Below are 55,022 nucleotides of genomic sequence, written 5' to 3'. Positions count from 1 at the left end.
GGGACAGGCCCAGGACGTCGGCCAGCCGGACCAGGTGGTCGACCCGCAGCGCCGGGAGGGCGTCGTCGTCGAGCAGGTCGACGCCCTGCACGGCGTGCTCCAGCGCGCCGGCGAGGTCGCCGAGCTCCTGGAACACCGCGGTGAGGACGAAGGAGCTGCGGGCGAGCAGGTGCCGGGACCGGGCCTCGGTGGCCCAGCGGTGCACCTCGTGCGCGATCCGGCCGCCCTCGGCCACCGAGCCGCGCCGCCGCAGCAGGTCGGCGGCCACCAGCCGCGCCCGCTGCTCGAGGTCGGGGCGGCCGAGCTCGCGGGCGGTGCCGGCGGCGGCGCCGGCGCGCTCCGCGGCCGTCTCGGAGTCGAAGCGGGCGAGGGTCTCCAGCTCGTCGAGCGTCGTGAGCAGGACCCCGAGCGGGTCCGGCGGCCACGGGGAGCTCCCGGGCACGGCGCCGGCGTCCGGACGGACGGCGAGACTGGTCACGACTCCCCATCGGCACAGGGGGCCCGCCGTGACAGGGCGGGCACGGGATCCCCACCCGGTCGGGTGAGCCCGGGGGTGCTCGCCGGGCAGCCGGCCATCGGCACCTCCGCGGGGCGTGCGAACCGCTGTACCGCCCATCACAGCAGATGCCACCCCCGGACGGGGGGACGCGCGCCCGGGGGCCTGCGCCGGGGCGCGGCTCAGGCCCGGCGCCGGCGGAGCACGCCCTCCTGGACGACGGTCAGCACCAGCCGGCCCGCGCGGTCGAACACCCGCCCCGAGCACAGCGCGCGGCCGCCCGCGGACCAGGCGCTCTCCTGCTCGAAGCACAGCCAGGTGTCGGCGCGGGCCGGGCCGTGGAACCAGACGGCGTGGTCGAGACTCGCCGTCACCAGGCCGGGGTCGCCGATGACCGCCGCGTGCGGGGCGACCGCGACGGCGAGCAGCAGCATGTCGGTGGCGTAGGCGAGCGCGCAGGCGTGCAGCCGCGGGTCGTCGGGCAGCGCCTCGCGGGAGCGGAACCAGAAGCGCTGCCGCGGCGGCGCCGGCTCGCCCCGGCCGGCGGCGATCCGGGGCGGCCCGCCGTCGAACCGGAAGTCGAACGGGTGCCGCGCGTCCAGCCAGGCCAGCCACGCGAGGACGGAGGCCGGGGCGCCGGCCGCCGCGTCGGCCGGCGCGGCCAGCGACTCCGGCGGCGGGGCGTCCAGGGTGGGCACCTGGTGCTCGGGGCCGGTCTCGGGCCGGGCGAACGACGCCGTCAGCACCAGGACCGTCTCCCCGTGCTGGACGGCGGCGACCTCCCGGGTGGTGTAGCTGCCGCCGTCGCGCACCCGGGTGACCTGCAGGTCGGTGGGCGCGGCCGGGTCGCCGGCGCGGACGAAGTAGGCGTGCAGCGAGTGCACCGCCCGGTCGTCCGGGACGGTCGCCGTCGCGGCGAGCAGCGCCTGGGCGACCACCGCGCCGCCGAACGCCCGGTCGGCCGGCACGCCGCGCGCCGCGCCGCGGAACCGGCCGGGCGCGGCCTCCGCGACGTCGAGCAGGGCGACCAGCCCGCCGGGGACCGGACCGCCGCCGACCGGCTGTGCCACGCCCTGCCTCCCCGTCCGCCCGACCGACCGGTGCAGTGAACCACCCGGCCCCGGGGTCACCCGACGAGGACCGCGACCACGTCGTCGTGCCCGCAGGCGCCGGCCGCGACCGCCCAGGTGCCGTCCGGGGCGACGGCGAGCGCGTCGTGGCCACCGAGGGTGTCGCACGTGGCCAGCGGCTCGCCGAGCTCCCCGGTGGACGGGTCGAGCGTCACCAGCACCGGGTCGGCGCCGCCCCGCCCCCACGCGACGGTCACCAGCCCGGCCGGCGGCCCGGCGGCGACGGCGTCCACCGGGCCGGTGAGGTCCGCGTCCACGGTGCCGAGGAGCTCGCCGGAGGAGAACCGGGACACCCGGCGGCCGTCGGGACCTCGGTGAGCACCACGAGGTCCCCGTCGTCGGCCACGCCGACCGAGACCTCGGTGTGCCCGCTGGCGCCGAGGGCCGCGACGACGCCGAACGGGGCGACCGCCGTCCCGAGGTCGGCGTCGTACTCCGCGACCCAGTCCTGGGCGCCGCCGGGCTGCGGGTTGCTGATGACGGCCACGACGCCGCCGTCGGGGCGCGGGAGCAGCCGGGCCGAGCGGGCCCGCGGGTCCAGCCCGGCGCCCAGCGGGGCGGTGGCGGTGACCTCGCCGGTGGCGGCGTCCACGGCGAGCAGCCGCGCGGGCACGCCCGTCTCCTCCTGGGGCGCCAGGCCGACGTACACGGTCCCGCCGTCGGCGGACAGGGCCGAGGCGAGCACCTGCCCGGGGTCGTCGACGCGCCGCTCGGCCGGCCCGCCGTCCGCGACGGTGAGCAGCACCGGCCCGTCGTCGTCGCTGCCCACCACGAGCGGCCCCCCGCCGGGGGTGACCTCCAGCGCCGCGCAGCGGGTCGGCATGACCCACGCCGCGTCGCGGGGGCTCGCCACGCTGGTGTTCGCCGCCTCGTGGGTCGCCCGCCTCCGGGGCCGGCACCGGCTCGGCGTCGCCCTCGCCCGCGTCGGCAGCGTGCCGGTCCTGGCCGGGGCGGTGCTGGGCGGTCACCTCGGCAGCGGGCGCCGGCCCGGCTGACCCCGCCGCTCAGCCGCCGGCGAGCAGGGCGCGCACCGCGTCGAGGTCGTCGGCCTGGGCGGGGGTCTTGTCCGGCCGGTAGCGGAGCACCCGGGCGAAGCGCAGCGCCAGCCCGCCGGGGTAGCGCGGGCTGCGCTGGGCGCCGTCGAGCGCCACCTCGACGACGAGCTCGGGCCGCAGCTCCACCCCCCACGGGTGCTCGGCGCGGGCGTGGGCGGGGAAGGTGCGGGTCTGCCAGTCCAGCAGCTCGTCGGTCATGCCCTTGAACGTCTTGCCGACCATCACCGGCTCGCCGCCGTCGGGGTCGCGGGCGCCGAGCCAGATGTTGGACAGCGTGCCGGTGCGCCGGCCGTACCCCCACTCGGCGGCGAGGACGACGAGGTCGAGGGTGTGCACCGGCTTGACCTTCTGCCACGCGCGGCCGCGCCGGCCGGCGGCGTACGGGGCGTCCAGCGCCTTGACCACCACGCCCTCGTGCCCGGCGGAGAGCGCGTCGTCGAGCACCGCGGCCGCCTGCTCCGGCGTCGGCCGGCGCACCCCGGGCATGCGCAGCGGGGCGTGCGCGTCGTCGGCGAGCAGACCGGCCAGCGCGTCGAGGCGGACGTCGAGCGGCTCGTCGAGCAGGTCGCGGCCGTCGAGGTGCAGCACGTCGAACAGGAACGGGCTCAGCAGCACGCCGGCGTCGGCGCCGTCGCTGCCGAAGCGGCTCATCGTGTCCTGGAACGCGCGCGGGCGGCCGTCGTCGTCGAGGGCCAGGGTCTCGCCGTCGAGGACGGCGGTGCGGCAGGGCAGCGCGCGCACCCGCTCGACCAGCTCCGGCACGCCGCCGGTGACCTCGCGCAGCGTGCGGGTCCACACGCGGACGTCGTCGCCGTCGCGGTGCACCTGGATGCGGGCGCCGTCGAGCTTGTGCTCCACGGTGACCGCGGGGCCGAGGTCGGCGAGCGCGGCGTCGAGGGAGGAGCCGGGGCTGGCCAGCATCGGCCGCACCGGGCGGCCCACCCGCAGCCCGACCGCGGCGAGGGCGTCCTCCCCGCCGCCGAGGGCGAGGACGGCGGTCTCGTCGAGCCGGCCGGCCAGCATCATCGCCCGCCGGACCGCCGGTGCGGGGGCGCCGGCCGCGGCGGCGATCGCGTCCAGCACCACGCCCTCCAGCGCGCCCTGCCGCAGCTCGCCGCCGAGCAGCCGGACGAGGAGGTGCTGCTCGTCGGCGGTGGCGGCGGTGAGCAGCTCGGTCAGCAGCGCCTCGCGGCGGGCGGCCGAGCCGCTGCCGGCCGTGCCGGCCAGCGCGGTGAGCGCCCGGTCGACCGCGGCGACGGTCAGCGACGGCGCGGCCGCGGCGGGCGGCGCGGCCCGCGCCAGCGTGCGCCAGCCGACGCCGACCCGGCCCTGCGGCAGCTCGCCGGCCAGCCACGCGGCCACCGGCCCCGCCTCGTCCGGCCCGGCCGCGCGCAGCGCCCCGGCGATGGCCTGCGCCTTGGCGGTGCGCGAGCGGGTGGCGGCCACGGCCGCGGCGGCGGCGACGACGTCGGCGAGCAGCACGCGGCCATGCTCGCAGTGCGGTACGACTCCGGGAGGTGCGCGTGCCGTGATCCCGTTAGCGTCGTCCGCGCCGAGAGGAGGTGGTCGCCGCGTGAACCTCGAGAAGGTCGTCTTCGGGTTCTTCGTGCTGCTCGCCGCGACGCTGAACTTCGGGTTCTTCCTCGGCGACATCGACGACCCGGCGGTGCACAACGTCTACGAGCTGTTCGCCGCGCTGGTGGTCAGCCTGGTCGCCACGGTCCTCAAGTTCGGGGACCGCACCCAGATCGGCGCGGTGCACCTGGCCACCAGCCTGGTCGCCGACCTGCAGCTGGTGGCGGCGACCATCACCTGGGCCTGGGCGGTGCACGTCTCCGCCGAGGGGCTCACCGACGTGACGACGGCGAGCATGGTGTCGCTGTCCGGCGGCGCGCTGCTGGCCAACGTGGTCTCGGTGGTGCTGCTCGTCGTCGAGACCGTGTCCTTCCAGCGGCACTGAGGCGGGCCGCCGTGGAGACCGCGCCACCGCCCCCCGTCACCACCCGCGGCCGGCGCATCCGCCGCCGGGCGCCGGTGGTGCCGCGCGCGGAGGGCTCGGCGACGGTGTTCACCGTCCTCCGGCGGATGCGCGCGCCGCTGATCACGCTGATCGTCATCTTCGCCGTCAGCGTGCTCGGGCTGTCGCTGGTCCCGGGCGTGGACACGGACGGGCAGCCGGCGCGGCTGAGCCTGTTCGACGCCTTCTACGTCATGAGCTACACCGCGACCACGATCGGCTTCGGCGAGATCCCGTACGCGTTCAGCTACGCGCAGCGGATGTGGGTGACCGGCGCGATCTACCTGACCGTCGTCGGCTGGGCCTACGCCATCGGCTCGCTGCTGGCGCTGCTGCAGGACCGCGCGTTCCGCCAGGCGCTGGCGCTGCGGCACGTGTCACGCAAGGTCACCCGGCTGCGCGAGCCGTTCCTGCTCATCTGTGGCTACGGGCAGGCCGGGGAGGCGCTCGGGCTGTCGCTGGACGCGCTGGGCCGCCGGTTCACCGTGGTCGACATCGCCGAGAGCCGCATCGACGTCCTGGAGATCGCGCCGCACCGGGGGGACGTCCCCGGCGTGGTGGGCGACGCGCGCGACCCGCACGTGCTCGGCGTCGCGGGCCTCGGGCACCCGTGGTGCGAGGGCGTGCTGGCCGTCACCGGCGACGACGAGGCCAACCTCGCCGTCGCCATGGCCGCCGCCCTGCTGCGCCCGGAGCTCACGGTGGTCACCCGCACGACGTCGTCCGCGGTCGCCGAGCGGATGAGCCGGTTCGGCTCGCCGACGGTCATCAACCCCTTCGACCGGTTCGGCGACCACCTGCGGCTGGCGCTGCGGACCCCGGCGTCCTACCAGCTCACGACCTGGCTGGAGAGCGGGCCGGGCGCCGAGCTGCCGCCGCGGGGCAAGGCGCCCGCGCCGGGCCGGTGGGTGGTGTGCGGCTACGGCCGGTTCGGCCGGCACTTCGCCGCCGACCTGGGCGCCGAGGGCCTGGAGGTCACCGTCGTGGACACGACGCCGGGCGACGGCGTCGTGGAGGGTGACGCCGCAGATCCCGACGTCATCCGGCGGACGGACCTGGCCACGGCGGTCGGGCTGGTGGCCGGCACCGACAACGACACCACCAACCTCTCCCTGGTGGCCGAGGCGCGGCGGGTCAACCCCTCGCTGTTCGTCGCCGCCCGCCAGAACCAGCCCGCCGATGCCGCCCTGTTCGCCGCGATGGAGGTCGACGCGCTGCTGGTGCCCACCGAGGTGGTCGCGCACGACGCCTACGCCCGGCTGAGCACCCCGCTGCTGTGGCGGTTCCTGCGCGAGCTGCCCGGGCGGAGCGACGAGTGGTCGGCAGGCGTCGTCGAGCGGTTGCTGGACGCGTGCGGCGCCCACCTGGAGGCGCTGTGGAAGGTGCGGCTGACCCCGGAGGACGCCCCGGCGTTGCACTCCCGGCTGGCCGGGGGGTGCTTCCGGCTCGCCGACCTGCTGCGCGACCCGGCCGACCGCGACCAGACCCTGCTGGCCGTGCCGCTGCTGCTGCTGCGCGGCGACGAGGCGGTGCTGACCCCCGACCCCGGGACGGTGCTCGAGCCCGGCGACGAACTGCTGTTCGCCGGCCGCGCCGCGGTGCACCGGGAGGTGGAGGCCACGATGTTCATCGACGGCGTCGCCGACTACCTGGTCACCGGCCAGCGGGTGCCGCAGAGCTGGGTCTGGCGCAAGCTGAGCCGGTCGGCGCCGGCCGAGGACGCGGCCCCCGCGCCCTGACCCCATCAGGGGGACACGTGCCTGACCAGGCCCCGGCCCGGCGACTGCTCGGCGCCCTCACCGGCCGGGACGCCGTCCGGCCGCCGTCCCTGCGCACCGACGACGACCGGTCCGCCTCGCGGCTCGAGCTGTTCTTCGACCTGGCCTTCGTCCTGGTGGTCGCCGAGCTCGCGATCGCGCTGCGCGAGGACGTGACCCTGCACGGGTTCCTCGTCTTCGCCGGGCTGTTCACGACCGTCTGGTGGTCCTGGGTCAGCTCGACGCTCTACGCCAACCGCTTCGACCACGACGACGTCGTCTACCGCCTCTACAAGCTCGGGAGCATGGCCGCCGTCGTCGGGCTGGCGGCCTCGGCGTCGGAGGCGACCGGCGAGCGGTTCGCCGTCTTCGTCGTCTGCCAGCTCCTGCTGCGCGCGATGCTGCTCCTGCAGTACCACCGCGCCCACCGGCACGTGCCGGACGCGCGGCCGATCACCCGGCTCTACCTGGCCGGGACCGCCGCGGGCGCGGTGCTCTGGGCGGTGTCGCTCGCGGTGCCTCGGCCGGCCGCGTTCGCGCTGTGGGCCGCCGCGGTGCTGGCCGAGGCGCTGGTCCCGCTGCTGGCGACGCGGTCCTCGGCCGACCTGCCGCTGCACGTCGAGCACCTGCCCGAGAGGTTCGCGCTGTTCGTCATCCTCGTGCTCGGCGAGCCGGTCGCCGCGGTCGCGCACGGCCTGTACGACGCCGGCTGGTCGGACTCGGCCCTGCCGGTGGCGGTGCTGGCCTTCGTCCTCGCCGCCGCGTTGTGGTGGAGCTACTTCGACCTCGCCGGCGCCCGCGCCAAGCGGCTGCTGGGCGAGGCGGGGGAGCACAACGGCGCCCACGCCCACGACGTGTACGTCTTCGGGCACCTGCCGCTGACGCTCGCGCTGGCCACCGTGGGCGCGGGCCTCGAGCTCGCCGTCGTGGAGGCCGCGGCCGGCGAGGTGCCGGCGGGGACCCGGTTGCTGGTGGCCGGCGGGGTGGCGGTCTACCTGGTCGCCGCGAGCGTCACCGCCTCGGCGATGACGGGGGACGCCCGGCGCGGCTGGTGGTGGCCGCTGCTGGCCGCGGCCGTGGCCCTGCTCGACGCGCTGCTGGAGCTGCCGGCGTCCGTGGTCGTCGGCGCCCTGGCCGCGCTGGTCGTGGCGGTCGTGGTGGCGGGCTGGGCGCAGCGCGCGGCGGGGGCCCTGGAGACCGAGGAGGTCTGACCCCGGGGATCCGCCGACCGGGACCTCCGACCCTGCCGCCGGGCGCCGGTGCGGCGTGTCATGGGTCTGCGCCGGCCACCGGTGACCGGCGCTGAGGGGGGCTGTGCCGTGACCTCGGGAGCCGGGCCCGGTGGCGTCGCCGGCGGGGTGGTCGTCGGGGTGGACGGCTCGGCGTGCGCCCGGGCCGCGCTCGCCTGGGCGGGCCGGATGGCCGCCCGCACCGGCATGCCGCTGACCGCCGTGCGCGCGTGGAGCGTGCCGACCGCACCCCGCCCGGACACCTGGGAGCCGGCCTACGTGCCGCCGCTGGCGGACTGGGAGCGGGCCGTGGAGCGGTCGCTCGCCGACGACGTCGCCGCGGCCGGCGTGCCGCCGGAGGTGGCGGTGACCTGCCGCGCGGTGCACCGGGCACCGGTCGATGCGCTGCTGGCCGCGACCGAGGGCGCGGAGCTGCTGGTCCTCGGGACGCGGGGGAGGGGCGGCGCCCGCGGGCGGCTGCTCGGCTCGGTCGCGTCCTCGGTGCTGCGCGCGGCGCCCTGCCCGGTGACCGTCGTGCGGCCCGACGCGGTGCGCCGCAGTCCGGCCGAGACCGTGGGGTCCGGCGCCGCCGCCGGGCCCTGACGCCTGCGTCCCCCGGGGGACGGCCCCGGGGGTGAGAGGGGGAACCATGGACCCGACCGCCCGCCCGCCGGAGGAGCCGGTGCGCCGCGAGATGTCGCTCGACGAGAAGCTGATCGCGCAGTGGGAGGCGCAGCACGACGTCGCCGCGCGCGGCCACCGCTGCGACCCGCTCGGCCTGCAGCACCAGCTCAGCCGCGAGCGGCTGGCCGACAGCACCCGGCCACCGACCCCCCGCCGGGCCGCCCAGGCCGGCGCGGCGGCGGAGTCCGCGGGGCCACCGCCGGAGGAGGCGCGGCACCCCGAGCCCCCGACGGCCCGCAGACACCCGTGGCGGCGGTTCCACCACCACGCCTCCGAGAGCTGAGCCCCACACACCCCCCCGGGCGGACCGTGGCGGCGGTGTGGGTGCGCTGTGGGTGGGATCGGCGCGGCCCCGCCGACAGGCTCGCCGCCATGACCAACACCGCTCCCGCCCCCTCCGTCCCGATGGCCGACGTCCGCGACATGTACGTCGTCCACCGCGCCTTCCGCCGCGAGTTCGGCCTGCTCCCCGGCCTCGTGCGCGCCGTCGGCCCCGGCGACACCGTCCGCGCCGCCGTCCTCGCCCGGCACGCCCGGATGGTGCTGCTCGGCCTGCACCTGCACCACACCGCCGAGGACGACCTGCTCTGGCCGAAGCTGCTCGAGCGCTGCCCGCCCGACGCCGCCGTCGTCCACCGCATGGAGGCCCAGCACGCCGAGGTCGAGCGGCTGATCGGCGCCCTGGGCCCGGCGCTGGACCGCTGGGAGGTCGAGGCGCGGCCGGCGGTGGCCGAGGAGGTGGCGTCCACCGTCGAGGCACTGGGCGCCGTCCTGGCCGAGCACCTGGCCGAGGAGGAGACCGAGATCCTGCCGCTGGCGCAGCGGCACGTCACGCAGGCGGAGTGGGCGCAGCTCGGCGAGCACGGCAAGGGCGAGATGTCGATGCGGGACCTGCCGCTGCTGTTCGGCGCGCTGCTGGAGGAGTGCGACCCCGACGAGCGGACGATGATGCTGCACGTCGTCCCGTTCCCGGTCCGGGTGCTGCTGCGGACGGTCTTCGCCCGGCGGTACCGCCGCTACGTCAGCGCGGTCCGCGGGCCCGCCTGATCGCCTCGACGAGGGCCGGGACGTCCTCCGGGCGCAGCAGCCGGCCGGCGTCCCAGGCCCGGGCGAACGCCTCCTCGCCGAGCGCCGCCCGCACCGCCGGCAGCTCCTGGGCGGCCAGCGCGACGTCGGGCGGGAAGGCCACCGCGACCGCCGCCGCCTCCGCCGTCGCCGACCCCGCGGCGAACAGCCGCGCCGCGAGCTCGGGCAGCCCGCGGGAGGAGGCGACGGCGGCCAGCCCGGGCAGCGTGTAGGCCAGCGTCCACGAGGTGCGGACCTCCGCGGCGAGGGCGGCCGCCTCCGCCCACCGGTCGAGGGCGGCGTCCTCGTCGCCGGCGAGCGCGGCCAGCGAGGCCTGCACGTTGAGCAGCGTCGCCAGGCTGAACGGGCTGCCGAGCGCGCGGGCCAGCCGCTCGGCGTCGGCCAGCGTCGCCGTCCCGGCGGCGAGGTCGCCCGCCTGCAGCAGCAGCTGCCCCTGCGCGACGACGGCGTGCACCCGGGCCCACGCCTCCCCGGTCTCCGCGGCCAGCCGCAGCGCCTCGGCCAGGTCGCGGCCGGCGGCGCCGAGGTCACCGCGGAAGACCGCGGCCGAGCCGGCGAGCACCAGCGCCAGGGCGCGCAGGTCCCCGGCGCCGGCGTCCGCGGCGGCCGCCGCAGCCCCGGCCGCCGCCTCCGCCGTGCCGGGGACGTCGCCGGCGGCGTAGCGGAGCGCGGCGAGGGCGAGCAGCAGGCGGGCGTCGTCGACCGGCTCGAGGCCGGCGCGGTCGATGCGGGCCACCCACCCCAGGCCCTCGGCGACGTCGCCGCGCACCGCCCAGTACAGCCAGGTCGCCCGCACCAGCCGGGCGGCGTCGGCGGACCGGCCGGCGGCCACCAGCCGGCCGAGCGCCGCGCTCAGGTTGCCGTGGTCGCGCTCCAGCCGGTCCAGCCAGGCGCCCTGCTCCGGCCCGGTCAGCCCGGTCTCCGCGCCGGCGGCGAGGTCGAGGACGGCGGCCGTCGCGCGATCGGCGGCCAGGTCGGTCTCCCCGGCGTCGGCCAGCCGCGCGGCGGCGTACTGCCGCACCGGCTCCAGCAGCCGGTAGCGGGCCTCGGGTCCGTCCTCGGGGACGACGAGGGACTGCTCGACCAGGCCGCCCAGGGCGGGCAGCACGTCGGGGACGCCGGCCACCGCCCGCGCGGTGTCGAGGGAGAAGCCGCCGGCGAGGACGGCCAGCCGGCGCAGCAGCCGCTGCTCGGCGGCGGTGAGCAGGTCGTGGCTCCAGTCCAGCGCGGCCCGCATCGTGCGCTGCCGCTCGGGCAGGTCCCGGGCGCCGCCGGACCCGAGCGCCTCGTCCAGCCGGCCGAGCAGCGCGGCCGGCGGCAGGTAGCGGGCGTGCGCGGCGGCCAGCTCCAGGGCCAGGGGCAGCCCGTCGAGGCGCCGGCAGATCGCGGCGACGTCGGCGGCGGTGGCGTCGGTGAGGACGACCGGGCGCCCGGCGGCCGCGGCCCGGTCGAGGAACACCTGGGCGGCGGGGGAGGCGGCCACGGCCGCGGCGCCGGGGCCCGCCGGCACCGGCAGGGGCGCGAGCGGGCGCTCCCGCTCCGCCCGCACCCGCAGCGGCGCCCGGCTGGTGGCCAGCACCGCGAGGCCCGGGCAGCGCCCGAGCAGCCCCGCGACCTCCGGCGCCGCGTCGAGCACGTGCTCCACGTTGTCGAGGACGACGAGGTGCCGCCGGTCGCCGATCCGGGCGGCCACCGCGTCGGCGACGGGTCCCGGCAGCTGCCGCCCGCCGAGCGCGCGGGCCAGCGTGGGCAGCACCAGCCCCGGCTCGCGCACCGGGGCGAGCTCGACGACCGTCACGCCGTCGGGGAACGCGGCCGCCACCTCCCGCGCCACGGCCAGCGCCAGCGTCGTCTTGCCCACCCCGCCGGGGCCGGTGAGCGTGACCAGCCGGGCGGTGCCCGACCGCAGCAGGCCGGCCACCTCCGCGACGTCGTCCTCGCGGCCGAACACCGGCGCCGCGGGCGGCGGGAGGGTGTCCGCCGCGGGCCCGCCGCCGGCCGGGCGGGCGGCGGCGGTCAGGGCGGCGCGGTCGGCGGCGTCGAGGCCGAGGGCGTCGGCGAGCGCGCGCACGGTGTGCGGGTGGGGGCGGCGCCGCTCGCCCCGCTCGAGCGCGCTGACCGCCTTGGCGGTGAGCCCCGACCGGGCGGCGAGCTCCTCCTGGGTGAGCGCGGCCGCCGTCCGCCACCGGCGCAGCAGCGCCGCCACGGGGCCGGGGTCGGACGGAGGGGCGCTCACCGGCCGGGAGGGTACTGGCCGGTGGGCCCCGCGGGCCGGGACCTCCGGCCCTGCGGAGCGCGCGCGTCCGCCCGGCACGCTGCGCCGGTGACCACCCCGACCGCGCTGTGGCGGCGCTGGCTGCTCGTGGTCACCGCCGGCGAGGCGCTGGGGTTCCTGGTGCCGGTGACCGCGGTGCTGCTCGGCGCCGCCGACCTGCCCGGCCCCGCGGCGCTCGCGGTGCTCGCCGCCGCCGGCGCGGCCGAGGGGGCGCTGCTCGGCGCGGCGCAGGCCGCCGTGCTCGCCCCCGTGCTGCCCGGCCTGTCCCGCCGCGACTGGACGGTGCGCACCGCCGCGGCCGCCGTCGTCGCGTGGTGTCTCGGGACGGCGCCGGGCACCTGGGCGTCCGGGGTGCTCGACCTGCCGCTCGCCGTGCAGGTGCCCCTGGCACTGGTCGCGGCGGCGCTGCTGCTCACCGTCATCGGCGCCGCCCAGTGGACGGTGCTGCGCCGGCACGTGCCCCGCGCCGGCCGCTGGATCGGGTGCACCGCGCTGGCCTGGCTCGCCGGCCTGCTCGTGTTCACCGCCGTCACCACACCGCTGTGGCAGCCGGGGCAGGACCCGGTGACGGTCGCCGCGATCGGCGTCCTCGGCGGCCTCGCGATGGCCCTGACGATGGCGGCGGTCACCGGCCGCGGCGTCGTCGTCCTCCTCGCCGGGCGGCTCCGGCGGGCCCCGGCGGTCCGCGCGGTGTGACCTGCGGGGATGGGGTAGGCAGGTCCTGCACGGGACGCACGGACGACGGGAGGCCGACGGTGGACCAGCAGGAGTGGACGCGTGTGGTGGAGGCCGCGACCCGGGCCCCCTCGATCCACAACACGCAGCCGTGGCGGTTCACCGCGTCCGGCGACCGGCTGGAGGTCCGCACCGACCCGGCGCGGGCGCTGCACGCCCTCGACCCCAGCGGCCGGCAGCGGGTGGTGAGCTGCGGCGTCGCCGTCGAGTTCGCCGTCGTCGCGCTCGCGGCCGGCGGGCACGACACCGCCGTCGAGGAGCTGCCCGACCCGGCCGATCCCGACCTGCTGGCCGTCCTCACCCTCACCGGCGGCCGCACCCCGGACGACGCCGACCGCGCCCTGGCCGACGCCATCGGCGCCCGGCACACCGAGCGCGCGCCGTTCCTGCCGCGAGCCGTCCCGGCCGAGGTGGTCGACCGGCTGCAGGCCACCGCGGGCGCGTTCCGGGTCTGGGTGAAGCGGATCAGCGGGGAGGACGAGGAGGTCACCACGACCTTCCTGCTGTCCCGCGCCGAGGAGGTCGAGCAGCGCGAGCCCGAGTACCTCGCCGAGCTGGAGCGGTGGATGCGCACGGACCCGACCGCCCCCGACGGGATCCCGGTCGGGGCGGTGCCCGGGGAGGACCCGTCGACCCGGCCGTCGAACTGGCTGGTCCGCGACTTCGTGGTGGGCTCCCGCCCCGCCGACCGGCCGCACGTCTCCGACCTCGACCCCGACGCCCCGCCGCCGCCGGTCGAGCGCCCGACCGTCCTGCTCATGGGCACCGACGGCGACGACCGGCAGGCCTGGCTCACCGCCGGGCGGGCGCTCGGCCGGGTGCTGCTCGAGGTGACCACCGGGGGTCTCGCGGCCTCCCCGCTGACCCAGGCGCTGGACTGGCCGGCCACCCGCGCGCAACTGCGCGCGCGGCTGTCGCTGGTCGGCCACCCGCAGATGCTGATGCGGCTCGGGTACCCGTCCGGGGACCGCAGCCCGACCACCAACCGCCGGCCGGTCGCGGAGGTGCTGTCGTTCGGCGCCTGACCCTCCCGGGTCGCCGGGGACCGCGCCGTCGGCCACAGTGGGGCGCCCGCACCCCCCACCCGGAAGGACCCCCGTGCGCCCCACCGACGACGGCGGTTCCCAGCTCGCCGAGTTCGGCTACCGGCAGCACCTGGACCGCAGCATCGGCCGGTTCTCCAGCTTCGCCGCCGGCGTCAGCTACATCTCGATCCTCACCGGCACGTTCCAGCTCTTCTACTTCGGCTTCGGCGCCGGCGGCCCGGCGTACGTGTGGTCGTGGCCGATGGTCTTCGCCGGGCAGCTGATGGTCGCGCTGTGCTTCGCCGAGCTGGCCGCCCGCTACCCCGTGGCCGGGTCGCTCTACAACTGGACCAAGCGCCTCGGCAGCGCGACGACGTCGTGGCTGGCCGGCTGGGTGATGCTCACCGCCTCGATCGTCACCCTCGCCGCGACCGCGCTGGCCTACCAGATCACGCTGCCGCAGCTGTGGTCGGGCTTCCAGCTGGTCGGCGACGGGACCGGCACCTACGACGTCGCCGTCAACGCCGTCGTGCTGGGCGGCCTGCTGATCACGTTCACCACGCTGGTCAACGCGTTCGGCGTGCGGCTGATGGCGCGCATCAACAGCGCCGGGGTGTTCATCGAGCTGGTGGCCGCGGTGCTGATCGTCGTCGTCCTGGCCGTCGCCATCACCCGCGGGCCGCAGGACGTGCTGTTCGACACCGGCGGCCGGGGCGAGGGGCAGCCGCTGGGCTACCTCGGCGCGTTCCTCGTCGCGGCGCTCGCCTCGGGCTACGTCATGTACGGCTTCGACACCGCCAGCTCGCTCGGCGAGGAGACGATCGACCCGGGCCGCACCGCGCCGCGGGCGATCCTGCGGGCGATCACCGCGTCCTTCGTGCTCGGCGGGCTGATCCTGCTCTTCGGGCTCATGGCCGCCCCCGACCTCACCGACCCGCAGCTGTCCTCCAGCGGCGGGGGCCTGCAGTACGTCCTGCTGTCGGTGGCCGGCACCGGGCTGGGGAAGGCGTTCCTCCTCTGCATCGTCGTCGCGGTCACCGTGTGCTGCCTCGCGGTGCACACCGCGGCGATCCGGATGACCTTCGCCATGGCCCGCGACAACGCGCTGCCCGCCTCCGCCCGGCTCGCGCACGTCGATCCCCGGCGGCGCACGCCCGTGGTCCCCGCCGTGCTGGTCGGGCTGCTCGCCGTCGGCGTGCTGCTGCTCAACGTGCGCCAGCCACAGGTGTTCACCGCGCTGACCAGCATCGCCGTGGTGATGATCTACCTGGCCTACCTGCTGGTGACCGGGCCGATGCTGGTCGCCCGGCTGCGCGGGCGCTGGCCCCGGCCGGCGCCGGGCCGGTTCTCCCTCGGCCGCCTGGGCCTGCCGGTCAACGTGCTCGCGGTGCTGTGGGGCGCCGGGATGGCGGTCAACCTGGCCTGGCCGCGGCGGGAGGTCTACAACGCCACCGGCGAACCCCACTGGTACCTGCAGTGGGCCGCGCCGGTGTTCATCGGCGCGATCGTCGCCGTCGGCCTGTCGTGGTACCTGCTGCGCCAGCGGCGGCGCACCGGCGTGCTGCCCGAGCACGCCGCCGTCATCGACGCGACGCCGCCGCCCGCGCCCGCCTGAGACCCCGGGCCGACCCGCCGGCCACCCCGCGCAGCAGCCGCACCCGCTGCGGCCCGGGCAGCGCGGCGAACACCCGGGCCATCGCCGCGGCGACGGCGGCCGGCGGCGAGCCGACGTCCAGGTAGGCCGCCCAGGACCGCTCGGGCAGCGCGAAGAACGCGGCGAAGAAGGCGTCGGTGGCGCGGGTGTCCAGCGGCAGCAGCACCTCCAGGCCCAGGCCCAGCAGCGCCGCCGTCGCCCGGGGACGGGCCCGGCGCACCACCGCGCGCGGGTCCCCGCCGGCCGCGAGCGCGGCCGCGACCCGCGGGCCCAGCCGCAGCGAGGACGCGACGCTGTAGCCGGTGGCCGGGTGCACCAATCCCGCCGACGCGCCCAGCGGGGTCCCCGGTCCGGCGGCCCGCGGCGGGGCGTCCAGGGGGATCGCCACCCGCTCGGGCTCCCCGGCCGGGCGCAGGCCGCGGGCGGCGAGGAACCGGTCGAGCCGGGCCCGCAGGTCCGGCAGCGGCACCGGCGGGCGGGCGGCCAGCGAGGTCGCCTCGAGCAGCACGGTGCCGTCGTCGAGGGCCAGGCCGTAGAGGAACGCCGGCGGGGCGGCGGGGTCGGCCAGCGCCGTCCAGTCCATGAGCAGCGCCCCGCCGGGCGGGACGACGTCGTCGACGGGGCCGGCCACCACCTCGCCCCAGGCCCGCTGCTGCGCCGTCCCCGGGCCGCCGCCGCGCGCGTCGAGGACCGTGCGGGCGGCCAGCCGGCGCCCGCCGGCGAGGACGGCGACCTCCCCGGCCTCCCCGACGTCCCCGGCCTCCACCGCCGCCACCCGGCCGGTCACCACCTCACCGCCGGCGGCGTGCAGCCGGTCGAGCAGGGCGGCGGTGACGACGTCGTTGCGCAGCCGCGCGTAGCCGCGGGTCAGCCGCCGCTCGCCGCCGGCCGCGGTGCGCACGACGGTGGGGGCGTACGCGGCCGCGACGGCGGCCGGGTCGAGCCCGAGCGGGGCGGCCGCCGCCGCCAGCTCGTCGGCCCACAGGCAGTAGGTGGCCGGCCACGGGCGGACCGCCGGCGCCACCAGCGCCGTCCGCAGCCCCGCGGCGGCGCAGGCGGCGGCCACCGACAGCCCGGCCGGCCCGGCCCCGGCGACGACGACGTCGGCAGCGGGTGCGGGCACCGCGGCAGACCACCACACCCGCCCGCTCCCCGCCACACCCGGGCGTCGGTCCGGTCCCCACCGGGTACCCGGGAGCCGAGCGTCCGAGGAGGGACGGTCGTGCCCGGTGAGGTCCCCGTCGACGTGCCCGCACCCGGCGCGGTGCTGGCCTGGGACCTCGCCGTGCCGCCGGCCGCCCGCGGGGTGGTGCTGTGCGCCCACGGCAGCGGCAGCAGCCGGCACAGCCCGCGCAACCGGCAGGTGGCCGCCGCGCTGCAGCGGGCGGGCCGGGCCACCCTGCTGCTGGACCTGCTCACGCCCGCCGAGGAGGCGGTCGACGACCGCACCCGCGAGCTGCGCTCCGACGTCGGCCTGCTGACCGGCCGGCTGACCGCGGCCCTCGACTGGCTGGGCCGCGCGGCGGCGACCGCCGGGCTGCCGCCGGACCTGGCCGGGGAGGCGCTGTCCCGGGTGCGGGCGCCCACGCTGCTCGTCGTCGGCGGTGCCGACCGGCAGGTGCTCGCGCTCAACCGGGACGCCGCCGCGCGGCTGGGCGGGCCGTCCGAGCTGGCCGTCGTCCCGGGGGCGACCCACCTGTTCCCCGAGCCGGGTGCGCTGGCGCAGGTCGTCGACCGCACGCTGCGCTGGCTGGACCGCTGGCCGCCGGGGCCTCAGGCGGGGTCGCCGTCCACGTAGACCCAGCGGCCCCCGGCGCGCCGGAACCGGCTGTGCTCGGCCTGCACGTGCTCCTCGCCGCCGCCGCGGGAGTGCGCGCGGAAGGTCACCGTGCCCTCGGCGTCGAACAGCCCGCCGCCGGTGGTGGCCAGCACCTCCAGGCCGGTCCAGCGCACCGCCGGGTCCAGGGCCGGCGACCGCGGCCGGGTGGCCGGGTCCCACGTCTCCTGCAGGTAGGCGGCGTCCCCGACGGCGAAGGCGCTGTAGCGGGAGCGCATGAGCTGCTCGGCGGTGGCGGCGGACGCCGTCCCGTCGTGCAGCCGCCCGCAGCACTCGGCGTAGGGCAGGCCGGTGCCGCAGGGGCAGCGCCGCGGGCTCACGCCGTCAGTCTCCCGCGATCCACACCGCGGTGTCCGGGGGCAGCGCGACCGAGCGGGCCGAGGTGTGCACGCCCGGGCCGGACTCGAGCAGCACCTGGCCGCGCGAGCGGACCAGCGCTGTGTCGGTGCCCATGTTGACCACGCAGCGGACGGTGCGGCCGCCGCCGGTGCAGCGCACGGTGAGGACGTCGCCGCGGGTGCTCACGGTCGCCTCGCCGGTGCCCAGCGCCGGGTGCTCGGCGCGGACGGCCAGCGCCTGCCGGTAGAGGTGCAGCACCGAGCCGGAGTCGCGGGTCTGCCGGGACACCGCGTGCCGCTTCCACTCCGCGGGCACCGGCAGCCACGGCTTCGCCGAGCGGTCGCGGGAGAAGCCGACGCCGGCGGTGGCGTTCCACGGCATGGGAACGCGGCAGCCGTCGCGGCCGGCGCGCTCGCCGCCGCTGCGGAAGAAGATCGGGTCCTGCTTGGCCTCGTCGGGGACGTGCGCCTGCGGCAGGCCCAGCTCGTCACCGGCGTAGACGTAGGCCGATCCGGGCAGCGACAGCAGCAGCAGCGCGGCCGCGCGGGCGCGGGCCAGGCCGGTGTCGCCGCCGCCGAAGCGGGTGACCATGCGGTCCTTGTCGTGGTTGCCGAGCACCCACGACACGGGTGCGCCCACCTGGCCGAAGGCGTCCAGCGCGCTGCCGATCGCCTCGGCGAAGGCCGGGGTGTCCCACTTCGACTTGAGCAGCCGGAACGACAGGGACTGGTGCAGCTCGTCGGGCCGCGAGTAGAGGGCGACCTCGTCGAGGTCGGCCAGGCAGACCTCGCCGACGAGCATGGTGTCCGGGTACTCGTCGCAGACCGCCCGCCAGCGGCGCCACACGTCGTGCACCTCGGGCTGGTTCCACGTCATGGCCTGCTCGGGGCCGTGGCCGAACAGGGTGGGGGAGTACTCGCCGGGGTTGTCGCGCAGGCCGGCGTCCTTGTGGAGGCCGTAGGCGACGTCGACGCGGAAGCCGCTGACCCCGCGCTCGAGCCAGAAGCGCAGGGTCCGCTCGAAGTCCTCGGCCACGACCGGGTCCCGCCAGTTGAGGTCGGGCTGCTCGGGGGCGAACAGGTGCAGGTACCAGCGGCCGTCCGGCGTGCGCGACCAGGCCGGCCCGCCGAACAGCGAACGCCAGTTGTTCGGCGGCTCCTCCGACGGCGGCGCGAAGTGGTAGCGGGAGGCCTCGGGGCAGTCGGGGTCGGCCAGCGCCGCCTGGAACCAGGGGTGCCGGTCGGAGGTGTGGTTGGGGACGACGTCGAGCACGACGCGCAGGCCCAGCCGGCGGGCGTCGGCGACCAGCGCCTCCACGTCGGACACGTCGCCGTACTCGGGGTCCACCGCCCGGTAGTCGACGACGTCGTAGCCGCCGTCGGCGCCGCCCGAGGGGTAGTGCGGGTTGATCCACAGCGCGTCGACGCCGAGCCACGACAGGTAGGGGAGGCGGGCGCGCAGGCCGGCGAGGTCGCCGATGCCGTCACCGTTGCCGTCGGCGAACGAGCGCAGGTAGACCTGGTAGACGACGGCCGAGCGCCACCAGGGCTGCTCCTCGGTCGCCGGCGAGGGAACGGGCCGGGACCACGGCTGCTGCGTGGCGGCGTTGCCGGCAGCGACGAGTCGAGCGGACATGCGCCCAGGATCGGCATCCACGGTCGTCGAGAGTGACCATCCCGCCGCCAAAGGGTGACGTGCCCGTCGTCACATCTCGCCGAACGCGCAGGTACGGGGGCTGTCACGTGTCCTCCCACACACGCGGATGGGCGAGCGGTCCGTCCGTGTTGCACCACCCGTCCCACGAGTCACGAGCCGCCGTCAGCCCGGCGGCAGGGAGTACCCGCACCATGTCCAGCACCCCGGCCGACCGAGCCGCCTGCTTCCGCCACCCCCGGCACGTCTGGATCGCCAGCTGCCCCGACTGCACCGCCTGGCACCTCGCCGGCCTCCGCGCCGGCGCCGAGGACCGCCCCACGGCGCCCCGCCCCCCGCGCGACGACCGGGCGACCACCGCCGCCTAGGACCCGTGCCCACGAGCGCCCCTCCGGCTCCCGGCCGGAGGGGCGCTCGCGCGTCCGGGCGCGGGCGGTGAGGGGACGCCGGGCGACTGGGGGCGAGAACCGGCCGAGGGTTCCGATACTCCGCTGGAGCGCGTGTTCGATCATCCAGCGACGCAGGAGTGTCCCTCGTGACCCAGCCCGACGGGGTTCTGCCGAACCCCCACGACGACGGCCGGCCCGGCGTCCCGCACCAGCCCGGCTTCCCGCCCCCGGTCGACGACCAGCCCACGGCCGCCTACGCCTTCCCGCCGCCTCCGCAGCAGTTCGGCACTCCCGAGCACGTCGCCGCCACGCAGCAGTTCGGCGCCCCTCAGCAGTTCGGTGGCCCTCACCCGTTCGGCGCCCCCCAGCCGTACGACGTCACGCAGCAGTTCGGCGCCCCCCAGCAGTTCGGCGCCCCCCAGCAGTTCGGCGCCCCCCAGCAGTTTGGCGCCCCTCAGCCCCCGCCGCCGTACCCGGCGCCGCAGGGCCCCTGGCAGCCCCCCGTCCCGCCCGGTACGGGGCTCCCGACGCCTCCGGTCCGTCCCTGGTTCACGCGGAAGCGGTACGCGATCCCGGCCGGCGTGCTGGCGCTCGCCGTGCTCGGCGCGGCCGTGGCGCCGAAGGAGGGCACCGACAGCACCTCGGCGGCCGCCGGCTCCAGCACGTCCGCGGCGGAGACGTCGGCGCCCGCCTCGACGCCGGCGCCTGCCCCGACGCCGCAGGTGGAGGAGGTCGCCCCGACGTCCGCGCCCACGACCGCCGCTCCGACGACTCCCGCACCGGCCCGCACGCCGGCCCCCGCGCCGGCCCCCGCGCCGGCTCCGGTCCCGGCTCCCGACCTGACGCTCGGCCAGCGGAACGCCCGCGAGTCCGCCAGTGACTACCTCGACTTCACCTCGTTCTCGCGGTCCGGCCTGATCGAGCAGCTGGAGTTCGAGGGGTACTCGAACGGCGACGCCACCTGGGCCGTCGACGGCCTGGACGTGGACTGGAACGAGCAGGCCGCCCGGTCCGCCCGGGAGTACCTCGAGTTCACCTCGTTCTCGCGCTCCGGGCTCGTCGAGCAGCTGGAGTTCGAGGGCTTCACCCCGGAGCAGGCCGAGTACGGCGTGAGCCAGGCGGGGTTCTGACCCGAGTCACCCCTCCGAGCGCCCCCTCCGGCTCCCCGCCGGAGGGGCGCTCGCGCGTGCGGCGGGTAGGAGGCGACTGGTTCACTGGTCGTTGAGCGCTTGACGACCGAGTGCTCGACGACAGGGGCGCCCGCCCCGGGAGGAGGACCGCCGTGCACCTCGGCGTCGACAGCTTCGTGGCGGCGGTGACCGACCCGCGGACGGGCCGGCTCGTGGGTCCCGAGGAGCGGATGGCCCACCTGCTCGAGGAGATCGAGCTGGCGGACCGGGTCGGGCTGTACTCCTTCGGCATCGGCGAGCACCACCGCCCCGAGTACTACGACTCCGCGCCGCCGGTCATCCTCGCCGCGGCCGCCGCCCGCACCGAGCGGATCCGGCTGGGCAGCGCCGTCGCGGTGCTGTCGGCGGCCGACCCGGTCCGGGTGTTCCAGCAGTTCGCCACCCTGGACCTCATCAGCCGCGGGCGGATCGACCTCGTCGTCGGCCGCGGCTCGTTCACCGAGGCGTTCCCGCTGTTCGGCCTGTCGCTGGCCGACTACGACGAGCTGTTCGACGAGAAGCTGGACCTGCTGCTGCGCATCCGCGAGTCCGAGCACGTCACCTGGTCCGGCCGGCACCGCCCGGCGCTCACCGGCCAGGGGGTCTACCCGCGCCCGCTGCAGGACCCGCTGCCGATCTGGGTGGGCGTGGGCGGCACCCCGACGTCGTTCGTCCGGGCCGGGCTGCTCGGCCTGCCGCTCATGGTCGCGATCATCGGCGGCGAGCCGCGGCAGTTCGCGCCGCTGGTCGACCTGTACCGGCAGGCCGGCGCGCAGGCCGGGCACGCGCCCGAGCGGCTCCAGGTCGGGCTGCACGTGTTCGGCTACGTCGCCGACAGCACCCGGGCCGCCGCGGACACGATCTACCCGGGCTGGCACGAGATGTTCACCAAGGTCTCCCGCGAGCGCGGCTTCCGGGCGCCCACCCGCGCGCAGTTCGACGCCACCAGCGGGCCCGACGGCGCCTTCTTCATGGGCGACCCCGACACCGTGGCCGAGAAGCTGCTGCGGATCTCCGCCCAGCTCGGCGGGGTGGACCGGGTCTCCATCCAGATGACCAACCCGCGCCTGGCCCACGAGGACCTGCTGCGCGGCATCGAGCTGCTCGGCACCGAGGTCGCCCCCAAGGTCGCCGCGGGCTGACCAGGGTCGGGTCCGGGTGCGGTTCCGGGCCTTCCCCGATGTGCCGCGGGGCCCGGCGGCGGAGCCTCGTGGCATGACGACTCCGACCTCGTACACCGGGACCCGGCCGCCGCTGCGGCGCAGCTCCACCGAGCGCATGCTCGGCGGCGTCTGCGGCGGGCTGGCCGCCTACACCGGCGTCGACGCGGTGCTGTGGCGCGCCGCCGCCGTCGCCCTGACCCTCGCCGGCGGCGCCGGCCTGGTGCTCTACGCCGTGCTGTGGGTGCTCACCCCCGCCGAGCCCCTGCCGCCCGGCGAGGAACCGCGCCCGGTCGACCGGTTCGTCGACAAGCTGGCCGGCCGCCTCGACCGGGCCGGCTGACCCGCCCTCAGCCCCCGGGCGGGAACAGCGTCGCCAGCCCGACCCGCGAGCGCAGCCCGCGCTTGCGGTAGACGCTGCTCAGGTGGTGCTCCACGGTCTTCGGGCTGAGGAACAGCGCCGCGGCGACCTCCGCGTTCGAGGCGCCCCGCGCCGCCAGGACGGCGATCCGCGTCTCCTGCGCGGTGAGGGGCTCCTCGGGCAGCGGCCGGCGCGGGCGCGCGGTCCGCCCGGTGGCGCGCAGCTCGTCCTCGGCCCGCTGCGCCCAGGCGGTGAGGTCCAGTGCCGCGAAGGCGTCGGCCGCCGCGGCGAGCTCCTCCCGCGCCCGCGTCCGCTGCCCCGAGCGGCGCAGCCGCGCCCCGAACAGCAGCCGCGTGTGCGGGGCCTCGAAGGGGTCCGGCGCGAGCGCGTGGGCGGCGAGCGCCCGCTCGAACAGCGCCGCCGCGGCGGCGTCGTCGGGGCAGGTGAGGGCCCGGCAGCGGGCCACGAGCGCGGCGGTCTGCGGCAGCGGCGACCGCGACACCCGCTCGTACTCGCCGGCGAGCTCCGTGGCCTCGGCGGCCCGGCCCAGCCCCGTCCAGGCCTCGACCAGCAGCGGCGCCACCCCCAGCGGTTCGCCGAGCGGGCCGACCCCGCCGTCGGCGGCCAGCCTCGCCTCCAGCACCCGGGCGACGGTGGCCAGGTCGCCGCGGCACAGCGCGCAGAACGCCTCGTGGACCGGGAGGTGGGCCGCGACGGCGGTCGTGCCGGCGCGGGTGACCAGCGCGCGGGCGCGCCCCAGGTGCGCCGCCGCCTCCGCGTGCCGCCCGCGCATGGCGGCCTCCGACGCGAGCAGCTCCAGGGCCGGTGCGGCGTCGGCGACGTAGCCCAGCTGCTCGGCGAGCTCGACCGCCTCGCCGGCGTCGGCGTAGGCGCCCGCGTGGTCGCCGAGCATCCAGGCGCGGCCGTGGGCGGTCATCGCCAGCACCGCGACCAGCACGCCCAGCGCCCCCACCTCCCGGGCCTCGCGTACCCGCCGCTCGACGACGGGCACGGCGGCCAGCGGGTCGGCCAGCCAGCCCACCGCGATGACCAGCAGCGGCAGCAGCCGGGGCTCGGCGCGCAGCTCCGGCTCTGCCTCCATGCCCTCCAGTGCCCGGCGCAGCCGCGGCCGGCCGCGGTCGGGGTCGCCGGCGTGGAGGGCGGCGACCCCGGTGACCCACGCGGCGAGCACCCGCTGCAGCGGGTCACCGGCGTCCGCGGCGGCCGCGATCCGCCGCGCCGTCGCCTGCATGCCACCCACGTCGCCGAGCCGGTGCTGGACGACGGCGAGGTCGGTGAGCACCCAGGCGGCGGTGCGGCCGGTGGCGAGGTCGGCAGCCGCGCGCAGCAGGTCGCCCGCGGCCGGCACCGAGCCGGTGTCCTGCTCCAGGCGGCCCAGGACGTGCAGCACGCCCGCCCGCGCGGCCGCCGGCGCCGCGCCGCGCAGGACGGCGCCGGCCAGCGCCCGCGCGCGGGCGGCGTCCCCGCCGACGGCGGCGTCCCGGACCGCGGCCGCCAGCAGCCCCGCGGCCCGGGCGGCGTCCGTGCTCAGCGCGGCCGCACGCTCCAGCGCCGCCGACGACGCCGCGTACCCGCGCCGCGCCCGGGCCCGGTCGGCGGCCGCGGCCAGCTCGCCGGCCAGCGCCTCGTCGGGACCGGCGGCGGCCAGGGCGCGGTGCCACACCGCGGCGAGGTCGTCGCCGGTCCGGGCGGTCCCCGCCAACAGGCGGTGCGCCCGGCGGCGCTCGGTGGGCGTCGCGCGGCGCCACACCAGGCTGCGCAGCAGCGGGTGCCGGAAGGCCAGGGCGTCCCCGTCGCGCACGACGACGCCCCGCTGCTCCGCGGCGTCCAGGGCCGCGGCGGGGTCGGTGCCCGCCCGGGCGAGCGCCGCGGCCACCGCGGCGGCGCTGCCGTCGTAGGCGGCGGCCAGCAGCAGCACCGCCTCCCGCGCCCCGGCCGGCAGCGCGGCCAGCTCCGGCTCGAGCGCCCCGGCCAGCGCCGGGCCGGCCGGCAGGTCGGCGGGCAGCGGCTCGGTGCCCGCCCGCTGCGCCGGCCCCAGGGCCGCGGCCACCTCCAGCAGCGCGAGCGGGACCCCGCCGACGCGGTCGACCAGCCGGCGCGCCACGGCGGGGGCGACGGTGCCGGCGAGCAGCGCGCGGGCGGCGTCGGCGGGCAGGGCGGCCACCGGGAGGACCTCGCCGCCGGGCAGCGGGTCGGCTCCCGGCCGCCGCGCCACCAGCACCGCGACCCGGTCCCCGTGCACCCGCCGCGCGGCGAACAGCACCGCGGCCGCGGACTCCGCGTCGGCCCACTGCAGGTCGTCGACCAGGACGAGCACCGGCGCGGCCGCCGCGGCGGCGGCCAGCAGCGAGAGGGTGCCCGCCGCGACCAGGTGCCGCTCGCCCGGGACGTCGGCCGGCCCCCAGCCCAGCGCCGCGGCGAGCGCCGCCGCCTGCCCGGGCGGGACCCCCGGCAGCAGGGGGCGCAGCGGGCCGAGCAGCTCCAGCAGGACGGCCTGCGGCAGCGTCGCCTCGGACTCGATCCCGCGGGCGCGCAGCACCGTGCACCCGGCGGCCCGCGCGGCCGCGGCCTCCAGCAGGGCGGTCTTGCCGACGCCGGCCTCGCCCTCCAGGACCAGCAGCCCCGGCCGGCCCGCGCGGGCGCCGGCGAGGAGCCGGTCGACGCGCGCGAGCTCCGCCGCCCGGCCCACCAGGCCGCGGGTTTCCCCCGACGCGACGGCACCGCCGCCGGTCGGAGGCTCGTCCGGCAGCCGCTCCGAGGGAGGACGCCATGACCCCGAGCCCGACCCCGAGCCCGACCCCGAGCCCGACCCCGGCCCGTCAGCCGTCGCCGACCGGCGCCCGGCTGCGGTGGATGGCCTGCTGGTTCGGGGCCCCGCTGGACCCCCGGCTGCTGCCCTGGCGGACACCGCGCTGACCCGCCGCTCAGCCGGCCCGCACGGCGGGGGCGGGCAGGATGCCCCGGCGCTGCGCCTCGAGGACCGCGGTGAGCCGGTCGTGGACGCCGAGCTTCCGGTACAGCCGCGCGGCGTGCGTGGTGACCGTGCGGGTCGAGCAGCCCAGCCGGTGCGCCGTCGCGGTCGCCGTCAGCCCCTCCGCGAGGCACAGCAGGACCGCCGTCTCCCGGCAGGTGAGCCCCGCCTCGCGGGCGTGCTCGCCGCCACCGCCACCGCCACCGTCGCCGTCGCCGTCCTGCCAGGCCCGCACCGTCCGCACGTGCCGGTCCAGCGCCCGCAGCACCGGCGCGACGCCCCCCAGCAGCGCGAGGTCCGCCGTGGTGAAGTCGTGGCGGGGACGGCCGAAGGCGAACCCGCAGACCTCGGCCGGGCCGCCGCGCAGCGGCAGGCTGACCACCTGGTCCCAGCCGCACACCGCGGCGATGACGCCCCGGGCGGGGGACCGGCGCCAGCTCTGCCACCCGCCGGCCGCCTCCTGCGCGGTCGCGGGCGTGAGGTCCCCGGCCGCGGCGGCGGTCAGCAGGGGGTGCACCGAGCGCATGCGGTGCGTGGCGTCGACCAGCAGCTCCAGCTGCCCGGCGTCGAGGCCGGTGGCGGTGATCTCGGTGGCACCGGTGCGCCAGTCGGTGCGCTGCAGCACCGCGGCGGACGCCTCCAGGCGGGGGCACAGGAGGGCGAACACGGGGCCCGCGGGCAGCCGCGGGCCGACCATGCCGTCGAGCAGGCCCACCACCAGGTCGGTGAGCTCCCGGACCACAGGCTCCACGGCCCGCCTCCGACCATCCTGGGCGGGTCCCCGCCGGTCCCGCGTCGGTCGCGTGTGCAGCCCTCTGTGCAGGACGAGCGTGGCCGCTGTCGCGGGCCGGCGTCAACGGAGATCCCCGCGCCGTCAAGGGGGTGTCGCGCCCCGCCGCCTACGCAGAAGTGCGTACAGACGGTGCCGATCGGCCGTCCCTAGCGTCCGTGCCGCACCACCGGACCGACTACCAGGGGGAACCGTGTCTCTCCTCGTGCTGCACCTGCGGTGGAACGACGTCGAGCCGGCGCAGTACGAGGTGCTGCGCCGCGCCCTGCCGGAGGACGTCGACCGTCCCCTGCACTGCCTGTCCCGCCGGCACGTCCGGCAGCCCCGGTCGGTGATGGTCTACGAGGTCTGGGAGGACGCCCGGGCCGCCGAGGACGAGCTGGCCCGCATCCGCGCCCTGGTCGACGCCGGCCCCGAGCAGCCGCAGCGCGTCGTGTTCGTGCTGCCGGACGTGTTCGCCGCGGGCTTCGGCCGCCGGCCGGCCCGCCCGGCGCCCGCGCCGGAGGTCGTCAGCGTGCCGGTGGTCCCGGCCCCGCGGCAGCCGGCGTCCCCGGTCACGGCGCCGACGCCCTGAGCGCCGGGACCTCCGCCGGGGGCCGCCCCCGCAGGTGCTCGGCGAACCAGGCGTCGGTCCGGGCCCAGGCGTCGGCCGCGGCGGTGGGGTCCGGCCGGATCCGCAGCACGTCCCGCAGCAGCGGGCGCAGCACCCGGGGGCCGACCGGCGCGTCGTGCAGGAAGCCGTGCCCCACGCCGGGGTACTCGCGGACGTCGTGCCGGACGCCGACCCGGGTCAGCACCGTCGTGAGCTCCGCGGCGGTGCCGCGCAGCCCCGGGTCGCGGCCGCCGTAGCCGGCCACCACGGGGCAGGCGCCGAGCAGCGCGGTGTGCGGGTCCCGCGGCAGCCGCGCGTAGAAGACCGCGGCCGCGTCGAAGCCGCGGGCCGCCAGGTGCAGCGCCAGCCCGCCGCCGACGCTGGACCCCAGCACGCCGACGCGGCCGGTGCAGTCGGGCCGCGCGGCCAGGTGCGCGCGGGCCGCCCCGGCGTCGGCGAACGGGCGCCCGTGCCCGGCGTCCACCGCGCGGAACGTCGGGACCAGGGCGCGGCGTGCGCCGCCGTCGGTGAACAGGTCCGGCACGAGCGTGAGATGGCCGGCAGCGGCCATCCGCTGCGCCTGCCGCCGCACCACGCCGTCGACGCCGAAGGCCTCGTGCAGCAGCACCACGCCCGGCCACGGCCCGGGGCCGTCGGGCACGGCGAGCACCCCGCGCAGCCCGGGCGTCCCGCCCGGTCCCGGGGGGATCGCGACGCCGGTCAGGGCGATCCGCTGGAGATCGGTCACGGGCGGCCTCCCCGGGTGCTCCGGTCGGTGGCCGCCGATGCTGGCAGACGGGAGGGCGTCAGGGGTTGGCGCGCGCCGCCGGGTGTGGGGGGATGCCGGGCATGACGCGCGCGATCGTGGTGGGCGGCGGGGTGGCGGGACCGGTGGCGGCCATGGCGCTGCAGCGGGTGGGGATCGAGGCGACGGTGCACGAGGCCCACCCGGCTCCCGAGGGCGACGTGGGCACCTGGCTCGGCGTGCAGGTCAACGGGCTGGACGCGCTCCGCGCCGTCGAGGCCGAGGACGCCGTCCGGGCGGCGGGGTTCCCGACGCACACCATCGAGTTCCGCAGCGGGACCGGCCGGGTCCTGGGCGCGTCCACCACCGGGGACCCGGCGGGACGGCGCGACGCCGGCATCTCGGTGAAGCGCTCGGACCTCTACCGGACCCTGCACGCGGAGGCGCTGCGGCGGGGAATCGAGGTCCGCTACCGCTCCCGCCTGACCGGGGCCGAGGACACCGGCGGCGGCGTGACCGCGGTGTTCGCCGACGGCCGCACGGAGACCGCGGACCTGCTCGTCGGTGCGGACGGCGTCCGGTCGGTGGTGCGGCCGCTGGTCGCCCCGGACGCCCCGCCGCCCCGGTTCGTGCCCGTGCTGATCACCGCCGGGTACTCCTCGCACGTGCCGGCCGACGCCGAGGTGGGCCGGCTGACCATGGTCTTCGGCCGGCGCTGCTTCGCCGGGTACCTCGCCGCGCCGGACGGCGGCACGTGGTGGTTCGCCAACCCGCCGCTGGACCGCGAGCCGGCCGACGGCGAGGTCGCCGGCACGCCCGGCCCGCGCTGGCGGGCGCTGCTCTACGACCTGCTGCGCGGCGACCGGTCGCCGCTGGTGGACCTGGTGGAGGCCACCCCCGGGCCGCTGCGCGGGTGGACGACGTACGACGTCCCCACCGTGCCCCGCTGGTCCCGCGGCCGCACCGTCCTGATCGGCGACGCGGCGCACGCGACCTCGCCGGCCTCGGGCCAGGGCTCGTCGCTGGCGATGGAGGACGCCGTCGTCCTCGCCTCGTGCCTGCGCGACCTGCCGCCCGACGACGCCCTGCGCGCCTTCGAGCAGCGGCGGCGGGCGCGCGCGGAGCGGGTGGTCGCCCAGGGCTTCCGCCGGAGCAGCGCGAAGCCGCCGCCGGCCGTGGGCCGCGCCGTCCGCGACGCCGTCCTGCCGCTGGTGCTGCGCCGCCACGACCCGGCGGCGTGGGTGCGGACGCACCGGGTGGAGCCGCTCGCCGCCGCCGGGGCCGGGTGACCGCCGTCACCCGATCGGACCGCCGTCGTTGAGCCCGGCGTCCTGCCCCCCGGCCCCGATGGAGTGGTCCGTGCGCCGACTGCTGACCGTCCTGCTCGCCGCGCTCGCCGGCGTCCTGCTCGTCGTCCCCCCGGCCTCGGCCGCGCCCCCGGGACCGCTGCGCTACGCCGCGCTCGGCGACTCCTACAGCGCGGCCTCCGGCGTCCTGCCCCCGGACCCCACCGCCGCGCCGCAGTGCCTGCGCTCCACCCGCAACTACCCGCACCTGATCGCGCAGGCGACCGGCGCCCAGCTGACCGACGTCACCTGCGGCGGCGCGGACACCTCCGACTTCACCACCGCGCAGCACCCCGGCGTGCCGCCGCAGCTGCAGGCGCTGTCCCCGGACACCCAGCTGGTCACCATGACCATCGGCGGCAACGACAGCGGGGTGTTCATCGAGTCGATCCTGCGCTGCGGCACCGCCGGGCTGCTCACGCTGGGCCGCGGCAGCCCGTGCCGCGACACCTACGGCACCTCGTTCGAGGACACCGTCCGCACCACCACCTACCCGGCGCTGGTGCAGGCGCTGTCGGCGGTGCGCGAGGCCGCGCCGCGCGCCCGGGTCGCGATCCTCGGTTACCCGGCGATCCTGCCGCCGACCGGCGGCTGCTTCGACCGGATGCCGATCGCCGAGGGCGACGTCCCCTACCTGCACTCCCTGCAGACCACGCTCAACGACGCCGTCCGGCGCGCGGCCGCGGCCACGGGCGTCACCTACGTCGACCTCACCCGCGCCTCGGCCGGGCACGACGCCTGCCAGCCGATCGGCGTCCGCTGGGTGGAGCCGGTGCTGCAGGGCACCAACGCGGTGATCGTGCACCCGAACGCGCTCGGCGAGGCGGAGATGGCCGCGCGCGCGATGGAGGTGCTGCGGCTGGGCTGACCCGGCGCCCGTGCCCCGCCGGCGACCGGGCCGCGTGGCCCGCCGCCGGCGGGGTACGGGGCGGGGCACCACGCACCCGAGGAGGACCGATGAGCGAGACCGACCCGACCCCGCAGGCCGGCCCGGAGGACGAGGGCTCGCAGGCGAGCGTCGGCCCGGACGTCGCCCACGCCGGCGGCGGTCGCACCCAGGGCGAGACCTCGGTCGACGACGCGATCGGCGCGGAGGCCGACCCGCCGCGCTGAGCCGCCTCCGGTGGGCCGCGCGTCGACGGGGGGACCCGCCCACCGGGCGAGGTGGGGGGGCAGGTGGACGTGCGCAGGCTGGTGATGGGCGACTGGACGCCGGTGCTGAGGGACGGCATCGACGTCCTGCGGCTCGTGCTGCTCGCGGGCGGGGTCGCCTACGCGCTGGCGGGCCGGGCCGGGGACGCGGCGGTCCTGCTGTTCCTCGGGGCGGTGACCGTCCTGGCGCGGCTGGTCGACCTGCCGCGGGTGTACGACCTCGCGCTGACCGCGGGGATGGTCCTGCAGGGGTTCGGCGAGACGCTGGGCCTCTACGACCGGTTCGTCCGCTTCGACGACCTGGTGCACGTCACGCTGCCGATGCTCACCGCGCCCGTCGTCTACATCGCGCTCGCCCGCCTCGACGTCGTCCCCGACCCCCGCGACGAGACCCACCTGCGCCACTACGTCGGGATCGCGGTCGTGACGACGGCGCTCGGCGTCACGATCGGGGCGCTGTGGGAGGTGTACGAGTGGCGGTCAGACGCCTGGTTCGGCACGCGGCTGTCGGAGGGCAACGACGACACCAACGGCGACCTCGTCCGCGACACCCTCGGGTCCCTGGTCGGTGCGGCGCTGCTGGTGGCGTGGGCCCGCTTCGGCTGGGGATCGGTCCGCCGGATCCCGGGGGTGAACACCCACGAGGAGGTCAGTGCCTGAGCGGCACCCGTGCACCGCGCTCTCGCGCCGGCGGCTGCTCCTGACGGCGGGCCGGGCCGCCGGGGCCGCCCTCGTGGGCGGCTGCGCGGCCCGGCTCCCCGGAGCACCCGGCACCGACGGGGCCGCCGGCCTGACCGCACGCCCGACCGCTCCACCGGACCTCCCGCCGCCGCCCCCGGGCACCTCCGCCCTCGGCCTGGAGGAGACGCGCGACCCCCTGCTGCACGTCCCGGCCGGCGGGGTCGCCGGCCCGGCGACGCTCGTCGTCGTCCTGCACGGCGCGGGCGGGAACGCCGAGGCCGGCCTGGGGCTGCTGCGGTCGCCGGCCGACGAGCGTGGCCTGGTGCTGCTCGCCCCCGCCTCCCGGGGCTCCACCTGGGACGCCGTGCAGCGGGGCTTCGGACCCGACGTCGCCGGGATCGACCGCGCGCTGACCGCCGTCCTCCGGCGGGTGCCGGTCGACCCCGGCCGGGTCGCCGTCGCGGGCTTCTCCGACGGCGCGTCCTACGCGCTGGGACTGGGGCTGGCCAACGGCCGGCTGCTCCGGCGGGTCGTCGCCTTCTCCCCGGGGTCCGTGCCGCCGGCGACGCGCACGGGACAGCCGCCGGTCTTCGTGTCCCACGGGACCGGCGACGAGGTCCTGCCCGTCGAGCGGACCAGCCGCGAGATCGTCCCCGCCCTCCGCGCCGACGGGTACGACGTCACCTACCGGGAGTTCGACGGCGGCCACGGGGTCCCGCCCGACGTCGCCCGCGAGGCGGTCGACTGGCTCGGCGGAGGGAGGAGGTGACCGGGTCCGCACCGGGGGGAGCGGGGAAGCCGCTGCCCGACGTCGTGGCCCCCGGCCTCGACGTCCTGTTCTGCGGCATCAACCCGTCGCTGCTGTCGGCCGAGCGCGGCCACCACTTCGCCCGCCCGGGCAACCGGTTCTGGCCCGCGCTGCACCTGGCCGGGCTCACCCCCCGCCGGCTGGCGCCGGAGGAGGACCGCGAGCTGCTGCGGTACGGGCTGGGGGTGACCAACCTGGTGGACCGGCCCACGCGGACGGCGGCCGAGCTGACGGCCGACGAGCTGCGGGCGGGCGCGGCGGCGCTGGCCGGCCTGGTCGCGCGGTGCCGGCCGCGGGTGCTGGCGGTCCTCGGGCTCACCGCCTGGCGGCTCGCCACCGGCGCGCCCCGGGCGGACTGGGGTCGCCAGCCGGTGGCGATCGGCGGCGCCGAGACGTGGGTGCTGCCCAACCCGAGCGGGCTGAACGCGCACTTCCAGCTGCCCGACCTCGCCCGGCTGTACGCCGGGTTGCGGCCGCCGGCCGGCTAGCGGACCGGGTCGGCGGCGCGGGTCTCCGCGGCGAGCCGGCCCACCATCGCCACCGCCTCGCCGCGGTCGAGGACCGCGCCCTCGGCCAGTGCGGTGTCGTACTCGACCTCGTCGAGGGCCTCGCGGGTGGCGGTGACGTAGCGCTGCCCGTCCATCGGGTCCATCCGCAGCGGGTCGTAGCCGACCTGCCGGGCGACGGCCTGCACCGCGCCGAGCAGCACCGCGGCGGTGCGCGGCCGGCCCGCGGCGGTGACCGCGCCGACGGCGGCCAGCAGACCGGCGAGGGTGCCGGTGGCGTCGCCCTCGCGGTGGGTCAGCTCGACCATCGCCCACAGGTCGGCCAGCGCCTCGGCGGCCCGGCCGACGTCGGTGAGCGCCTTCGCCCGGATCCACAGCACCGAGGAGTGCGCCCACGAGTGGCCCAGCCGCAGCGCGAGCTGCTCGGCGCGGCCGAGGTGCTCGAGCGCGCCGTCGAGGTCGCCGGCGGCCCGCGAGAACTGGCCGAGGGTCATCGCGATCTCGACCTGCACCCACTCGATGCCCGACGCCTGCGCCAGCGCCAGGCCGCGGGCGATGTCCGCCGCGACCTCGCCGTCGGGGTCGGGCTGGCCGAGCAGCGCCCGCACGAAGCCGCGCAGCACCAGGGCGAGGGGCAGCACCGGGTCGGCGTCGTCGGCGGTCCCGGCGATCTCGCTGGTCCGCTCCCACAGCGAGGGCACGTCGCCGGACAGGTAGGCCAGCAGCGCGTCGGCGAGCAGCGCGCCGCTGCGGACGCCGGCCGGCGCGCCGGGGGTGGCGTCCAGCGCGGCGGCCAGCCAGCGGCGGCCCTCCTGCACGTGGCCGCGGCGGTACCAGTACCAGCCCAGCGCCCCGCCGATCCGCAGCGCGGCCTCGCCCTGCCCGGTGCCCAGCGCGTGCCCGAGCGCCGCCCGCAGCGCCGGCTGCTCGACGTCGAGCCGGCGGGCGCTCTCGGTCCACTGCGGGCTGCGCAGCGTCGGCTCCAGCCGCTCGGTGAGCGCCACGGCGAAGCCGGTGAGCCGGTCGCGCAGCCGCCGGGACGCCGCCTCGTCCAGCGCCTGCTCGGCGTACTGGCGCAGCGTCTCCAGCATCCGGTAGCGCCCGGCGGCGTGGTCGAGCTCGACCAGCGACTTGGCCACCAGCACCCGCAGCAGCTCCAGCGCCCGGCCGTCGACCTCCGGCCCGGCCACCGCCTCGACCAGGTCCGGGCCGAACGTGCCGGGCAGCACCGAGACGGCCTGGAAGACGGCGAGCTCGGCAGGGGCGAGCAGGTCCACGCTCCACTGCACGGTGGCCGCGAGCGTGCGCTGGTGCGGCACCGCGGTGCGCCAGCCGCCCGACAGCAGGGCGAACCGGTCGTCGACCCGGCCGGCGACCTCGGCCAGCGGCAGGGTGGTGAGGCAGGCGGCGGCCAGCTCGACCGCCAGCGGCAGGCCGTCGAGGGCGGCGACCAGCTCGCGGACGTGGCCCAGGTCCTCCGCGGAGGGGTCGGCCAGGTGCGGGGCGGCCAGCCGGGCGCGGTCGAGGAACAGCCGCTCGGCGTCGCTGCCGGGCGCGTCGGCGGGCATCGGGCCGCAGGGCAGCACCGCCTCGCCCGGCAGCCCGAGGGGCTCGCGGGAGGTGGCCAGCACCTGCAGCTCGGGGCAGCGGGGGAGCAGGGCGGCGCACACCGCGGCGGCGGCGTCGACGACGTGCTCGCAGTTGTCGAGGACCAGCAGCAGCGGCCGGTCCTGCAGCGCGGTGGCGACGGCGCCCAGCGGGTCCCCGCCGGCCAGCGTCACGCCCAGCACGGTGGCCACCTGCCCGGCGACCAGCTCGGGGTCCTCGACGCCGGCCAGCTCGACCAGCGCGGCCGGCGGCGACCCGGCCGGCCGGCGGCGCGCGGCCTCCAGCGCCAGCCGCGTCTTGCCGCTGCCGCCGGGCCCGACCAGGGTGACCAGCCGCTGCCCGGACAGGGCGGCGGCCAGCCGGCCGAGCTCGGCGGTGCGGCCGACGAAGGCGGTGAGCGGGACCGGCAGAGGGCCCAGCGCCCGCACCGCCGGCGGCGCCGGGGGAGCCGGCGGGGGCTCCGGCGCCGGGGCGGCGGGGGCCGGCGCCGGGACGGGCCCGGCCAGCGCCGGGTCCTGGCGCAGGATCTGCTCGTACAGCGACTGCAGCGGCCGGCCCGGGTCGACGCCCAGCCCGTCGGCCAGCAGCCGGCGGCCCTCGTCGTAGACCTCGAGCGCCTCCGCCTGCCGGCCGCTGCGGTACAGCGCCAGCATCAGCGAGGCCCGCAGCCCCTCGCGCAGCGGCTCGGCGCGCAGCAGCTCCCGGACGTCGTCGACGATCTCGGCGTGCCGGCCCAGCCGCAGGTCCAGCTCGGCGGCCAGCTCCCGGGCCGCCAGCCGCAGCTGCTCGAGCCGCTCGGACTCCTCGGCGGCGAAGGTGGCCGCGACGTCGGCGTAGGCCGGGCCGCGCCACAGTGCCAGCCCCTCGGCCACCGCCGCGCGGGCGCCCTCGGCGTCGCCGCGGGCGGCGAGGTCGCGGGCCGTGCGCAGCAGCTGGGCGAAGCGGAACGCGTCGACGTCCTCGGGCGCGACCTCGAGGCGGTAGCCGGGCTCGCGGGTGACCAGCAGCGTCCAGCGGCCGCCGGTGACGTCGGGCTCCAGCTCCCGGCGCAGCCGGGACACGATCGACTGCAGGGTGGCCGACACGGCGGTGGGCGGCTGGCCGCTCCACACGCGGTCGACGAGCAGGTCGACGGGGACGGTCCGCCCCGCGTCGACCAGCAGCGCGGCCAGGACGGCGCGGTGGCGCGGGGACTGCGGGGCGAGGAGCTGCCCGTCGCGCCAGACCTCCACGGGTCCGAGCACGCGGTACGAGGTGGCGGTCATCGCCGCGCAGGCTAGGTGCCCGCACACGCCCGCGGGGGTGACCGCGACGCCCCGTGACCTGCCGGTGACCTCCCGGGAGCGCGCGTGACCTGCTGCCCAAGCGGCCGCCAAGGGGACACCAAGGACCGCCGACCACCCTCCGGGTGCACCGATCCCCGCACCTGGAGACGCCCCGTGAGCACCCTGTCCCTCCCCTCGCCGCCCCCGGACCGCACCCTGGGCCCGCGGCCGGCCGTCCTGCCGCCCGACCTGACCGCCGCCCTGCGCGCCCGCCTCTCGCCGGCGGCCGGACTCGCCGACGGGGCGGTGGTGCGGGTGGCGGAGGACGCCGACGTCGTGGCCGCGCTGCGGCTGGCCGGCCGGCACGGGGTGGCCGTGGCCGTCGGGGCGCCCGGCCGCAGCGGCGACGGCGCCCGCGCGCTGCTGGTGGACCCCGCCGGGCTGGACGGGGTGAGCGTGTCGCCCGCCGGCTGGGCGCGGGTCGGCGCCGGCGTGCGCTGGCGGGACCTGGCGGCAGCGGCCGCCGGACACGGGCTGACCCCGATCACCGGCTCCTCGGCCGCGGAGCGGGTCGCGGACACGGTCACCGGCGGCGGCGTCGGCCCGCTGGCCCGGACCTACGGCCTGGCCGGGGACCGGGTGCGGGCGGTGGAGGTGGTCACCGGCGACGGCGTGCTGCGCCGGGTCACCCCCACCGACGGCACCGACCTGTACTGGGGCGTCCGCGGCGGCGGCGCGGCGCTCGGCGTCGTCACCGCGGTGGAGCTGGACCTGCTCGCCGCCGGGCCGCGGTGGGGCGGAGAGCTGCGCTGGTCCGCGGCCGACGGCGCGCGGGTCGCGGAGGCGTGGCGCACCTGGTCGGCGGCGCTGCCGCCGCAGGCGGGCACCTCACTGGTGCTCACCCGGCCGGCGCGGGGCGAGGCGTCGGTGGCCGTCCGGTTCGCCTGGGCCGGCGAGGCCGACGACGGCGAGGGGCTGCTCGACGTGCTGCGCGCGGCCGCGCCGCCGCTGGCGGCCGACCTGGCGCCGCGGGGGCCGGCGGGCCTGGCCGCGCCCGCTCTCGAGGCGGGGGTGGAGTCCTCGCTGCTGCTCGACCGCCTCTCCGACGACGCGGTCGCGGGGCTGCTGCGCGCGGCGGGCGGGAGCCGGCCGCGCACGGTCGAGGTGCGGCTGCTCGGCGGCGCGCTCGGCTGGGTGCCGCAGCAGCCCAGTGCGGTCTGTCACCGCGACGCGCGGCTGGCGGTGCGGGTGGCCGGCGGCGCGGGCGCCGAGGACCGGGCGGCCACGCGGGCCTGCGCCGAGGAGCTGGCCGCGGCGCTCGGCGGCGCCCTCGGCGGCCGGGTCCCGGCACACGGCTGGGGGACGGCGCCGGACGTGCTGGCCCGCACCCCCACGCCCGCCGTCCGGGAGCGGCTGGCCGCGCTGGCCGCCACCACCGACCCGCACCGCATCCTCGAGGGCGCGGCGGGCCGGCGGGCGTGACCGGCGGGGCGGGGAGACCGGGCCTCCCCGCCCCGGTCGCTCAGCGGGTCCCGGGCCGCGCGGGCGTCCCGGCGTTGAACACCTGCAGCGTGTAGGCGTCGAAGCGCCGCAGCCAGCTGCGCAGGTGGCGGCGGGGAGTCGTGCTCGTGCTCGTGGTCGTGGTCGTGCTCATGGCGTCTCCTCGAGGTGGGTCCGGGGGACGTCGTCGTCCGTCGGCCGCGGGTGCGGCCGTCTCCCACGGTCCCCGCCGCGCGTGAAGCCCAGGTGAACGGAGGCCGTGACGCTCGTCGCGTCAGACCGCCCGGCCGGCCGGCGACCGCGGCACCGGCTCGGACGGGCGCAGCACGACCGCGCGACCGCGCCCCGCCGCCGCCTCGAGGACGTCGGCGACGAGCTCGCGGCCCGAGGCCGACAGGGCGGTCACCGACCGCGCGTCGACGACGTCGACGCGCACCGGCTCGAGGCCGTAGCAGCGCCAGAACGCCTCCACGGCGTCCGCGTCGACGACCCCGGCCAGGCAGAGGACCCGCCCGCCGGAGGTGTTGAGCAGGCGGACCACCCCGCGGCGGGCGGCTGCGGACGGGATCACCCGCCCAGTGTGCGCGCGAGCCCGGCTACCGGCCCGCGCCCGCCGGCTCCGCCGGCTCCGCCGTCGCGCCGGGCGCCGGCTCGGAGGCGAGGTCGGCCTGCCACAGGTCGGGGCCGAAGACCTCGTACTGGATGTCGCGGGCGGGCACGCCCCGGTCGATGAGACTGCTGCGGACCGCCCGCATGAACGGCAGGGGCCCGCAGAGGTAGTAGGCGGCGCCCTCGGGCAGGTCGACGTCGTCGAGGTCCATGGTGCCGTCGTGCACGCCGTCCACGGGCAGCGTGGTCTGCGCGCCGCGCTCGTACCAGACGTGCGCCGCGGCGTCCGGCAGCGTGCGGAGGTCCTCGAGGACCTGGTAGCGCAGCGCGAAGGACTCCTCGTCCAGGTCGGCGTGCAGCAGCGTGACGGGCAGCGAGGAGCCCGCCGCGGCCAGGTGGGACAGCATCCCGGCCATCGGGGTGATCCCGATGCCGGCGCTGGCGAAGACCACGGGGCGGCCGGAGTCGTCGAGGACGACGTCACCGAAGGGTGCGGACAGCGTCAGCCGGTCGCCGACCTGCACCCGGTCGCACAGGTGGTTGGAGACCTCGCCGTCGGGCTTGCCGTTGCCGCGCACCCGCTTGACGGAGAACTGGCGGTGCTCGCCGTCGTCGGCGCGGGTGAGGCTGTACTGGCGCGGCTGGCGCACGCCGTCGGGGAGCGGCACCTGCACGGTGCAGTACTGGCCGGGCAGCGACGTCTTGACCAGCCGGTGGTCGACCCGCCGGACCCGGAAGGTGACGACGTCGGCGGTCTCCTGGATCTTCTCGACGACCTCCCACTCCCGCCACACCGTCTCCGGGCGGACGCCCCGGGCGCTGTAGAGACCGCGCTCCTGGTGGATCAGCGCGTAGGCCATGAGCCAGTAGACCTCGTCCCAGGCGGCGGCCACCTCGGGGGTGACCGCGTCACCGAGCACGTCGCCGATCGCCCAGAACAGGTGCTCGTGGACGACGTCGTACTGGGCGGGCGTGATCCCCAGCGAAGCGTGCTTGTGCGCGATCCGGTTCAGCAGCTGCTCGGGGAGCTGCTCCGGGTGCTTGACCAGCGTGCTCGCGAAGACCGCGACCGAGCCGGCCAGCGCGACCTGCTGCTCCCCGGTGGCCTGGTTGCCGCGGTTGAAGACGCCGTCGAACAGCTCGGGGTGTGCGCCGAACAGGTGCCCGTAGAAGCGCCGGGCGATCTCCTGGACGTTGTCGGCGACCACGGGCAGGGTCGCCTCGATCACGGGACGGGAGCGGTCTGACAGCATGCGGTCCTCCTCGGCGGCCGACGGGCGAGCGGTTGCCTGCTGACTCCCCGTGTCCGCGCCCGCCCGTCGTCGCCGTCCGCGGGGGAGGGGTGCCCCACCGGCGCGCCCCTGCGAGCGACCCTGCCAGGAGCGGGTCCGGAAATCGACCGGAGCGGTGTCGGAGGGGGCTAGCCGCCGTCCGGAGGCCTCGCTAGTGTTCGCACGTCACACGGCCGAGCCGATGGCCCATGGGGGCGACTGTGGACATCTCTGCCATGCGAGCGAGCTTCGCCAAGGCCGCAGCCGCCGGGGACGAGGCGCCGCTGTGGTTCTACTCGCACCTGTTCCTCGCCCACCCCGAGACCCGGCAGATGTTCCCGGTCTCCATGGCACACCAGCGCGACCGGCTCTTCGCCGCGCTCGGCGAGGTGGTGGCGCGGGTCGACGACCTCGACTCCCTCGTGCCGATCCTGCAGCAGCTCGGACGCGACCACCGCAAGTTCGGGACGGTGGCCGAGCACTACCCCGCGGTGGGAGCGAGCCTGCTGGCCACGCTCGCGCACTTCGACGAGGACTGGGACGACGCGCTGGCCGCGGACTGGGCGGCGGCCTACGAGTTGGTCGCCTCGGTGATGGTCGCGGCCGCTGACGAGATGGCCGACGAGCCGCCGTGGTGGGACGCCGAGGTCACGGCGCACGAGCGGCGCACCGTCGACACCGCCGTCCTGCGACTGCGGACCAAGGTGCCGCTGTCCTACCGCCCCGGGGAGTCGATCTCCCTGGAGACCGAGCTGCGGCCGCGGCTGTGGCGCTACTACTCGCCGGCCAACGCCTGCCGGCACGACGGCGAGCTGGAGATCCACGCGAGGGCGCAGGCCGGCGGGCCGGTCAGCACCGCCCTCGTGCGGCAGGTCGACGTCGGGGACGTCCTGCGGCTCGGGCCCCCGGTGGACCACATGCGGTTCGACCCCGACTCCGATCGCGACCTGCTGCTGGTGGCGGGGGGGACGGGGCTGGCACCGCTCAAGGCGATCGTCGACCACGTCGTCCGCAACGGCCCGCCCCGGCGGGTGGACCTCTTCGTCGGCGTCCGCACCGAGAGCGACCTGTACGACCGCGCGGACCTGGTGCGGCTCGAGCAGGAGAACCCGTGGCTCACCCTCACCGTCGCCGTCTCCGAGGACGGGAACTCGCAGTGGGCGCACGGCGACGTCGGCGAGGTGGTGGCGCGCTCCGGGCCGTGGGGCAGTCGTGAGGCCTACGTCGCCGGTCCCCGGGCGATGGTCGAGGACACCGTCGAGCGGCTGCTGCGGCACGGCCTGCCCCGGGACCGCATCCGCACCGAGGTGTTCGCCCCCAGCCGTCCCGGACCCGATGTCGATGGAGAGGTGACGTCATGACGACCGAGCAGGTGGCCCCCGACGGCCGGCGGCTGAGTCCCGCGGACGTGCGCGAGGTGCGGTTCACCCGCTCGTCGATGCTGCACCCGGGCTACAGCAACGGTGAGGTCGACCGGTTCCTGGACCGGGTGGGCGCGGAGCTGGCCCGCCTGCACGCGGAGAAGGCCGAGTTGCGCGGCCGGGTGCAGGAGCTGCAGGCCCAGGTGGGCGAGGACAAGCCGCGGGCGGAGCCGACGGCGCAGGCGGTGAGCCTGCTCGCGGTCGCCCAGCAGACCGCCGACCAGTACGTGGCGGAGGCGGAGACGTTCAGCCGGGTCATGGTCAGCGAGGCGCAGCAGCAGTACGACGAGCAGATGCAGTCCGCGCGCGAGAAGGTCGGCGCGATGATCCAGGCGGCTCACGAGGCCGCGGCCCGGATCGTCGCCGAAGGCGGCGCGCCGGTCGCAGCGGGGGACGCCCGTACCGCCGAGGAGCTGCAGGAGCAGGTGGCCTACCTGCAGGCGTTCGGCCAGGCGTGCCGGACGCAGCTGCGGTCCTACCTGGAGGCGCTGATCGCCGAGGTGGAGCGGGCCTGGGGCCACGCCGACCCGACGGCCGTGCCGGTGCTGGACTCCCGGGCCCCGGCGACCCGGCCGGCTGCGTCACCGGCCGCCCCGGCTCCCGGGGCCGGACCCGCCCCGGCGCAGGAACCGCCCACGGTCGAGGCCGCCGCGGTGCTGCTCGGCGAGCAGTCGCTGGGGTCCGGGTCCGCCGACGGGGCGCCCGAGCAGGTGGCCACGGGGGCCGCCCGCGACCGGTCCTGACCCCCGCGGCGGTCCGCGGGGGACCGTGGGCGGGGTCGGGCACACTGCGGCGGTGGACCGGGTCCTGCTGCGCCGCCGCGGGGACGCGGTGGCGGTGCACGAGGCCGCCGGCACCGTCGCCGAGCTCCCGGCGAGCGGCCTCGCCACGCTGGTGCGGGAACGCGAGCGGGCCGGCGTCCGGTGGGTGTGGGACGACACCACCCGCTGGTACCCGGCGCTGCTGGCCGCCGGCGTCCGCGTGGCGCGGTGCACCGACCTGAGGCTGTGCGCCGCCGTGCTGCGCGGCTCGCCGCACGCCGGTCCCGGGCCGGCGGCGGACCCGGGCTGGGCGGCGCTGGAGCCGGTGACCGCGGACGACCCGGCGCTGTTCGCCCTGGCCGACCCCGCCGACGCGCTCGACCCGGTCGCCGAGGACCGCCGCCAGCAGGCCGTGCTCGCCGCGTCGCCGCAGCGCGCGCGGCTGGGCCTGCTGCTGGCCGCCGAGTCCTCCGGCGCGCTGGCCGCGGCGGAGATGACGCACGCCGGGATGCCGTGGCGCGCCGACGTGCACGACGCGCTGCTCGCCGGGCTGCTGGGCCCGCGCCCGGCGGCGGGCCTGCGGCCTGCGGTGCTGGAGGCGCTGGCCGGGGAGGTCCGCGCCGCGCTCGGCGCCCCCGACCTCAACCCGGACTCGCCGGCCGCGCTGCTGCGCGCGCTCCAGGTGGCCGGGCTGCCGGTCGAGGACACCCGCTCGTGGACGCTGGAGCGGGTCGAGCACCCGGTCGTCGCGCCGCTGCTGGAGTACAAGCGGCTGGCCCGGCTGCTTGCGGCCAACGGCTGGAGCTGGCTGGACGCCTGGGTGCGCGGCGGCCGGTTCCGCCCGGTCTACCTGCCCGGCGGGGTGGTCACCGGGCGGTGGGCGTCGTCGGGCGGGGGCGCGCTGTCGGTGCCGGTGCAGGTGCGCCCGGCCGCCGTGGCCGACGACGGGTGGGCCCTGGTGGTGGCCGACGTCGCCCAGCTGGAGCCGCGGGTGCTCGCCGGCATGAGCGCCGACACCGCGCTGGCCGCCGCGGCCCGCTCGCGGGACCTGTACGCCGGCATGGTCGACGCCGGGGTGGTGGCCACCCGCGCCGAGGCCAAGGTCGGGGTGCTGGGCGCGCTCTACGGCGGCACCCGCGGCGAGAGCGGCCGGATGGTGCCCCGGCTGGCCCGCCGCTACCCGCGGGCGATCGGGCTGGTGGAGGAGGCGGCACGGGCGGGGGAGCGCGGCGCGGTCGTGTCCACCCTGCTCGGCCGTGGCTCCCCGCCGCCGGGCGCCGCGTGGGCGGAGCGGGACGCCGACCTCGGCGAGGCGCCCGAGCCCCGCGGCCGCGACTCCGACCGCGCCCGGCGCGCGTGGGGGCGGTTCACGCGCAACTTCGTCGTGCAGGGCACCGGCGCGGAGTGGGCGCTGTGCTGGCTGGCCGACCTGCGCAACCGGCTCTGGCAGCTGGGGGAGGGGCGGCTGGAGGAGCGGCCGCACCTGGCGTTCTTCCTGCACGACGAGGTCGTCGTGCACACCCCGGCCGACCTGGCCGACGACGTCGTCGCCGCGGTCCGGGCCGCCGCGGCCACCGCGGGGCGGCTGCTGTTCGGCGAGTTCCCGCTGGACTTCCCGCTCGACGTCGCGGTCGTGCGGTCCTGGGCGGACGCGGGCTGAGCGTCAGGCGGTGGTGATCAGGCGGTGGCGCTGGTCTCGAGCAGGCGCCGCAGCGCCTCCTCGAAGTACTCCTCGTAGAGGTCGCGGACGAGGTCGGTGCGGTCCTCGGCGACGGCGGCGTTGACCCGCCGGACGTAGTGCTCGTGCAGCGTGGTCATCGACGTGTCCACGGCGGTCTCCCTGTGTCGGCTGCCTCCAGTGTCCGCCGGTGCGGGACGGCGTGGTCGCAGGTCGGACTGCTCGTTCGGTCACACGCGCGGCCCTCCCGCCCGGCCCGGCACGGTGGCAGGGTGGGCTCGCCCCGGACAGCGCCGTCCGTCCTGCCCGCACCCGAGGAGCCCCCCGTGGACCGCGACCTCTACGGCACCGACGGCACCGACCCCGAGGAGGCCTCGGGCCTGCTCGAGGCCGAGGACACCCTCGAGGACCCCCGCCGGCCGCGCGACCTGGACACCGGCTGGTCGCCGCCGGAGCGGCCCTGGGGCGTGGACGACTGGGGCACCACCGAGCGGGAGGAGGCCACCGGCGAGAGCCTCGCCGGGCGGCTGGCCCGCGAGCTGCCGGACCGGTCCTGGGACGACGACGGTCCCGACGGCCTCGGCGACCTCGCCGGCGGCGACGGCGAGCTGCTCGACGACGAGGTCGGCGACGCCCGCGCGGGCCGGCTGGCCGAGGTCGGCGACGACGGCGTCGTCGACCGGGAGGACGAGCTGCTGGGCGAGGACCTCGGCATCGACGGCGGGGCGGCGTCGGCCGAGGAGGCGGCGGTGCACCTCGTGCGCCGCGGGGACGAGTAGAGCGCGTCCTGCGGATCGCGCTCTACCGGCGCCGGTCACCGAGGCCGGCTCCCTCCTCCCGCCTACGCCTCGCTCCGCGGCTCGGGCGGTACCGCGCGCGGAGGATCCTGGGTCGGGCCCCGGTCGTCCCGCTCGCGCCACGGCGATCGGCGTAGCTGCTCGGCGAGAGCGTGGACCGCGGACGGTCCGAAACGCTGCGCCCAACGGTCGAGCCAGTCGTGGTCGTCCAGGAAGAACTTCCAGTCGCTGACGACCCCCTGCCTCACGAACACGAACGGCACGGGCGACCGGAACGGGCGGAAGTCCGCGTTGTAGATCGCGGTCCCCTCGTTGCCCCGGTAGAACGGTCCGAACACGATCCCGTCCTGGGTGTACGCCGGGACGGCGAGTTGCCGCAGGGCGGCGTCGAAGACGCTCCCCGCACGGTCAGCCGGCAGGTCCGGGAAGACGACGACGATCACCTTGGAGTCCACCTCGTCGCCGTCCCTGGGGTCGGTGTCCAGGAACCGTCTCCTGTAGCCGTCCAGGAGTTCGGCGACCCGTGATCCGTCCCGGTCGGCGATCCGCTCGGGAGCGAGCCAGAGCGTCCTGCGCGACAGGGCTCCGGGCACGAAGGGACACACGGGCCCGGGGCGGCCGAGGTCCTCGTGGGGGTTCGCCACGAAGGTCCGGATCCACTGTGCGACGGCGCGGAGCGCGTCCAGGTCGCCCTGCGCGAGCCGACTCGTCCTCCCGGCGTCCTCGAGGTCCTCGAGGAGGAACAGGTCAGCGGTCCGGGTGGGCATCGCAGGTCCTCCTGCCGTGGGGTCGCGCGGGGCCATCGACGCGGGTCGGGGTCGCGGGTGTGCGCAGCGGCCGGGACGGCGCCGGCGCCCGGGCGGAGGAGAGCTCCGGCCCCGTTCCGGACCGGTCGGACCCCGGAGCGCACGGCCGGCGCGATCCGGACCCCGGGACGGAACCCACCCTGGACCCGGTCGTCGCGCGGCAGCAGGGACGAAGGACCCGCGACGGCATGTCAGGACCCGGGGTCACGCTCCTGCTCTCGGGAGGCACTGCCGGGCTCGGACCGGCCCTGGTCCCGCACCGGGCGCCGGAGGCGGGCCGCCAGGGCCTCCTCGCCCAGGACCGCCTGCTCGGTCGTGCCGCGGCCGAGCTCCCGGCCCGCGGCGTCGACCGCGCGGCACGCGCAGGTCAGCCGGTTGCCGCGGACGCCGGTGGCGCGGGCGGTCACCCGGACGCGGTCGCCCACCCACGCCGGCGCCCGGTGCTCGACCGACACCGCGGTGCCGACGCCGGCCTCGCCCGGCTCCAGGTGGCCGAGCAGCAGCTTCCGGCCGGCCTCCTCGAAGTGCTTGGCCATCGCGTAGGTGGCGTAGACGGGGTGCACCGGGCCCAGCTCGTCGAAGTCGACGGTCATCGCCGCGGTGACGACGACGTCGAGCACCGCGGTCTCGCCGACGGCGACCGGGCGCACGGGGGTCAGGCGTCGAAGTCGACGGTGACGGCGTCCGACCGCGGCAGCGACTGGCAGGTCAGGACGTAGCCGGCGTCGATCTCGGCGGGCTCCAGCGCGTAGTTCCGGCGCATCTCCACCTCGCCGTCGGTCACCCGTGCCCGGCAGGTGCCGCAGACGCCGCCCTTGCAGGCGAACGGCAGGTCCGAGCGCACCCGCTGCGCGGAGTCCAGGACGGGGACGTCGCGGGGCAGCGCCAGCGTCGTCGAGCGGCCGTCCAGCACCACGGTGACCTGTGCGCTCGGGCCCGTCACCGTCTCCTCGTCGCCGCGCACCGGCTCGGGCGGGACGTCGTCGACGTAGAACAGCTCCTGGTGCACCTTCTCGGCGGGGACGCCGAGCTCGGCCAGCAGCGCGCGCGCGTCGGTGACCATCCCGTGCGGGCCGCACAGCCACCAGTGGTCCACGTGCTCGGCGTCGACGAGCGCGCCGACCAGCGTGCGCAGCCGGTCGCCGTCGAGCCGGCCGCTGGTCAGCTCGGTGTCCCGCGGCTCGCGGGACAGCACGTGCACCAGCTGCAGCCGGGGGCCGAAGCGGTCCTTCAGGTCGGCGAGCTCGTCGGCGAACATCACCGTGTTGGTGCGCCGGTTGCCGTAGAACACGGTGACGGTCGACGCGCCGTCGCGCAGCACGGTGCTCGCGAGGCTCAGCGCCGGGGTGATCCCGGAGCCGGCGACGACGAACACGTGGTCGGCCGGCCGCGACAGGTCGGCGGTGAAGGTGCCCGACGGCGGCAGCACCTCGATCGCGTCGCCGGGCCGCACCTCGTGCACCAGCCAGGAGGAGAAGAAGCCGCCGGGCACCTCGCGGACGCCGACCCGCGGCGGGGCGCCCACCGGCGCGCAGATCGAGTAGGAGCGCCGCTCGTCGCGGTCGCCGTCGACCCGCCGCAGGGTGAGTGCCTGACCGGGGCGGAACGCGTAGTCCTCGGCGAGGTCCTCGGGGACGTCGAAGGTGACCGCGACCGCGTCGTCGGTGAGCCGCTCGACGCTCGCGACCCGGAGCGGGTGGAACCGCGGACGGCGGCGGGCCGGTGCGCTCACTCAGATCTCCTTCACGTGCTCGAACGGCTCGCCGCAGGCCCGGCAGCGGCGCAGCGCCTTGCACGCCGTCGCGCCGAACTCGCTGATCTCGACGGTGTCGGGGGAGCCGCACAGCGGGCAGGCCGCCGTCCGGCGGGTCGGGCCGAGCTGCAGCGGGATCGGCCCCTCGGGGCGGACCGGCGCCTTGCCTGGCGGCGCGATGCCGGCCGCGGCGAGTTTGCGGCGGCCCTCCTCGGTGATCCAGTCGGTGCTCCACGCGGGGGAGAGCACGGTGCGCACCTCGACGTCGTCGAACCCGGCCGCGTGCAGCGCGTGCAGCAGGTCCGCGCGCATGACGCCCATGGCGGGGCAGCCGGTGTAGGTCGGGGTGATGTCGACGACGACGGTGTCCTCGTGCACGCGGACGTCGCGCAGCACCCCGAGGTCGGCGAGCGTGAGCGTGGGCAGCTCCGGGTCGGTCACGGTCTCGGCGACCGCCCGCGGGTCGGCAGAAATGGCCATTCCTGCCGTCACCAGGTCGCCGCCGGGTGCTGCCGGGCGAGGCCCTGGAGGCCGGCGAGGAGCTCGGCCAGCTCGGGGCCGTGCTCGCCGACCCGGCCGCGTGGCGGCGCGTCGGCCGGCCAGGCGGGCACCGTCAGGGTCGCCCGCTGCAGCACGGTGGTGAGCACGCCGCGCACCTCGTCGCGGACGGCGGCCGGGTCGACGGCGACGCCCGCGGCGACCAGCCGGGCCTCGACGTCGGTGGCGGTGAACAGGTCCGCGAGGTGCGGCCACACCGCGTCGACGCCGGCCTGCGCGCGGCGGTGCGACTCGGCCGTCCCGTCGCCCAGGCGCAGCACCCAGCGGGCGGCGTGGTCGCGGTGGTAGGTCAGCTCGTGCACGCCCTTGGCGGCGATCGCGGCGAGCACCGGGTCGCGGGAGTCCCGCAGCCGGGCGAACACCGCCAGCCGGACGGCGGACGCCGCGAGCAGCCGGACCATCGTGCGCGCGAAGTCGCCGTTCTCCGCCGCGACCAGGCCGGTGCAGCGGAACTCGTCGGGGTCGCGGAAGTAGGCGAGCGCGTCCTCGTCGGGGATCGACGCGGTCGCCCGCTCGCGGGACCGGCCGTGGACGCCGGCCGACCCGGCGCGGGCCAGCAGCAGCCGGGCCTGGCCGAGCAGGTCCAGGCCGACGTTGCCGAACGCGACCTCCTCCTCGAGCTCGGGCGCGGCGGTGATCCACTGGGTCAGCCGCTGGGCGAGGACCAGCGCGTCGTCGCCGAGCATCAGGCAGTAGGCGCTCAGGTCGGCGGGGTCGACGCCGGCGGGGACGGTGGTGTCCACCCCGGCCAGCGGGTCGTCGAACCCGGTGCCGAACGCCCAGTGCCCGGCGTCGTCGTGCGCGTTGGTCAGCGCGTCGTAGACCGTCTCCTCGTGCCCCATGTCAACGGAACCTCTCGATGAGTTCGTGCCCAGCGGTCGGCCCCCTCTCAGGGCCCCGCCCGCGAGGGACGAGCGGGTGGGGGGAGAGGGGGTCCTTCTACATGTGGGGGACGTTCTCCGGGATCTCGTAGAACGTCGGGTGCCGGTAGACCTTGTCGCCGCTCGGGGCGAACATCGGGTCCTTCTCGTCCGGGCTGGACGCGGTGATGGCGGAGGCCCTGACGACCCAGATGCTCACGCCCTCGTTGCGCCGGGTGTAGAGGTCGCGGGCGGCGTGCACGGCCATCTCGTCGTCGGGGGCGTGCAGCGAGCCGACGTGCACGTGGTTGAGGCCGCGCTTGCCGCGCACGAACACCTCGTACAGCGGCCAGTCGCGACGGCTGACCGAGGGCACCGGCGTCGTCGGCACCTCCGGCCCGGTGGGGACCGCGCCGTGCCCGCCCTCGGCGGTCAGGTCGGTGCTCACGCGTGCTTCTCCGCGTACGCGGTGGCCGCCTCGGTCACCCACGCGTTGTCGTCGCGGGCGGCGCGGCGGCGGGCGATCCGGACGGCGTTCATCGGCCCCTCCCCGCCGATCACCCGCTTGAGCTCCGACCAGTCGATCGGGCCGTACCGCCAGTGCCCGCTCTCCTCGTCGAAGGCCAGGTCGGGGTCGGGCAGCGTGACGCCGAGGACCTGCGCCTGCGGCACCGTCATGTCCACGAACCGCTGGCGCAGCTCGTCGTTGGTGTGCCGCTTGATGCCCCACGCCATCGACTGCGCGGTGTTGGGGCTGTCGTCGTCGGGCGGGCCGAACATCATCAGCGAGGGCCACCACCACCGGTCGACGGCGTCCTGCACCATCGCCCGCTGCTCGTCGGTGCCGCGCATCATCGTCATCAGCAGCTCGTAGCCCTGCCGCTGGTGGAACGACTCCTCCTTGCAGATGCGGATCATCGCCCGGGCGTAGGGCCCGTAGGAGGAGCGGCACAGCGGCACCTGGTTGCAGATCGCCGCGCCGTCGACCAGCCAGCCGATCACGCCGACGTCGGCGTAGGTCAGCGTCGGGTAGTTGAAGATCGAGCTGTACTTCTGCTTCCGCTCGATCAGCTTGTCGGTGAGGTCGGCCCGGTCGGCGCCGAGCGTCTCGGCCGCCGAGTACAGGTACATCCCGTGGCCGGCCTCGTCCTGCACCTTGGCCAGCAGGATCGCCTTGCGGCGCAGGCTCGGTGCGGCGAGCAGCCAGTCGCCCTCGGGCTGCATCCCGATGATCTCCGAGTGCGCGTGCTGGGCGATCTGGCGCACCAGCGTCCTGCGGTAGCCCTCCGGCATCCAGTCGCGCGGCTCGATCCGCCGGTCGGCGGCGATCGTCGCCTCGAACTGCTCCTGCAGGGCGGTCTCGTCGACGGCGGCGCGGTCCACGACGGGTGCGGCCATGGCCTTCCTCCCATTTACTGACCGAGCGGTCAGGAATAGTGTGACCCACGGCACCGGGAGAGACAAGCGCGGAACGAGGACGGCGATGACGACCACGACGGCGCAGCGGCTGGGCGAGGCACCGGACCCGGCGACCCTGGACCCCGCCGAGCGGATGGGGATCGACGAGCTGCGGGCGCTGCAAATCGAGCGGCTGCGGTGGTCGCTGCGGCACGCGTACGACAACGTGCCCCACTACCGCCGCGCCTTCGACGCCGCCGGCGTCCACCCCGACGACTGCCGGGAGCTCGCCGACCTGGCCCGCTTCCCGACGACGAGCAAGGCCGACCTGCGCGAGAACTACCCGTTCGGCATGTTCGCCGTCCCACGCGAGCAGGTGCGCCGCGTGCACGCCTCGTCCGGCACGACCGGGAAGCCGACCGTCGTCGGCTACACCGAGCGCGACCTCGCGACCTGGGCCGCGGTCATGGCCCGCTCCATCCGCGCCGCCGGCGGCCGGCCCGGCGACGTGCTGCACAACGCCTACGGCTACGGCCTGTTCACCGGCGGCCTCGGCGCCCACTACGGCGCGGAGGCGCTGGGCTGCACCGTCGTCCCGGTCTCCGGCGGCATGACGCCGCGCCAGGTCCAGCTGATCACCGACTTCGCGCCCCGGGTGGTCATGGTGACGCCCAGCTACATGCTCACCGTCGTCGACGAGTTCGAGAAGCAGGGGCTGGACCCGCGGGCCTCCAGCCTGGAGATCGGCATCTTCGGCGCCGAGCCGTGGACCGAGCAGATGCGCCGCGAGATGGAGGAGCGCCTGGACATCCACGCCGTCGACATCTACGGGCTGTCCGAGGTGATGGGGCCCGGTGTCGCGCAGGAGTGCGTGGAGACCAAGGACGGCCTGCACGTGTGGGAGGACCACTTCTACCCGGAGGTCATCGACCCGGTCACCGGCGAGGTGCTGCCCGAGGGCGAGGAGGGCGAGCTGGTGTTCACCTCGCTCACCAAGGAGGCCGTGCCGGTCGTCCGCTACCGCACCCGCGACCTCACCCGGCTGCTGCCCGGGACGGCGCGGCCGGGCATGCGGCGGATGCAGAAGGTCACCGGCCGCACCGACGACATGGTGATCCTGCGCGGGGTGAACCTGTTCCCCACCCAGATCGAGGAGGTCGTGCTGCGGACGCCCGGCCTGTCGCCGCACTTCGCCCTCGAGCTGGTCACCCGCGGCCGGATGGACCACCTGGTCTGCCGGGTGGAGGCGCGGCCGGACTGCCCGCCCGAGCGGCGGGAGCCCGCGGCCGCGGAGGTCGCGACGGGCGTCAAGGACACCGTGGGCTGCACCATCGAGGTGCTCGTCGTCGACCCGGAGACGCTGCCGCGCTCGATGGGCAAACTGCAGCGCATGACCGACAACCGCGACCGCCCGTGACCGACGCGCGGGTCCGCCGGGGCCGCCCCGGGCACTCGCTGGACTCACTGCTCGACGTCGCGGTCGCGGTGTTCAACGAGCGCGGCTACGACGCCACCAGCATGGACGAGCTGGCCGGCCGGCTCGGGGTCACCAAGTCGGCGATCTACCACCACGTGCCCGGCAAGGTCGAGCTGCTGCGGCTGGCGCTGGACCGGGCGCTGGACGCGCTGTTCGCCGTCACCGGGGAGCCCGGCGCGCGCACCGGCCGGGCGATCGACCGACTCGAGCACGTCGTGCGCGGGTCGGTGCGGGTGCTGGCCGCCGAGCTGCCGTTCGTCACCCTGCTGCTGCGGGTGCGCGGCAACTCCCCGGTCGAGCACGCAGCGCTGCAGCGCCGCCGGGAGTTCGACGCGATCGTCACCGACCTGGTGCGCGCCGCGGAGGAGGAGGGCGACGTGCGTCCCGACGTCGACCCCGCCGTCACCAGCCGGCTGCTGTTCGGCACCGTCAACTCGCTGACCGAGTGGTACCGGCCCGGCGGCAGCCTGTCCCCCGACGCGCTGGCCGACGCGCTGGTCAGGACGACGTTCGAGGGCCTGCGCGCCCGTCCCTGACGGGCGCGCGCGGGCCTCAGCCCTCGCCGCCGAGCTCGGCGTACTCCCAGTCCGCCAGCAGGCGCCGGTCCTCCTCGAGGTCGGCGGGCTCGTCCACGGGCGGCCGGACGGCGACGTCGGCCGTCGGCCCCGCGGGGGCCTGCAGCGCGGTCGGGTCCGGGTACGGCCACTGGTCGCTCATGGCGGGGTTCCCTCGGTCGCCGCCCGGCGGGACCGCCGGGACGGAGGTGGAGGCCGGGTGTTCGGCCGGGGGAGCGGGGCCGGGACGCGGGCTCCCCGACGACACCTGCCCGCGCGGCCCCGTGCCCCGGGAGGCTACGCGCGGTCGGGCCCCGGCGCTCCGGACCGAGGTCCCTGGTCGCCGCCGTCCCGCCCGGCGAGACGGGCACGCAGGTCCTCCACCTCGGCGGTCAGCCCGCCGACGCGCTCCGCGGCCTCCCGTGCCGCGGCCTCGGCCTCCCCGGCGCGGCGGGTGGCGGCCTCGGCCCGCTCCGCGCTGCGCGCCGCCCCGGTCAGCGCCTCGCGCAGGCCCTGCTCGGCCGCGGCCGCGCGGTCGGCCGCCTCCCGCGCGAGGGTCCGGGCGTCCTGCTCGGCGCGCCGGGCGGCGTCCCGGTCCCGCTCGGCGTCGCGGGTCTGCTCCCGGGCGGCCGCCGCCTCGTCGCGCGCCTCGTCCCGGGCGGCCGCCGCCTCGTCGCGCTCCCGCGTCCGCGCCGCCAGGTCCGCGGTGAGGGTGCGCTCGGTGACGTCCCACCGGGCGCGGGCCTCGACGAGCGCGTCGTGCTCCCGGGCGGCGTCCGCGCGGGCCCGCCGCCCGTCCTCCCGCGCCGCCGCGGCGTCCCGCTCGGCGGCCCGCTGCCGGTCCGCGGCCTCCTCGGCCTCCCGCCGGGCGGCGTCGCGCTCCTCGCCGGCCCGGTCGCGCCCCGCCTCCGCCTCCGCCCGGGCGGTCTCCGCCCCCCGGCGTGCCGCGTCCGCCTCCGCGACCCGGCGCGCAGCCTCCGCCTCCGCGGCGGCGACCCGGTCCCCGGCATCGGCGTGGGCGGCCGCGGCGTCCCGCTCGGCCGCCTGCCGCGCCTCCTCGGCGTCGGCGCGCTGCGCCTCGGCGGCGCGGACGCGCTCCTCGGCGTCGAGGCGGGCGGCGTGCGCGGCGTCGACGTCGGCCGAGGCGCGGGCGAGCCGGGCCTCCACGGACGACTCGTCGCGGTACTGCTCCAGCGCCTCGGTCGCGGCGGCGAGCAGCGCGGCCTGCGCCTCGGCCGTCCGGGCCGCCTCCCGGGTGGCGTCGGCCCAGCGGCCCACCAGCTGCCGGACCCGGCCCTCGGGCGGCAGGTCCTGGACGAGGGCGGCGGTGGTCGCCGCCAGCCGGGCGGCCGCCGAACCGGCCGCCCGGGCGCGGGCCTGCCGCGCCGACTCGGGGTTGTGGTCGGGCCGCTCGCAGAACCGGGGCGATGGGCCGCTGCGCCCGGGGGTGCGCGGCCGGGGCGGTGCCGGACAGCCGGGATAGGCGCACGTGGGGGCGGCCGACTCCGCGGGAGGCTCCGTCATGTTCGGCGACGATAGATGGGCGGCACCCATTCATGTATCCAAGACGGTGAAGAGATCGGCAGCACCACTTCTGAGAAGCCCCTACTCTGCGAAGTGAAATCCGGCGGCGGACGGAGGTGCCCGGCATGGCCGTCCCGGCCGGTCCGCGCCCGGAGGAGCAGGGTGGCGTCGTCCCGGCGACGGACCTGACCGCGGTCGGCACCTACCTCGCCGCGTCCCTGGCCGAGAGCACCCGCACGGCCTACGCCCGCGACCTCGCCGCCTGGGCCGACTGGTGCCGCAGCCGGTCGCTGCCGTCCGCGCTGCCGGCCGACCCGCTGGCCGTCGCCGCCTGGCTCGCCGCGATGGCCGACGCCGGGCACAGCCCGCGCTACGTGGCCCGTCGGCTGTCCGCGCTCAACGACGCCTCCCGCACCGCCGGGCACCCCCCGCCCGGGGACAGCGAGGGGGTGCGCCGCACGCTGAGCGGCATCCGCCGCACCGCCGCCCGCGCCGGCGTCCGGCCGCGGCGGGCCCGCGCGCTGGACACCGCGACCGTCCGGGCGCTGGTCGAGGACCTGCCCGACACCCTCGCCGGCGTCCGGGACCGGGCGCTGGTCCTCGTCGGCTACGCCCTGGGCCTGCGCGCCTCCGACCTGGTCGGGCTGCGGATCGAGGACCTCGGCCCGGCCGGGCACGGCGGCCTCGACGTCCTGCTGCGCTACTCCAAGACCGACCAGGAGGGCGCGGGGGAGACCCTCGCCCTCGCGCCGGGCGTGCGCGCGGCCACCTGCCCGGTCCGCGCCGTCCGGGCCTGGCAGGCCGCCCTGGCGGAGCAGGGCGTCACCTCCGGCCCGCTGTTCCGATCGGTGGGCAAGGGGCGGACCCCGCGGCTGGGCGCCGGCGCGCTGACCACCCGCAGCGTCGACCTGGTCCTGGAGCGCGCCGCCGAGCGCGCCGGGGTGCCCACCGAGGGGCTGTCCCCCCACTCGCTGCGCCGCGGCTTCGCCACCACCGCCTACGCCCGCGGCGTGCCGGAGAAGGAGATCAGCCGCACCGGCCGGTGGCGGTCGCTGGTCGTCCGCACCTACGACGACTCCAGCCGCTGGGCCGACCCCGCCTCCGGCGCGCTCGGCCTCTGAGGGGCTCGGCCTCTGAGGGGCTCGGCCTCTGAAGGGCTCGGCCACTGAGGGGCTCGACCTCTCAGGGGCTCGGCCTCTCAGGGGCTACACCTCGTGGTGCCGCCGGAGCCAGGCGAAGGCGGCCCAGCCGGGCAGGATCGGCAGCCAGAAGGTGGCGATCCGGTAGAGGAACACCGCGGGGACGGCGACCGTGTGGTCCATCCCGACCCCGACGAGCCCCGCGATGAGCGCGGCCTCGAGGGCGCCCAGCCCGCCCGGCGTCGGCGCGGCCGCGGCGACGGCGGCGCCGGCGAGGTAGACCGCGCCCACGGCGACCGGGCCCACGTCGCCGCCCAGCGCCCGCGTGGACAGGTAGAGGCAGGACAGGTAGCCGAGCGTCGTCAGTGCCGACCCGCCCAGCAGCAGCACCACCCGGCCGGGGCCGCGCAGCGCGCCGGTCAGGCCGTGGACCGAGCGGCGCAGCGGCGGCACCAGCCGCGCGGCCGTGAACCGCCGGACGGCCGGGACCGCGGCGGCGACGACGGTCACCGCGAGCACCGCGAGGGCGCCCCACACGACGGCCGGCGACTCCACCGGCCGGGCCAGGTCGGGCAGCGACCGGCCGGCCCAGATCCCGAACACCAGCAGCAGCACCACGTGGACGACGGTCCCGGCCGCGTAGCTGAGCCCCACGCCGGACGAGGCGACCGCGACGTCGAGGCCGCACCGCTGCAGGTAGCGCACGTTCAGCGCCATCCCGCCCAGCCCGGCCGGCACCAGCCGGCCGGCGAACGAGGAGGCCAGCTGGGCGAGGAGCGTCGGGAGCGGCCGCAGCCGCGCGGCCACCGCCCCCGCCAGGCTCGCCGCGGCGCCCACGTAGGTCAGCAGCGACGCCGCGAGGACCGGCGGCACCCACGCCCAGTCGGCGTCCCGCACGCGCTCGGCCATGCCGGCGACGTCGCCGAGCTGGGGGAGGAGCAGGTAGCAGGCCAGGGCGAGCACGCCGACGACGAGCAGCGTCCGGGGCCGGACGCGCTCCAGGTCCGCCAGCCGGGGCTCGGGGACGCCGCACCGCTCGCTGACCGCGGCGCGCAGCCGGGCCGCCAGGCGCCGGTCGCGCCGGAGCGCGTCGCGGGTGGCGCCGCTGAGCGAGTCCGGCTGCAGCCGGGGCAGCGCCGCGGCCACCGCCTCCGGCCCCAGCACGGCGACCGCGGTGTCCACGGCCGGCTCCACCCCGGCCTGCAGCGCGAGGGCGACGAGCAGCTGGGCCACGTCCGCGTCGAGCAGCGCGGGCGCCGCGGCGACCTCGCTGAACCCCCAGTCGATCAGCCACGGCGTGCCCGACGGGTCGAGCAGCACGTTGGCCCGGCGCAGGTCGCGGTGGGCCACGCCGTGCCGGCGCAGCACCGCCACCTGCTCCCAGACGCCGCGCAGCACCCGCTCGGTCACGGCCGCGTCGGGCACGCGGTCCAGGGTGGCGCCGTCGACGAGGTCGTAGGACAGCAGCCACGAGTCGCGCCCGACGGGGGCGATCGCGCGGAGGCGGGGGGTCCGGCCGCCGGCGTCGTGGACCAGCAGCGACACCATCGCCTCGTGCTCCACGGTGCGGCGCAGCGAGGAGAACGGCCGCTCGTCGCCGACGTCCTTCAGCCGGAGGAACCGGTAGGCGCGGAACAGCAGGTCCGCCGCCCGGTTCTCCGCCCCCATCACCTTGGCGAACACGCGGTCCCCGTCGCGCAGCCGCGCGGTCCAGGGCACCGAGCCGCGGGCGTCGACCGCGGCCGGCGCCACCTCCACCGGCTCCAGCCCGCTGCCGGCCAGGGCCGCGGCGACGGCGCCCCGCGTCGGGCGGGCCACGGGACGGCCGAACGCCAGCAGGGTCGCGGAGCCGGCCGCGGCGCCCAGCGCCAGCGACACGGCGAGGGTGGCCGGGAACGCCCGGGGCGCGAGGAGCTGCAGCAGCGCGGTGACCGCGAGGACCAGCGCCCCGGCCCGCCGCCACCGCCGGGACACGAACGGCGCCAGCACCACGAACGACGCCGCGACGACGGCCGGCCCGTCCGCCCCGAGCGCGCCGCGCAGGTCCCCCGGCTCCCCGCCCAGGGCCCACGCCGCCGCGCGGGCCAGGACGACCGCGGCGGCGCCGCCGGCGAGCAGGTAGCCGAACAGCCGGGGCCGGCGGAGCAGCAGCGGGGCGGTCCCGGCCGCGGCCAGCGAGACCACCACCAGCACGGTCACCGCCCCGGTCAGGGACCGTTCCAGGGCCGGGGCGGCCGCGGCCAGCCGCGCCACCAGGTCGGCGTCGAGCGCGGCCGCGGCCTCGCGCGACCACGCGGCGACCAGGACCAGCAGCAGCGCGACCGGGGTGAGGACCGCGGTGCGCAGGACGTCGCTGGGGGACCGCTCGTAGCCGGTGACC

The 55,022-nt window shown here is 77.9% G+C and carries 58 protein-coding genes (2 of these 58 cut by a window edge); 31 read left to right on the top strand and 27 right to left on the bottom strand.

The annotated features are described in order from the left end of the window. From ACI8AR_RS07150 to ACI8AR_RS07135, 4 genes are all read right to left on the bottom strand, one after another. Positions 1-478, bottom strand: partial view of a GGDEF domain-containing protein gene (locus ACI8AR_RS07150; RefSeq protein WP_457050379.1) — the 5' end (the start) only. The gene continues 1,121 nt to the left of window position 1, outside the view; 478 of the gene's 1,599 nt are visible here — the first part of the coding sequence; the start codon lies at positions 476-478; its stop codon lies off the left edge, out of view. Positions 479-678: 200 nt separating this feature from the next. Next, the gene (locus ACI8AR_RS07145; RefSeq protein ID WP_457050378.1) at positions 679-1,566 is read right to left on the bottom strand and encodes an acyl-CoA thioesterase; all 888 of its coding nucleotides are present in this window, start codon (positions 1,564-1,566) and stop codon (positions 679-681) included. Between the two features lie 56 nt (positions 1,567-1,622). Next, positions 1,623-1,859, bottom strand: a complete 237-nt coding sequence (locus ACI8AR_RS07140) for a hypothetical protein (protein ID WP_457050377.1) — start codon at positions 1,857-1,859, stop codon at positions 1,623-1,625. Further along, complete coding sequence (locus ACI8AR_RS07135) at positions 1,820-2,449, bottom strand: hypothetical protein (protein ID WP_457050376.1); 630 nt, start codon at positions 2,447-2,449, stop codon at positions 1,820-1,822. The genes ACI8AR_RS07140 and ACI8AR_RS07135 overlap by 40 nt, the downstream gene beginning before the upstream one ends. On the opposite strand from ACI8AR_RS07135, the gene ACI8AR_RS07130 reads away from it, so the two are divergent. After that, positions 2,448-2,621: a hypothetical protein gene (locus tag ACI8AR_RS07130; protein ID WP_457050375.1), complete on the top strand. Its 174-nt coding sequence runs from the start codon at positions 2,448-2,450 to the stop codon at positions 2,619-2,621. The two genes, ACI8AR_RS07135 and ACI8AR_RS07130, sit on opposite strands and share 2 nt — an antisense overlap. Positions 2,622-2,630: 9 nt before the next feature. Here ACI8AR_RS07130 and ACI8AR_RS07125 read toward each other — a convergent pair whose 3' ends face one another. Beyond that, entirely contained in the window at positions 2,631-4,163 is a 1,533-nt protein-coding gene (locus ACI8AR_RS07125) for an ATP-dependent DNA ligase (RefSeq protein WP_457050374.1), read from the bottom strand. Positions 4,164-4,254: 91 nt separating this feature from the next. Here ACI8AR_RS07125 and ACI8AR_RS07120 point away from each other — a divergent pair, with 91 nt between their 5' ends. The 6 genes from ACI8AR_RS07120 (at position 4,255) to ACI8AR_RS07095 (ending at position 9,415) form a co-directional block, all read left to right on the top strand. Beyond that, positions 4,255-4,641, top strand: coding sequence for a DUF6394 family protein (locus ACI8AR_RS07120; protein ID WP_387993095.1), 387 nt, complete (start codon positions 4,255-4,257; stop codon positions 4,639-4,641). An 11-nt stretch (positions 4,642-4,652) separates the two neighbouring features. Next, positions 4,653-6,437 (top strand): NAD-binding protein, encoded by a 1,785-nt coding sequence (locus ACI8AR_RS07115; protein WP_457050373.1) that lies wholly within the window; start codon positions 4,653-4,655, stop codon positions 6,435-6,437. 17 nt (positions 6,438-6,454) lie between these two features. Continuing rightward, the gene (locus ACI8AR_RS07110) at positions 6,455-7,666 is read left to right on the top strand and encodes a low temperature requirement protein A (RefSeq protein WP_457050372.1); all 1,212 of its coding nucleotides are present in this window, start codon (positions 6,455-6,457) and stop codon (positions 7,664-7,666) included. Positions 7,667-7,774: 108 nt separating this feature from the next. Further along, the gene (locus ACI8AR_RS07105; RefSeq protein ID WP_457050371.1) at positions 7,775-8,287 is read left to right on the top strand and encodes a universal stress protein; all 513 of its coding nucleotides are present in this window, start codon (positions 7,775-7,777) and stop codon (positions 8,285-8,287) included. A 46-nt stretch (positions 8,288-8,333) separates the two neighbouring features. Further along, positions 8,334-8,651, top strand: coding sequence for a hypothetical protein (locus ACI8AR_RS07100; protein WP_456936298.1), 318 nt, complete (start codon positions 8,334-8,336; stop codon positions 8,649-8,651). Positions 8,652-8,740: 89 nt separating this feature from the next. Next, complete coding sequence (locus ACI8AR_RS07095; protein ID WP_457050370.1) at positions 8,741-9,415, top strand: hemerythrin domain-containing protein; 675 nt, start codon at positions 8,741-8,743, stop codon at positions 9,413-9,415. On the opposite strand, the gene ACI8AR_RS07090 is transcribed toward ACI8AR_RS07095, so the two are convergent. Next, positions 9,390-11,690, bottom strand: a complete 2,301-nt coding sequence (locus ACI8AR_RS07090; protein ID WP_457050369.1) for an ATP-binding protein — start codon at positions 11,688-11,690, stop codon at positions 9,390-9,392. The genes ACI8AR_RS07095 and ACI8AR_RS07090 overlap by 26 nt on opposite strands. 87 nt (positions 11,691-11,777) lie before the next feature. On the opposite strand from ACI8AR_RS07090, the gene ACI8AR_RS07085 reads away from it, so the two are divergent. The 3 genes from ACI8AR_RS07085 to ACI8AR_RS07075 all read left to right on the top strand — a co-directional run bounded on the left by ACI8AR_RS07085 (position 11,778) and on the right by ACI8AR_RS07075 (position 15,104). Beyond that, positions 11,778-12,425: a hypothetical protein gene (locus tag ACI8AR_RS07085; protein WP_457050368.1), complete on the top strand. Its 648-nt coding sequence runs from the start codon at positions 11,778-11,780 to the stop codon at positions 12,423-12,425. Next, positions 12,422-13,489 carry an Acg family FMN-binding oxidoreductase gene (locus tag ACI8AR_RS07080; protein ID WP_457050367.1) on the top strand — a complete coding sequence of 356 codons (1,068 nt, stop codon included), beginning with the start codon at positions 12,422-12,424 and terminating at the stop codon, positions 13,487-13,489. Before ACI8AR_RS07085 ends, ACI8AR_RS07080 begins: the two co-directional genes overlap by 4 nt. Positions 13,490-13,562: 73 nt before the next feature. Next, positions 13,563-15,104 carry an amino acid permease gene (locus ACI8AR_RS07075; RefSeq protein WP_457050366.1) on the top strand — a complete coding sequence of 514 codons (1,542 nt, stop codon included), beginning with the start codon at positions 13,563-13,565 and terminating at the stop codon, positions 15,102-15,104. On the opposite strand, the gene ACI8AR_RS07070 is transcribed toward ACI8AR_RS07075, so the two are convergent. Then, positions 15,070-16,266 carry a lycopene cyclase family protein gene (locus tag ACI8AR_RS07070; RefSeq protein ID WP_457050365.1) on the bottom strand — a complete coding sequence of 399 codons (1,197 nt, stop codon included), beginning with the start codon at positions 16,264-16,266 and terminating at the stop codon, positions 15,070-15,072. The two genes, ACI8AR_RS07075 and ACI8AR_RS07070, sit on opposite strands and share 35 nt — an antisense overlap. A gap of 99 nt (positions 16,267-16,365) precedes the next feature. Here ACI8AR_RS07070 and ACI8AR_RS07065 point away from each other — a divergent pair, with 99 nt between their 5' ends. Next, positions 16,366-16,941 (top strand): dienelactone hydrolase family protein, encoded by a 576-nt coding sequence (locus ACI8AR_RS07065; protein ID WP_457050364.1) that lies wholly within the window; start codon positions 16,366-16,368, stop codon positions 16,939-16,941. Here ACI8AR_RS07065 and ACI8AR_RS07060 read toward each other — a convergent pair. Then, positions 16,917-17,300 carry a YchJ family protein gene (locus tag ACI8AR_RS07060; protein WP_457050363.1) on the bottom strand — a complete coding sequence of 128 codons (384 nt, stop codon included), beginning with the start codon at positions 17,298-17,300 and terminating at the stop codon, positions 16,917-16,919. The genes ACI8AR_RS07065 and ACI8AR_RS07060 overlap by 25 nt on opposite strands. 4 nt (positions 17,301-17,304) lie before the next feature. Further along, the gene (locus ACI8AR_RS07055; RefSeq protein ID WP_457050362.1) at positions 17,305-18,954 is read right to left on the bottom strand and encodes a glycoside hydrolase family 13 protein; all 1,650 of its coding nucleotides are present in this window, start codon (positions 18,952-18,954) and stop codon (positions 17,305-17,307) included. Between the two features lie 212 nt (positions 18,955-19,166). Between ACI8AR_RS07055 and ACI8AR_RS07050 the strand changes: the two genes are divergently transcribed. From ACI8AR_RS07050 to ACI8AR_RS07035, 4 genes are all read left to right on the top strand, one after another. Further along, entirely contained in the window at positions 19,167-19,340 is a 174-nt protein-coding gene (locus tag ACI8AR_RS07050; protein ID WP_457050361.1) for a hypothetical protein, read from the top strand. Between the two features lie 167 nt (positions 19,341-19,507). Beyond that, positions 19,508-20,491, top strand: a complete 984-nt coding sequence (locus ACI8AR_RS07045; RefSeq protein ID WP_457050360.1) for an Ltp family lipoprotein — start codon at positions 19,508-19,510, stop codon at positions 20,489-20,491. 152 nt (positions 20,492-20,643) lie between these two features. Continuing rightward, entirely contained in the window at positions 20,644-21,672 is a 1,029-nt protein-coding gene (locus tag ACI8AR_RS07040; RefSeq protein ID WP_457050359.1) for an LLM class flavin-dependent oxidoreductase, read from the top strand. Positions 21,673-21,745: 73 nt separating this feature from the next. After that, positions 21,746-22,033, top strand: a complete 288-nt coding sequence (locus ACI8AR_RS07035) for a PspC domain-containing protein (RefSeq protein ID WP_457050358.1) — start codon at positions 21,746-21,748, stop codon at positions 22,031-22,033. Between the two features lie 7 nt (positions 22,034-22,040). On the opposite strand, the gene ACI8AR_RS07030 is transcribed toward ACI8AR_RS07035, so the two are convergent. Then, a complete protein-coding gene (locus ACI8AR_RS07030) occupies positions 22,041-24,761 on the bottom strand; it encodes an AAA family ATPase (RefSeq protein WP_457050357.1) in 2,721 nt (906 codons plus the stop codon). Positions 24,762-24,841: 80 nt separating this feature from the next. Between ACI8AR_RS07030 and ACI8AR_RS07025 the strand changes: the two genes are divergently transcribed. Continuing rightward, positions 24,842-24,988, top strand: coding sequence for a hypothetical protein (locus tag ACI8AR_RS07025; protein WP_457050356.1), 147 nt, complete (start codon positions 24,842-24,844; stop codon positions 24,986-24,988). A gap of 8 nt (positions 24,989-24,996) precedes the next feature. Here ACI8AR_RS07025 and ACI8AR_RS07020 read toward each other — a convergent pair whose 3' ends face one another. Next, complete coding sequence (locus ACI8AR_RS07020; protein ID WP_457050355.1) at positions 24,997-25,794, bottom strand: helix-turn-helix transcriptional regulator; 798 nt, start codon at positions 25,792-25,794, stop codon at positions 24,997-24,999. A gap of 232 nt (positions 25,795-26,026) precedes the next feature. Between ACI8AR_RS07020 and ACI8AR_RS07015 the strand changes: the two genes are divergently transcribed. Beyond that, complete coding sequence (locus ACI8AR_RS07015) at positions 26,027-26,407, top strand: hypothetical protein (RefSeq protein WP_457050354.1); 381 nt, start codon at positions 26,027-26,029, stop codon at positions 26,405-26,407. Here ACI8AR_RS07015 and ACI8AR_RS07010 read toward each other — a convergent pair. Continuing rightward, on the bottom strand, positions 26,388-27,173 hold the full coding sequence (locus ACI8AR_RS07010) for a dienelactone hydrolase family protein (protein WP_457050353.1): 786 nt from the start codon (positions 27,171-27,173) through the stop codon (positions 26,388-26,390). The two genes, ACI8AR_RS07015 and ACI8AR_RS07010, sit on opposite strands and share 20 nt — an antisense overlap. Before the next feature lie 101 nt (positions 27,174-27,274). Between ACI8AR_RS07010 and ACI8AR_RS07005 the strand changes: the two genes are divergently transcribed. The 6 genes from ACI8AR_RS07005 to mug all read left to right on the top strand — a co-directional run bounded on the left by ACI8AR_RS07005 (position 27,275) and on the right by mug (position 31,645). After that, positions 27,275-28,459, top strand: a complete 1,185-nt coding sequence (locus ACI8AR_RS07005; RefSeq protein WP_457050352.1) for an FAD-dependent oxidoreductase — start codon at positions 27,275-27,277, stop codon at positions 28,457-28,459. A 70-nt stretch (positions 28,460-28,529) separates the two neighbouring features. Then, positions 28,530-29,384 (top strand): SGNH/GDSL hydrolase family protein, encoded by an 855-nt coding sequence (locus ACI8AR_RS07000; protein ID WP_457050351.1) that lies wholly within the window; start codon positions 28,530-28,532, stop codon positions 29,382-29,384. A gap of 89 nt (positions 29,385-29,473) precedes the next feature. Beyond that, positions 29,474-29,629, top strand: a complete 156-nt coding sequence (locus ACI8AR_RS06995; RefSeq protein WP_456936321.1) for a hypothetical protein — start codon at positions 29,474-29,476, stop codon at positions 29,627-29,629. A gap of 63 nt (positions 29,630-29,692) precedes the next feature. Beyond that, positions 29,693-30,328 (top strand): hypothetical protein, encoded by a 636-nt coding sequence (locus ACI8AR_RS06990; RefSeq protein ID WP_457050350.1) that lies wholly within the window; start codon positions 29,693-29,695, stop codon positions 30,326-30,328. Then, complete coding sequence (locus ACI8AR_RS06985) at positions 30,321-31,118, top strand: alpha/beta hydrolase (protein WP_457050349.1); 798 nt, start codon at positions 30,321-30,323, stop codon at positions 31,116-31,118. The genes ACI8AR_RS06990 and ACI8AR_RS06985 overlap by 8 nt, the downstream gene beginning before the upstream one ends. Continuing rightward, on the top strand, positions 31,115-31,645 hold the full coding sequence (gene mug / locus ACI8AR_RS06980) for a G/U mismatch-specific DNA glycosylase (protein ID WP_457050348.1): 531 nt from the start codon (positions 31,115-31,117) through the stop codon (positions 31,643-31,645). The genes ACI8AR_RS06985 and mug overlap by 4 nt, the downstream gene beginning before the upstream one ends. On the opposite strand, the gene ACI8AR_RS06975 is transcribed toward mug, so the two are convergent. Beyond that, positions 31,642-34,536: a BTAD domain-containing putative transcriptional regulator gene (locus ACI8AR_RS06975; RefSeq protein ID WP_457050347.1), complete on the bottom strand. Its 2,895-nt coding sequence runs from the start codon at positions 34,534-34,536 to the stop codon at positions 31,642-31,644. The two genes, mug and ACI8AR_RS06975, sit on opposite strands and share 4 nt — an antisense overlap. A 174-nt stretch (positions 34,537-34,710) precedes the next feature. Here ACI8AR_RS06975 and ACI8AR_RS06970 point away from each other — a divergent pair, with 174 nt between their 5' ends. Further along, a complete protein-coding gene (locus ACI8AR_RS06970) occupies positions 34,711-36,018 on the top strand; it encodes an FAD-binding oxidoreductase (RefSeq protein WP_457050346.1) in 1,308 nt (435 codons plus the stop codon). A gap of 40 nt (positions 36,019-36,058) precedes the next feature. Here ACI8AR_RS06970 and ACI8AR_RS06965 read toward each other — a convergent pair whose 3' ends face one another. The 3 genes from ACI8AR_RS06965 to ACI8AR_RS06955 all read right to left on the bottom strand — a co-directional run bounded on the left by ACI8AR_RS06965 (position 36,059) and on the right by ACI8AR_RS06955 (position 37,898). Then, on the bottom strand, positions 36,059-36,190 hold the full coding sequence (locus ACI8AR_RS06965; protein ID WP_457050345.1) for a hypothetical protein: 132 nt from the start codon (positions 36,188-36,190) through the stop codon (positions 36,059-36,061). Between the two features lie 120 nt (positions 36,191-36,310). Further along, positions 36,311-36,607 (bottom strand): hypothetical protein, encoded by a 297-nt coding sequence (locus tag ACI8AR_RS06960; protein WP_457050344.1) that lies wholly within the window; start codon positions 36,605-36,607, stop codon positions 36,311-36,313. Positions 36,608-36,632: 25 nt separating this feature from the next. Further along, positions 36,633-37,898 (bottom strand): globin domain-containing protein, encoded by a 1,266-nt coding sequence (locus tag ACI8AR_RS06955; protein ID WP_457050343.1) that lies wholly within the window; start codon positions 37,896-37,898, stop codon positions 36,633-36,635. Positions 37,899-38,152: 254 nt separating this feature from the next. Between ACI8AR_RS06955 and ACI8AR_RS06950 the strand changes: the two genes are divergently transcribed. From ACI8AR_RS06950 to ACI8AR_RS06940, 3 genes are read left to right on the top strand one after another with little or no spacing between them, the layout of a single operon-like run. After that, entirely contained in the window at positions 38,153-39,277 is a 1,125-nt protein-coding gene (locus ACI8AR_RS06950; protein ID WP_457050342.1) for a globin domain-containing protein, read from the top strand. Next, on the top strand, positions 39,274-40,080 hold the full coding sequence (locus tag ACI8AR_RS06945; protein WP_457050341.1) for a DivIVA domain-containing protein: 807 nt from the start codon (positions 39,274-39,276) through the stop codon (positions 40,078-40,080). The genes ACI8AR_RS06950 and ACI8AR_RS06945 overlap by 4 nt, the downstream gene beginning before the upstream one ends. A 52-nt stretch (positions 40,081-40,132) precedes the next feature. Then, positions 40,133-41,758, top strand: a complete 1,626-nt coding sequence (locus tag ACI8AR_RS06940; protein WP_457050340.1) for a bifunctional 3'-5' exonuclease/DNA polymerase — start codon at positions 40,133-40,135, stop codon at positions 41,756-41,758. Between the two features lie 17 nt (positions 41,759-41,775). Here ACI8AR_RS06940 and ACI8AR_RS06935 read toward each other — a convergent pair whose 3' ends face one another. Then, positions 41,776-41,928 (bottom strand): hypothetical protein, encoded by a 153-nt coding sequence (locus ACI8AR_RS06935; RefSeq protein ID WP_457050339.1) that lies wholly within the window; start codon positions 41,926-41,928, stop codon positions 41,776-41,778. A gap of 174 nt (positions 41,929-42,102) precedes the next feature. Here ACI8AR_RS06935 and ACI8AR_RS06930 point away from each other — a divergent pair, with 174 nt between their 5' ends. Then, on the top strand, positions 42,103-42,555 hold the full coding sequence (locus ACI8AR_RS06930) for a DUF5709 domain-containing protein (RefSeq protein WP_457050338.1): 453 nt from the start codon (positions 42,103-42,105) through the stop codon (positions 42,553-42,555). A gap of 62 nt (positions 42,556-42,617) precedes the next feature. On the opposite strand, the gene ACI8AR_RS06925 is transcribed toward ACI8AR_RS06930, so the two are convergent. The 7 genes from ACI8AR_RS06925 to paaA all read right to left on the bottom strand — a co-directional run bounded on the left by ACI8AR_RS06925 (position 42,618) and on the right by paaA (position 47,948). Next, the gene (locus tag ACI8AR_RS06925) at positions 42,618-43,340 is read right to left on the bottom strand and encodes a DUF6875 domain-containing protein (protein ID WP_457050337.1); all 723 of its coding nucleotides are present in this window, start codon (positions 43,338-43,340) and stop codon (positions 42,618-42,620) included. A 230-nt stretch (positions 43,341-43,570) separates the two neighbouring features. Further along, positions 43,571-44,029 carry a thioesterase family protein gene (locus tag ACI8AR_RS06920; protein WP_457050336.1) on the bottom strand — a complete coding sequence of 153 codons (459 nt, stop codon included), beginning with the start codon at positions 44,027-44,029 and terminating at the stop codon, positions 43,571-43,573. A 5-nt stretch (positions 44,030-44,034) separates the two neighbouring features. Beyond that, positions 44,035-45,111 (bottom strand): 1,2-phenylacetyl-CoA epoxidase subunit PaaE, encoded by a 1,077-nt coding sequence (paaE, locus tag ACI8AR_RS06915; protein ID WP_457050335.1) that lies wholly within the window; start codon positions 45,109-45,111, stop codon positions 44,035-44,037. Next, positions 45,112-45,612 (bottom strand): 1,2-phenylacetyl-CoA epoxidase subunit PaaD, encoded by a 501-nt coding sequence (gene paaD / locus ACI8AR_RS06910; RefSeq protein WP_457050334.1) that lies wholly within the window; start codon positions 45,610-45,612, stop codon positions 45,112-45,114. A gap of 8 nt (positions 45,613-45,620) precedes the next feature. Continuing rightward, complete coding sequence (gene paaC, locus ACI8AR_RS06905; protein ID WP_457050333.1) at positions 45,621-46,532, bottom strand: 1,2-phenylacetyl-CoA epoxidase subunit PaaC; 912 nt, start codon at positions 46,530-46,532, stop codon at positions 45,621-45,623. Positions 46,533-46,629: 97 nt separating this feature from the next. Next, entirely contained in the window at positions 46,630-46,998 is a 369-nt protein-coding gene (gene paaB / locus ACI8AR_RS06900; protein ID WP_457050332.1) for a 1,2-phenylacetyl-CoA epoxidase subunit PaaB, read from the bottom strand. Next, complete coding sequence (gene paaA, locus ACI8AR_RS06895) at positions 46,995-47,948, bottom strand: 1,2-phenylacetyl-CoA epoxidase subunit PaaA (protein ID WP_457050331.1); 954 nt, start codon at positions 47,946-47,948, stop codon at positions 46,995-46,997. Before paaA ends, paaB begins: the two co-directional genes overlap by 4 nt. Before the next feature lie 85 nt (positions 47,949-48,033). On the opposite strand from paaA, the gene paaK reads away from it, so the two are divergent. After that, on the top strand, positions 48,034-49,365 hold the full coding sequence (gene paaK / locus ACI8AR_RS06890; protein WP_457050330.1) for a phenylacetate--CoA ligase PaaK: 1,332 nt from the start codon (positions 48,034-48,036) through the stop codon (positions 49,363-49,365). Further along, positions 49,362-49,961 carry a TetR/AcrR family transcriptional regulator gene (locus tag ACI8AR_RS06885; protein WP_457050329.1) on the top strand — a complete coding sequence of 200 codons (600 nt, stop codon included), beginning with the start codon at positions 49,362-49,364 and terminating at the stop codon, positions 49,959-49,961. Before paaK ends, ACI8AR_RS06885 begins: the two co-directional genes overlap by 4 nt. Before the next feature lie 16 nt (positions 49,962-49,977). Here the strand turns inward: ACI8AR_RS06885 and ACI8AR_RS06880 are convergent, their stop codons facing one another. Together ACI8AR_RS06880 and ACI8AR_RS06875 are read right to left on the bottom strand one after the other, a co-directional pair. Continuing rightward, a complete protein-coding gene (locus ACI8AR_RS06880; protein WP_456936343.1) occupies positions 49,978-50,142 on the bottom strand; it encodes a hypothetical protein in 165 nt (54 codons plus the stop codon). 134 nt (positions 50,143-50,276) lie between these two features. After that, positions 50,277-51,503: a hypothetical protein gene (locus ACI8AR_RS06875; protein WP_457050328.1), complete on the bottom strand. Its 1,227-nt coding sequence runs from the start codon at positions 51,501-51,503 to the stop codon at positions 50,277-50,279. A gap of 125 nt (positions 51,504-51,628) precedes the next feature. Between ACI8AR_RS06875 and ACI8AR_RS06870 the strand changes: the two genes are divergently transcribed. Then, complete coding sequence (locus ACI8AR_RS06870) at positions 51,629-52,624, top strand: site-specific integrase (RefSeq protein WP_457050327.1); 996 nt, start codon at positions 51,629-51,631, stop codon at positions 52,622-52,624. Positions 52,625-52,708: 84 nt separating this feature from the next. Here ACI8AR_RS06870 and ACI8AR_RS06865 read toward each other — a convergent pair whose 3' ends face one another. Next, positions 52,709-55,022: the 3' portion of a lysylphosphatidylglycerol synthase domain-containing protein gene (locus ACI8AR_RS06865; protein WP_457050326.1), read on the bottom strand. The gene runs 119 nt beyond the window's last position; only the last 2,314 of its 2,433 coding nucleotides appear in the window; its start codon lies off the right edge, out of view; the stop codon is at positions 52,709-52,711.

The organism is Geodermatophilus sp. SYSU D01036 (assembly GCF_054050435.1).
The sequence above is the reverse complement of the archived record's forward strand: the minus strand, read 5'-3'. Positions and strand labels throughout refer to the sequence as shown.

What these genes read in the sequence shown, in the direction of transcription:
- ACI8AR_RS07130 (WP_457050375.1), top strand. Translation starts at nt 2,448, where the DNA reads ATGACCCACGCCGCGTCGCGGGGGCTCGCCACGCTGGTGTTCGCCGCC.
- ACI8AR_RS07135 (WP_457050376.1), bottom strand. Translation starts at nt 2,449, where the DNA reads ATGCCGACCCGCTGCGCGGCGCTGGAGGTCACCCCCGGCGGGGGGCCG.
- ACI8AR_RS07100 (WP_456936298.1), top strand. Translation starts at nt 8,334, where the DNA reads ATGGACCCGACCGCCCGCCCGCCGGAGGAGCCGGTGCGCCGCGAGATG.
- ACI8AR_RS07095 (WP_457050370.1), top strand. Translation starts at nt 8,741, where the DNA reads ATGACCAACACCGCTCCCGCCCCCTCCGTCCCGATGGCCGACGTCCGC.
- ACI8AR_RS07055 (WP_457050362.1), bottom strand. Translation starts at nt 18,954, where the DNA reads ATGTCCGCTCGACTCGTCGCTGCCGGCAACGCCGCCACGCAGCAGCCG.
- ACI8AR_RS07050 (WP_457050361.1), top strand. Translation starts at nt 19,167, where the DNA reads ATGTCCAGCACCCCGGCCGACCGAGCCGCCTGCTTCCGCCACCCCCGG.
- ACI8AR_RS07035 (WP_457050358.1), top strand. Translation starts at nt 21,746, where the DNA reads ATGACGACTCCGACCTCGTACACCGGGACCCGGCCGCCGCTGCGGCGC.
- ACI8AR_RS07025 (WP_457050356.1), top strand. Translation starts at nt 24,842, where the DNA reads ATGACCCCGAGCCCGACCCCGAGCCCGACCCCGAGCCCGACCCCGGCC.
- ACI8AR_RS07005 (WP_457050352.1), top strand. Translation starts at nt 27,275, where the DNA reads ATGACGCGCGCGATCGTGGTGGGCGGCGGGGTGGCGGGACCGGTGGCG.
- ACI8AR_RS06995 (WP_456936321.1), top strand. Translation starts at nt 29,474, where the DNA reads ATGAGCGAGACCGACCCGACCCCGCAGGCCGGCCCGGAGGACGAGGGC.
- ACI8AR_RS06975 (WP_457050347.1), bottom strand. Translation starts at nt 34,536, where the DNA reads ATGACCGCCACCTCGTACCGCGTGCTCGGACCCGTGGAGGTCTGGCGC.
- ACI8AR_RS06965 (WP_457050345.1), bottom strand. Translation starts at nt 36,190, where the DNA reads ATGAGCACGACCACGACCACGAGCACGAGCACGACTCCCCGCCGCCAC.
- ACI8AR_RS06955 (WP_457050343.1), bottom strand. Translation starts at nt 37,898, where the DNA reads ATGCTGTCAGACCGCTCCCGTCCCGTGATCGAGGCGACCCTGCCCGTG.
- ACI8AR_RS06950 (WP_457050342.1), top strand. Translation starts at nt 38,153, where the DNA reads ATGCGAGCGAGCTTCGCCAAGGCCGCAGCCGCCGGGGACGAGGCGCCG.
- ACI8AR_RS06945 (WP_457050341.1), top strand. Translation starts at nt 39,274, where the DNA reads ATGACGACCGAGCAGGTGGCCCCCGACGGCCGGCGGCTGAGTCCCGCG.
- ACI8AR_RS06925 (WP_457050337.1), bottom strand. Translation starts at nt 43,340, where the DNA reads ATGCCCACCCGGACCGCTGACCTGTTCCTCCTCGAGGACCTCGAGGAC.
- paaD (WP_457050334.1), bottom strand. Translation starts at nt 45,612, where the DNA reads ATGGCCATTTCTGCCGACCCGCGGGCGGTCGCCGAGACCGTGACCGAC.
- paaC (WP_457050333.1), bottom strand. Translation starts at nt 46,532, where the DNA reads ATGGGGCACGAGGAGACGGTCTACGACGCGCTGACCAACGCGCACGAC.
- paaA (WP_457050331.1), bottom strand. Translation starts at nt 47,948, where the DNA reads ATGGCCGCACCCGTCGTGGACCGCGCCGCCGTCGACGAGACCGCCCTG.
- paaK (WP_457050330.1), top strand. Translation starts at nt 48,034, where the DNA reads ATGACGACCACGACGGCGCAGCGGCTGGGCGAGGCACCGGACCCGGCG.
- ACI8AR_RS06880 (WP_456936343.1), bottom strand. Translation starts at nt 50,142, where the DNA reads ATGAGCGACCAGTGGCCGTACCCGGACCCGACCGCGCTGCAGGCCCCC.
- ACI8AR_RS06875 (WP_457050328.1), bottom strand. Translation starts at nt 51,503, where the DNA reads ATGACGGAGCCTCCCGCGGAGTCGGCCGCCCCCACGTGCGCCTATCCC.
- ACI8AR_RS06870 (WP_457050327.1), top strand. Translation starts at nt 51,629, where the DNA reads ATGGCCGTCCCGGCCGGTCCGCGCCCGGAGGAGCAGGGTGGCGTCGTC.